This window comes from Acetobacter syzygii (genome assembly GCF_000964225.1).
GTDB lineage: Bacteria > Pseudomonadota > Alphaproteobacteria > Acetobacterales > Acetobacteraceae > Acetobacter > Acetobacter syzygii.
In genome coordinates this window covers 57,672-115,342 of sequence record NZ_BAMZ01000005.1, presented here as the reverse complement: position 1 = coordinate 115,342, position 57,671 = coordinate 57,672, and the positions used below count along the sequence as shown (strand labels likewise).

Annotated in this window: 58 protein-coding genes (2 of these 58 cut by a window edge); 17 read left to right on the top strand and 41 right to left on the bottom strand. The window is 56.1% G+C overall.

All coding sequences use genetic code 11. From position 1 onward, the window contains the following. The 19 genes from rplE to rpoB all read right to left on the bottom strand — a co-directional run. On the bottom strand, positions 1-537 hold the 5' portion of the coding sequence (rplE, locus tag Absy_RS01695) for a 50S ribosomal protein L5 (RefSeq protein WP_048852987.1). Its footprint begins 33 nt before the window's first position; 537 of the gene's 570 nt are visible here — the first part of the coding sequence; its start codon is at positions 535-537; its stop codon lies beyond the left edge, outside the window. A gap of 10 nt (positions 538-547) precedes the next feature. After that, positions 548-868, bottom strand: a complete 321-nt coding sequence (gene rplX, locus Absy_RS01690) for a 50S ribosomal protein L24 (RefSeq protein WP_048852986.1) — start codon at positions 866-868, stop codon at positions 548-550. After that, on the bottom strand, positions 868-1,236 hold the full coding sequence (gene rplN / locus Absy_RS01685) for a 50S ribosomal protein L14 (protein ID WP_025826951.1): 369 nt from the start codon (positions 1,234-1,236) through the stop codon (positions 868-870). Before rplN ends, rplX begins: the two co-directional genes overlap by 1 nt. 17 nt (positions 1,237-1,253) lie before the next feature. Then, a complete protein-coding gene (gene rpsQ, locus Absy_RS01680) occupies positions 1,254-1,523 on the bottom strand; it encodes a 30S ribosomal protein S17 (RefSeq protein WP_048852985.1) in 270 nt (89 codons plus the stop codon). Positions 1,524-1,536: 13 nt separating this feature from the next. Further along, on the bottom strand, positions 1,537-1,773 hold the full coding sequence (gene rpmC, locus Absy_RS01675; RefSeq protein WP_048852984.1) for a 50S ribosomal protein L29: 237 nt from the start codon (positions 1,771-1,773) through the stop codon (positions 1,537-1,539). A 1-nt stretch (position 1,774) separates the two neighbouring features. After that, positions 1,775-2,191, bottom strand: coding sequence for a 50S ribosomal protein L16 (gene rplP, locus Absy_RS01670; protein ID WP_048852983.1), 417 nt, complete (start codon positions 2,189-2,191; stop codon positions 1,775-1,777). Between the two features lie 17 nt (positions 2,192-2,208). Next, positions 2,209-2,886: a 30S ribosomal protein S3 gene (gene rpsC, locus Absy_RS01665; RefSeq protein WP_048852982.1), complete on the bottom strand. Its 678-nt coding sequence runs from the start codon at positions 2,884-2,886 to the stop codon at positions 2,209-2,211. Between the two features lie 3 nt (positions 2,887-2,889). Next, positions 2,890-3,300, bottom strand: a complete 411-nt coding sequence (gene rplV / locus Absy_RS01660; protein WP_048852981.1) for a 50S ribosomal protein L22 — start codon at positions 3,298-3,300, stop codon at positions 2,890-2,892. Between the two features lie 8 nt (positions 3,301-3,308). Then, entirely contained in the window at positions 3,309-3,587 is a 279-nt protein-coding gene (gene rpsS, locus Absy_RS01655; RefSeq protein ID WP_012812769.1) for a 30S ribosomal protein S19, read from the bottom strand. 13 nt (positions 3,588-3,600) lie between these two features. Continuing rightward, on the bottom strand, positions 3,601-4,431 hold the full coding sequence (rplB, locus tag Absy_RS01650) for a 50S ribosomal protein L2 (RefSeq protein ID WP_048852980.1): 831 nt from the start codon (positions 4,429-4,431) through the stop codon (positions 3,601-3,603). 16 nt (positions 4,432-4,447) lie between these two features. Beyond that, complete coding sequence (locus tag Absy_RS01645) at positions 4,448-4,783, bottom strand: 50S ribosomal protein L23 (RefSeq protein WP_048852979.1); 336 nt, start codon at positions 4,781-4,783, stop codon at positions 4,448-4,450. Continuing rightward, entirely contained in the window at positions 4,780-5,394 is a 615-nt protein-coding gene (gene rplD, locus Absy_RS01640) for a 50S ribosomal protein L4 (RefSeq protein ID WP_048852978.1), read from the bottom strand. The genes Absy_RS01645 and rplD overlap by 4 nt, the downstream gene beginning before the upstream one ends. Positions 5,395-5,398: 4 nt before the next feature. Continuing rightward, complete coding sequence (gene rplC / locus Absy_RS01635; protein WP_048852977.1) at positions 5,399-6,082, bottom strand: 50S ribosomal protein L3; 684 nt, start codon at positions 6,080-6,082, stop codon at positions 5,399-5,401. Between the two features lie 10 nt (positions 6,083-6,092). Then, a complete protein-coding gene (rpsJ, locus tag Absy_RS01630) occupies positions 6,093-6,401 on the bottom strand; it encodes a 30S ribosomal protein S10 (RefSeq protein ID WP_007282720.1) in 309 nt (102 codons plus the stop codon). Positions 6,402-6,506: 105 nt separating this feature from the next. Beyond that, complete coding sequence (gene tuf, locus Absy_RS01625) at positions 6,507-7,697, bottom strand: elongation factor Tu (protein WP_048852976.1); 1,191 nt, start codon at positions 7,695-7,697, stop codon at positions 6,507-6,509. Between the two features lie 90 nt (positions 7,698-7,787). Continuing rightward, positions 7,788-8,264, bottom strand: a complete 477-nt coding sequence (rpsG, locus tag Absy_RS01620; RefSeq protein WP_048852975.1) for a 30S ribosomal protein S7 — start codon at positions 8,262-8,264, stop codon at positions 7,788-7,790. Positions 8,265-8,278: 14 nt separating this feature from the next. Continuing rightward, the gene (gene rpsL, locus Absy_RS01615) at positions 8,279-8,650 is read right to left on the bottom strand and encodes a 30S ribosomal protein S12 (protein ID WP_003622698.1); all 372 of its coding nucleotides are present in this window, start codon (positions 8,648-8,650) and stop codon (positions 8,279-8,281) included. A 342-nt stretch (positions 8,651-8,992) separates the two neighbouring features. Continuing rightward, positions 8,993-13,168 carry a DNA-directed RNA polymerase subunit beta' gene (gene rpoC, locus Absy_RS01610; protein ID WP_048853064.1) on the bottom strand — a complete coding sequence of 1,392 codons (4,176 nt, stop codon included), beginning with the start codon at positions 13,166-13,168 and terminating at the stop codon, positions 8,993-8,995. A 93-nt stretch (positions 13,169-13,261) separates the two neighbouring features. Then, the gene (rpoB, locus tag Absy_RS01605; RefSeq protein WP_048852974.1) at positions 13,262-17,434 is read right to left on the bottom strand and encodes a DNA-directed RNA polymerase subunit beta; all 4,173 of its coding nucleotides are present in this window, start codon (positions 17,432-17,434) and stop codon (positions 13,262-13,264) included. A gap of 59 nt (positions 17,435-17,493) precedes the next feature. Here rpoB and Absy_RS01600 point away from each other — a divergent pair, with 59 nt between their 5' ends. Further along, positions 17,494-17,634: a hypothetical protein gene (locus tag Absy_RS01600; RefSeq protein ID WP_158319833.1), complete on the top strand. Its 141-nt coding sequence runs from the start codon at positions 17,494-17,496 to the stop codon at positions 17,632-17,634. Positions 17,635-17,647: 13 nt separating this feature from the next. Here the strand turns inward: Absy_RS01600 and rplL are convergent, their stop codons facing one another. From rplL to Absy_RS01550, 10 genes are all read right to left on the bottom strand, one after another. Continuing rightward, a complete protein-coding gene (gene rplL / locus Absy_RS01595) occupies positions 17,648-18,022 on the bottom strand; it encodes a 50S ribosomal protein L7/L12 (protein ID WP_048852973.1) in 375 nt (124 codons plus the stop codon). Between the two features lie 98 nt (positions 18,023-18,120). Next, positions 18,121-18,639 (bottom strand): 50S ribosomal protein L10, encoded by a 519-nt coding sequence (gene rplJ / locus Absy_RS01590; protein ID WP_048852972.1) that lies wholly within the window; start codon positions 18,637-18,639, stop codon positions 18,121-18,123. A 281-nt stretch (positions 18,640-18,920) separates the two neighbouring features. Next, complete coding sequence (gene rplA, locus Absy_RS01585; RefSeq protein ID WP_048852971.1) at positions 18,921-19,613, bottom strand: 50S ribosomal protein L1; 693 nt, start codon at positions 19,611-19,613, stop codon at positions 18,921-18,923. A 4-nt stretch (positions 19,614-19,617) separates the two neighbouring features. Next, a complete protein-coding gene (gene rplK / locus Absy_RS01580; RefSeq protein ID WP_048852970.1) occupies positions 19,618-20,052 on the bottom strand; it encodes a 50S ribosomal protein L11 in 435 nt (144 codons plus the stop codon). A 105-nt stretch (positions 20,053-20,157) separates the two neighbouring features. Further along, on the bottom strand, positions 20,158-21,765 hold the full coding sequence (locus tag Absy_RS01575; protein WP_052945676.1) for an efflux transporter outer membrane subunit: 1,608 nt from the start codon (positions 21,763-21,765) through the stop codon (positions 20,158-20,160). Further along, positions 21,762-23,075 carry an efflux RND transporter periplasmic adaptor subunit gene (locus Absy_RS01570; RefSeq protein WP_048852969.1) on the bottom strand — a complete coding sequence of 438 codons (1,314 nt, stop codon included), beginning with the start codon at positions 23,073-23,075 and terminating at the stop codon, positions 21,762-21,764. The genes Absy_RS01575 and Absy_RS01570 overlap by 4 nt, the downstream gene beginning before the upstream one ends. Beyond that, positions 23,072-26,245, bottom strand: coding sequence for an efflux RND transporter permease subunit (locus tag Absy_RS01565; protein WP_048852968.1), 3,174 nt, complete (start codon positions 26,243-26,245; stop codon positions 23,072-23,074). Before Absy_RS01565 ends, Absy_RS01570 begins: the two co-directional genes overlap by 4 nt. Positions 26,246-26,364: 119 nt before the next feature. After that, complete coding sequence (locus Absy_RS01560; RefSeq protein ID WP_052945675.1) at positions 26,365-27,738, bottom strand: sensor histidine kinase; 1,374 nt, start codon at positions 27,736-27,738, stop codon at positions 26,365-26,367. Next, positions 27,725-28,438 (bottom strand): response regulator transcription factor, encoded by a 714-nt coding sequence (locus tag Absy_RS01555; RefSeq protein WP_048852966.1) that lies wholly within the window; start codon positions 28,436-28,438, stop codon positions 27,725-27,727. Before Absy_RS01555 ends, Absy_RS01560 begins: the two co-directional genes overlap by 14 nt. 21 nt (positions 28,439-28,459) lie before the next feature. Continuing rightward, positions 28,460-29,731, bottom strand: coding sequence for a DNA recombination protein RmuC (locus tag Absy_RS01550; protein ID WP_048852965.1), 1,272 nt, complete (start codon positions 29,729-29,731; stop codon positions 28,460-28,462). A 193-nt stretch (positions 29,732-29,924) separates the two neighbouring features. On the opposite strand from Absy_RS01550, the gene Absy_RS01545 reads away from it, so the two are divergent. Beyond that, positions 29,925-31,193 carry an MFS transporter gene (locus Absy_RS01545; RefSeq protein ID WP_048853062.1) on the top strand — a complete coding sequence of 423 codons (1,269 nt, stop codon included), beginning with the start codon at positions 29,925-29,927 and terminating at the stop codon, positions 31,191-31,193. Between the two features lie 129 nt (positions 31,194-31,322). Next, positions 31,323-31,715, top strand: coding sequence for a hypothetical protein (locus Absy_RS01540; protein ID WP_048852964.1), 393 nt, complete (start codon positions 31,323-31,325; stop codon positions 31,713-31,715). 59 nt (positions 31,716-31,774) lie between these two features. Here Absy_RS01540 and bcp read toward each other — a convergent pair whose 3' ends face one another. Further along, a complete protein-coding gene (bcp, locus tag Absy_RS01535; RefSeq protein ID WP_048853061.1) occupies positions 31,775-32,263 on the bottom strand; it encodes a thioredoxin-dependent thiol peroxidase in 489 nt (162 codons plus the stop codon). Positions 32,264-32,332: 69 nt separating this feature from the next. After that, positions 32,333-35,413 (bottom strand): bifunctional [glutamine synthetase] adenylyltransferase/[glutamine synthetase]-adenylyl-L-tyrosine phosphorylase, encoded by a 3,081-nt coding sequence (locus Absy_RS01530; RefSeq protein ID WP_048853060.1) that lies wholly within the window; start codon positions 35,411-35,413, stop codon positions 32,333-32,335. A 38-nt stretch (positions 35,414-35,451) separates the two neighbouring features. Here Absy_RS01530 and Absy_RS01525 point away from each other — a divergent pair, with 38 nt between their 5' ends. Continuing rightward, positions 35,452-38,715, top strand: a complete 3,264-nt coding sequence (locus Absy_RS01525) for an AsmA-like C-terminal region-containing protein (RefSeq protein WP_048852963.1) — start codon at positions 35,452-35,454, stop codon at positions 38,713-38,715. Positions 38,716-38,743: 28 nt separating this feature from the next. On the opposite strand, the gene Absy_RS01520 is transcribed toward Absy_RS01525, so the two are convergent. The 4 genes from Absy_RS01520 to aat all read right to left on the bottom strand — a co-directional run bounded on the left by Absy_RS01520 (position 38,744) and on the right by aat (position 41,581). Then, on the bottom strand, positions 38,744-39,346 hold the full coding sequence (locus tag Absy_RS01520; RefSeq protein WP_146802567.1) for a hypothetical protein: 603 nt from the start codon (positions 39,344-39,346) through the stop codon (positions 38,744-38,746). Between the two features lie 49 nt (positions 39,347-39,395). Then, complete coding sequence (locus Absy_RS01515; protein WP_245614662.1) at positions 39,396-40,073, bottom strand: hypothetical protein; 678 nt, start codon at positions 40,071-40,073, stop codon at positions 39,396-39,398. Then, positions 40,073-40,858 (bottom strand): DUF4412 domain-containing protein, encoded by a 786-nt coding sequence (locus tag Absy_RS01510; protein WP_245614661.1) that lies wholly within the window; start codon positions 40,856-40,858, stop codon positions 40,073-40,075. The genes Absy_RS01515 and Absy_RS01510 overlap by 1 nt, the downstream gene beginning before the upstream one ends. Before the next feature lie 81 nt (positions 40,859-40,939). Beyond that, complete coding sequence (gene aat, locus Absy_RS01505) at positions 40,940-41,581, bottom strand: leucyl/phenylalanyl-tRNA--protein transferase (RefSeq protein ID WP_048852961.1); 642 nt, start codon at positions 41,579-41,581, stop codon at positions 40,940-40,942. A 181-nt stretch (positions 41,582-41,762) separates the two neighbouring features. Here aat and Absy_RS01500 point away from each other — a divergent pair, with 181 nt between their 5' ends. Together Absy_RS01500 and Absy_RS01495 are read left to right on the top strand one after the other, a co-directional pair. Continuing rightward, positions 41,763-42,737 (top strand): 2-hydroxyacid dehydrogenase, encoded by a 975-nt coding sequence (locus Absy_RS01500; protein WP_048852960.1) that lies wholly within the window; start codon positions 41,763-41,765, stop codon positions 42,735-42,737. A 25-nt stretch (positions 42,738-42,762) separates the two neighbouring features. Further along, on the top strand, positions 42,763-42,933 hold the full coding sequence (locus Absy_RS01495; protein WP_158319832.1) for a hypothetical protein: 171 nt from the start codon (positions 42,763-42,765) through the stop codon (positions 42,931-42,933). A 74-nt stretch (positions 42,934-43,007) separates the two neighbouring features. Here the strand turns inward: Absy_RS01495 and Absy_RS01490 are convergent, their stop codons facing one another. Next, the gene (locus tag Absy_RS01490; protein ID WP_048853057.1) at positions 43,008-43,832 is read right to left on the bottom strand and encodes an EcsC family protein; all 825 of its coding nucleotides are present in this window, start codon (positions 43,830-43,832) and stop codon (positions 43,008-43,010) included. Positions 43,833-44,079: 247 nt separating this feature from the next. Between Absy_RS01490 and Absy_RS01485 the strand changes: the two genes are divergently transcribed. After that, entirely contained in the window at positions 44,080-44,778 is a 699-nt protein-coding gene (locus Absy_RS01485; RefSeq protein ID WP_245614659.1) for a hypothetical protein, read from the top strand. A 108-nt stretch (positions 44,779-44,886) separates the two neighbouring features. Further along, positions 44,887-45,222 carry a TIGR01244 family sulfur transferase gene (locus Absy_RS01480; protein ID WP_048852959.1) on the top strand — a complete coding sequence of 112 codons (336 nt, stop codon included), beginning with the start codon at positions 44,887-44,889 and terminating at the stop codon, positions 45,220-45,222. A gap of 87 nt (positions 45,223-45,309) precedes the next feature. On the opposite strand, the gene Absy_RS01475 is transcribed toward Absy_RS01480, so the two are convergent. Then, on the bottom strand, positions 45,310-45,729 hold the full coding sequence (locus Absy_RS01475) for an EVE domain-containing protein (RefSeq protein WP_048852958.1): 420 nt from the start codon (positions 45,727-45,729) through the stop codon (positions 45,310-45,312). 1 nt (position 45,730) lies between these two features. Further along, positions 45,731-46,024: a YciI family protein gene (locus Absy_RS01470; protein WP_048852957.1), complete on the bottom strand. Its 294-nt coding sequence runs from the start codon at positions 46,022-46,024 to the stop codon at positions 45,731-45,733. Positions 46,025-46,205: 181 nt separating this feature from the next. Between Absy_RS01470 and Absy_RS01465 the strand changes: the two genes are divergently transcribed. The 7 genes from Absy_RS01465 to ccmI are packed head-to-tail and all read left to right on the top strand — an operon-like array spanning position 46,206 to position 51,462. Further along, complete coding sequence (locus tag Absy_RS01465; protein WP_048853055.1) at positions 46,206-46,979, top strand: heme ABC transporter permease; 774 nt, start codon at positions 46,206-46,208, stop codon at positions 46,977-46,979. Next, the gene (locus tag Absy_RS01460; protein ID WP_173957297.1) at positions 46,976-47,137 is read left to right on the top strand and encodes a heme exporter protein CcmD; all 162 of its coding nucleotides are present in this window, start codon (positions 46,976-46,978) and stop codon (positions 47,135-47,137) included. The genes Absy_RS01465 and Absy_RS01460 overlap by 4 nt, the downstream gene beginning before the upstream one ends. Then, positions 47,134-47,664 carry a cytochrome c maturation protein CcmE gene (ccmE, locus tag Absy_RS01455; protein ID WP_048852956.1) on the top strand — a complete coding sequence of 177 codons (531 nt, stop codon included), beginning with the start codon at positions 47,134-47,136 and terminating at the stop codon, positions 47,662-47,664. Before Absy_RS01460 ends, ccmE begins: the two co-directional genes overlap by 4 nt. A 34-nt stretch (positions 47,665-47,698) precedes the next feature. Next, positions 47,699-49,684, top strand: coding sequence for a heme lyase CcmF/NrfE family subunit (locus tag Absy_RS01450; RefSeq protein WP_048852955.1), 1,986 nt, complete (start codon positions 47,699-47,701; stop codon positions 49,682-49,684). Continuing rightward, positions 49,681-50,256 carry a DsbE family thiol:disulfide interchange protein gene (locus tag Absy_RS01445; protein WP_048852954.1) on the top strand — a complete coding sequence of 192 codons (576 nt, stop codon included), beginning with the start codon at positions 49,681-49,683 and terminating at the stop codon, positions 50,254-50,256. Before Absy_RS01450 ends, Absy_RS01445 begins: the two co-directional genes overlap by 4 nt. After that, the gene (locus tag Absy_RS01440; protein ID WP_048852953.1) at positions 50,253-50,726 is read left to right on the top strand and encodes a cytochrome c-type biogenesis protein; all 474 of its coding nucleotides are present in this window, start codon (positions 50,253-50,255) and stop codon (positions 50,724-50,726) included. The genes Absy_RS01445 and Absy_RS01440 overlap by 4 nt, the downstream gene beginning before the upstream one ends. A gap of 4 nt (positions 50,727-50,730) precedes the next feature. Next, on the top strand, positions 50,731-51,462 hold the full coding sequence (gene ccmI / locus Absy_RS01435; protein ID WP_048852952.1) for a c-type cytochrome biogenesis protein CcmI: 732 nt from the start codon (positions 50,731-50,733) through the stop codon (positions 51,460-51,462). A 27-nt stretch (positions 51,463-51,489) separates the two neighbouring features. On the opposite strand, the gene Absy_RS01430 is transcribed toward ccmI, so the two are convergent. After that, positions 51,490-52,020 (bottom strand): hypothetical protein, encoded by a 531-nt coding sequence (locus tag Absy_RS01430; protein ID WP_048852951.1) that lies wholly within the window; start codon positions 52,018-52,020, stop codon positions 51,490-51,492. Positions 52,021-52,096: 76 nt separating this feature from the next. Then, entirely contained in the window at positions 52,097-52,534 is a 438-nt protein-coding gene (locus Absy_RS01425) for a YidB family protein (RefSeq protein WP_245614658.1), read from the bottom strand. 176 nt (positions 52,535-52,710) lie between these two features. Here Absy_RS01425 and Absy_RS01420 point away from each other — a divergent pair, with 176 nt between their 5' ends. Continuing rightward, complete coding sequence (locus Absy_RS01420) at positions 52,711-54,894, top strand: FUSC family protein (protein WP_048852950.1); 2,184 nt, start codon at positions 52,711-52,713, stop codon at positions 54,892-54,894. A gap of 83 nt (positions 54,895-54,977) precedes the next feature. Then, positions 54,978-57,182, top strand: coding sequence for an FUSC family protein (locus Absy_RS01415; RefSeq protein ID WP_245614657.1), 2,205 nt, complete (start codon positions 54,978-54,980; stop codon positions 57,180-57,182). A 10-nt stretch (positions 57,183-57,192) separates the two neighbouring features. Here the strand turns inward: Absy_RS01415 and Absy_RS01410 are convergent, their stop codons facing one another. Further along, a protein-coding gene (locus tag Absy_RS01410) for an ion channel (protein WP_084596789.1) crosses the window boundary here: on the bottom strand, positions 57,193-57,671 show its 3' portion. 529 nt of this gene lie beyond the right edge of the window; the window shows 479 of its 1,008 coding nt (coding positions 530-1,008); the start codon falls outside the window, past its right edge — the gene reads right to left on this strand; the stop codon is at positions 57,193-57,195.

Genomic DNA, 57,671 nt, shown 5'->3' with positions numbered 1-57,671 from the left:
CAAAGCTTTAGCTTCAGCATCCGTCTTCGCGCTGGTCACGAACACAACATCCATACCGCGGACTTCGTCCACTTTGTCATATTCGATTTCAGGGAAAACAATCTGCTCTTTCAGGCCAAGGGCAAAATTGCCACGACCATCGAAGCCTTTTGTCGCAGGGAGACCACGGAAGTCACGGATACGAGGCATCGCAATCGTCACAAGACGATCAAGAAATTCGTACATCCGTGCCCGACGCAGCGTAACCTTACAGCCAATCGGCAGGCCTTCACGGATCTTAAAACCAGCAATTGCCTTTTTAGCAACAGTTTTAACTGGCTTCTGACCCGCAATAAGGGTCATTTCCGCAACGGCTGCATCCAGCTTTTTCTGGTCACCAGCGGCTTCACCAACGCCCATATTCAGGACGATTTTTTCAAGCCGCGGCACCTGCATTTCGTTACTATACCCAAACTGCTCACGCAGCTTGGCACGAAGTTCACTCTCATAGCGCTGGTGAAGGCGCGGGAGGGAACGCCCTTCCTGATTCGCACTCATACCTGGCCTCTCAACCTTCAATCACTTCGCCAGTCGCCTTGGCAACGCGAACTTTTTTGCCGTTCTCCAGCACCCGGAAACCAACACGTGTCGGCTTCTTGGAAGCAGGATCAACCAGCTTCAGGTTGGAGAGGTGGACAGCTGCCTCACGGGCAATAATCCCACCTTCTTCACCCATACGACGGGCACGCTGATGACGCTTGGCAATTGCCACACCACGCACAACAGCGCGCTCTTCTGAAGGACGAACCTCCAGAACTTCACCCTGCACGCCCTTTGAAGAGCCAGTGATGACGACAACCGTATCGCCTTTTTTAATACGGGCAGCCATTACAGCACCTCCGGCGCGAGAGAGATGATCTTCATGAACTTCTTCGCACGCAGTTCACGCACGACCGGGCCAAAAATGCGGGTACCAATCGGTTCCTGCTGCTTATTGATCAACACGGCCGCGTTGCGATCGAACCGGATGGCGCTGCCATCGGGACGACGAACCGGGTAAGAGGTACGCACGATAACGGCCTGGTGAACATCGCCCTTCTTCACCTTCCCACGGGGGATGGCTTCCTTGACGGAAACGACGATCACGTCGCCGACCGAGGCAGACTTCCGCTTGGAACCGCCCAGCACCTTAATGCACTGCACCTGACGTGCACCGGAATTGTCGGCCACATCGAGGTTGGTCTCGGGATGGATCATAACCTAAAATCCTTACGTTAGGCCGACGCAGTTGCTTCCACGCCCACGGAATCACCGTTGCGGGAAATCACGGTCCACGTCTTACGCCGTGAAATAGGCGCACATTCAACAATCCGCACAGAATCACCGATCTTGCAGATGTTTTCTTCATCATGCGCCGCATATTTCTTGGAACGACGAATGAACTTTTTATACACAGGATGCATGACGCGACGATCGACAAGAACCGTAACGGTCTTGTCCATCTTGTCGCTCGTCACACGTCCGGTAAGGACGCGCCTCGGCATCGGCTACCTCTCCTCAGGCATTGGCAGCAGATGTTTTTGCACCTGCTACATTCTTTGCATTCTGCGCAGCAATTGTCTTGATGCGCGCAATTTCACGGCGGACCGCACGGATACGGCTCAGCGATTCTGACTGCCCGGTGGCCTGCTGGAAACGCAAGTTGAGCTGCTCACGCTTCAATTCGACCAGACGAGCTTCAAGCTCGTCTGCCGTTTTAGCGCGCAAATCAGCTGGCTTAACTGCCTTTACCATCTTACGCATCTCCAATTCGGGTCACAAACTTGGTCTTGATCGGCAATTTGGCGGCACCGAGAGCCAACGCTTCGCGCGCCAGCTCTGGGGGAACACCTTCGATCTCAAACAAAATGCGACCTGGCTTCACACGGGCCACCCAGTATTCAGGCGATCCCTTACCGGAGCCCATACGCACTTCTGCGGGCTTTGTCGAGACCGGAATATCCGGAAAAATACGAATCCAGACACGACCAGCACGTTTCATGGCGCGGGTAATGGCACGACGGGATGCCTCAATCTGGCGAGCCGTAATACGTTCCGGCTGCAAAGCTTTGAGACCAAACGTACCAAAGTTCAGTGTGGTACCGCTTTTTGCAAGACCGTGAATACGGCCTTTATGTGCTTTACGGAATTTTGTCCGCTTAGGGGAAAGCATTGTTTTTTATCCTCTCCTCAGCGCTGAGGAGCCTGTTCGGCCGCCCGGCGATCCTGTGCCAATGGATCATGGGCAAGAATTTCACCCTTGAAGATCCATACCTTCACACCGCAGGTGCCATAAGTGGTCATTGCCGTTGCCGTACCATAATCGATATCCGCACGCAGTGTGTGCAAGGGCACACGACCTTCACGGTACCATTCGATACGAGCAATTTCAGCGCCACCCAAACGACCGGAGCAGTTGATCCGGATACCCTGAGCGCCCAGACGCATAGCTGACTGCACGGCGCGCTTCATGGCGCGACGGAAAGCAACACGGCGTTCAAGCTGCTGAGCAATATTTTCTGCAACCAGAGTCGCATCAATTTCAGGCTTGCGGATTTCAACGATGTTCAGCGCAACTTCTGTCCCGGCCATGCGAGTCAGCTCTTTACGCAGAGCGTCAATATCCTGCCCCTTCTTGCCGATCACAACGCCTGGACGCGCTGCATAGATCGTCACGCGGGGCTTCTTGGCCGGACGTTCGATGACAACACGAGAGACGCCAGCGCCAGCCAGTTTACGACGCAGGAATGCACGAAGTTTAAGATCTTCGTGCAGCAGACGAGAATAATCTGCGTCTGCATACCAGCGGCTGTCCCATGTGCGGTTAATGCCGAGCCGCAGCCCGATCGGATTGACTTTATGCCCCATACCTCAGGCCGCCTTCTGCTCGGAAGAAGCCGCGTCAGACACAACGGCCCGTTCGGCTACAACAATCTTCAGGTGACTGAAAAACTTTTCCACACGTGCGGAACGACCACGACCACGTGCATGAAAACGGCGCATGACAATGGACTTACCCACTTCAGCCGTTTTCACTACCAACTGATCAACGTCGAGCTGGTGATTGTTTTCAGCATTTGCGATCGCGCTTTCCAGCGTTTTCTTAACCTGCTGAGCGATACGGCGCTTAGAGAACGTCAGCGTCGCAATTGCCTGAGATGCAGGTTTATTACGGATCAGGCCTGCCACAAGGTTCAGCTTGCGGGGGCTAACCCGAATGTTACGCGTGATAGCTTGCGCTTCTGTTTCCGCGAGCGTGCGCGGATGCTTCGGCTTGCTCATCTGTGCTCTTAGCCCCGCTTAGACTTCTTGTCAGCACCATGCCCGTGGAATGTACGGGTGGGAGAGAATTCGCCAAATTTATGGCCAACCATATTCTCAGTCACCTGTACGGGCAGGAACTTCTGACCGTTATAAACACCGAACGTCAGACCAACGAACTGCGGAAGAATCGTTGAACGACGCGACCAGATCTTGATCACTTCATTCCGACCCGATGCGCGGGATACTTCAGCCTTGTTCAGCAGATACCCGTCGACGAACGGACCTTTCCAGACGGAACGTGCCATCTTCTATTGCCCCTTACTTGCCGGTCTTCCGGCGACGGATAATCAGACCGTCCGTCCGCTTGTTGACCCGAGTTTTGTAACCTTTGGTAGGCTTGCCCCATGGCGTAACCGGATGACGACCACCAGATGTACGGCCTTCACCACCACCGTGCGGATGGTCAACCGGGTTCATCACCACGCCGCGGTTATGCGGACGGCGACCCAGCCAACGAGAACGACCAGCCTTACCCATATGCTGGTTCATGTTGTCCGGATTGGACACGGCACCAACAGTTGCCATGCACTCACCACGTACAACACGCAATTCACCAGACTGCAGTTTGATCTGAGCGTAGCCCGAATCCTTACCAACCAACTGCGCATACGTCCCTGCGGAACGGGCCAGCTTGCCACCGGCGCCCTGCTTCAGTTCGATGTTATGGATAATCGTACCCACCGGGATGGATGCGAGCGGCATAGCATTGCCTGGCTTAATATCCACACGTGCGCCGGCGATAACGTTGTCACCAACCTTCAGACGCTGCGGAGCGAGAATGTAAGCAAGCTCACCATCTTCGTACTTTACTAGCGCGATAAATGCCGTGCGGTTGGGATCGTATTCAAGACGTTCCACAGTACCCAGCACGTCGAATTTACGACGCTTGAAGTCCACATAACGATAAGACTGCTTGTGACCACCACCACGGAAACGAGACGTGATACGACCGTTATTATTACGACCGCCCGACTTGTTTTTACCTTCCGTGAGCTGCTTGACCGGCTTGCCCTTCCAGAGGTCAGCACGATCAATCAGAACCGTACCACGCAGGCTCGGCGTGACAGGATTAAAGTGCTTCAGTGCCATTAGTTTCTACCCTTGGTCACGCCAGCTTCGCGGTCAGGTCAATGGACTGACCTTCTGCAAGCTGAACGAACGCCTTTTTAACGTCGGAACGCTGACCAATCCGCCCTTTAAAGCGCTTGGTTTTTCCTTTCTGGACAAGAGTGTTGACACCAACAACCTTGACCCCAAACAGCGTTTCCACCGCAACCTTGATTTCAGGCTTGCTAGCCGTCATTGCGACCTTGAAAACAACCTGATTTTTTTCAGAAAGCGCGGTCGCCTTCTCGGTAATAACTGGCGTCCGCACGATGTCGTACAGAGCCTCCCGAGAGAGACGCTCGGCTTTCTTGCGAATAGCAAGAATATTCGTCATGCCAGGCGTTCCTTCAGTCCTTCAAGGCCTGCCTGCGTGATGGCAAGCACCTCATGGTTCAGAATGTCATAAACATTCGCGCCAATGGTCGGCAGAATGTCGATCTTTGGCAGATTGCGAGCAGCGCGCACGAAATTTTCGTCCACGGATGCATCAACGATCAGAGCAGAACCCCAGCCGAGACCCTGCAGCTTTTTTGCCAGTTCGCTGGTTTTGGTTACGCCAGATGCCGCATCCAGAACCACCAACTTACCTTCCGCGGCCTTCTGGGACAGTGCGGAGATCAAACCCAGACGACGCACTTTTTTAGGCAGGTCGTAACCATGGTCACGCACAACCGGACCATGCACAACACCACCAGTTCTGTACTGCGGTGCACGCAAAGAACCCTGACGAGCGCTACCGGTGCCTTTCTGGCGATATGGCTTTTTGGTCGTGCCGGACACTTCGCCCATGCCTTTGACCTTGTGCGTGCCAGCGCGGCGTTTTGCCAGCTGCCAATGCACAACACGTGCCATTACGTCTGCCCGGGGTGCTGCACCGAAAAGCTCTTCCGGAAGCGTAGCTGAACCAGCCGTGCCGTTATCAAGTGTCTTGATTTCGATTTCCATGATCTCAGGCCTCCGCCTTCACAAGCGCTGCCGGATAAGGGGCATCGCTATGGCGGGCTTTCTTGATCGCATCACGAATGAGAACGACACCATTCTTTGCTCCCGGAACGGAGCCACGAATCATGATCAGATTCTTTTCCGGATCGACCGCTGCGATTTCCAGATTCAAGGTGGTCACGCGTTCATCACCCAGATGACCAGCCATTTTCTTGTTCTTGAAGGTTTTGCCGGGATCCTGGCGGTTACCGGTCGAACCATGCGAACGATGCGAAATAGACACACCGTGCGAGGCTTCAAGACCCGCAAAATTCCAGCGCTTCATGGCGCCAGCAAATCCCTTACCCTTACTCGTCCCCGTTACGTCAACCTTCTGGCCGACAACGAAGTGCGAAGCAGAAAGAGCAGCACCAACTTCCAGAGTAGCGTCATCAGCCACCCGGAACTCACGAACTGTTTTCTTGGGTTCAACCTTCACGCGGGCAAAATGGCCACGATTGGGTTTTGTTACGTTTTTCACCTTGGCGTTGCCCATACCCAGCTGGACGGCCACATAACCATCACGTTCCTGAGTACGAACGTCTACCACCTGCACTTCATCTACATGCAGAACGGTGACAGGCACATGAGTGCCGTCTTCCTTGAACAGTCGGGACATGCCCAACTTTTTTGCGATCAATCCGGTGCGCATCGTCTGGACCTTAAAGTTTGATCTCGACATCCACGCCAGCGGCGAGGTCGAGCTTCATGAGAGCGTCCACGGTCTGCGGAGTGGGCTCAACAATATCGAGCAAACGACGATGAGTCCGAATTTCGAACTGCTCGCGGCTCTTCTTGTCAACGTGAGGAGAACGGTTAACCGTAAACCGTTCGATATGCGTCGGCAGCGGGATAGGACCCCGAACCCGCGCACCCGTACGCTTCGCCGTATTCACGATCTCTTTCGTGCTGTTATCAAGCACCCGATGATCGTACGCTTTCAGGCGAATGCGGATGTTCTGGTTGTCCATCTGTTTCTTAGTCCAACACTTTACTTGTCCGGGGTTACCCGGCCGCCAAGTAAGACCCCGACCGCATTACCAGCCGGGGCCACTCAGTCTCTAATCCCTTATCGATTACTCGATAATGGAGGCAACAACGCCTGCACCAACGGTACGGCCACCTTCGCGGATAGCGAAGCGGAGACCTTCGTCCATGGCGATAGGAGCAATCAGCTCCACTTCCATGGCGCAGTTGTCACCAGGCATAACCATTTCCGTGCCTTCCGGCAGGTGCACAACACCCGTCACGTCAGTCGTACGGAAGTAGAACTGCGGACGATAGTTGGTGAAGAATGGCGTATGACGGCCACCTTCTTCCTTCGTCAGGATGTAGGCTTCAGCTTTAAACTTCTTGTGCGGCGTAATGGAACCGGGCTTAGCCAGAACCTGACCGCGCTCAACGTCTTCACGCTTTGTACCACGCACCAGAGCGCCGATGTTGTCGCCTGCTTCACCACGATCAAGCAGCTTACGGAACATTTCAACGCCCGTAACTGTGGTCTTGACGGTGTCTTTCAGACCAACGATTTCAACTTCGTCACCGACGTTGATCACGCCACGTTCGACACGACCGGTCACAACCGTACCACGACCGGAGATGGAGAACACATCTTCGATCGGCATCAGGAACGGACGATCAACCGGACGTTCTGGCTGAGGAATGTAGGAATCAACCGCATCCATCAGATCTTTAACGCGGTTTTCACCAACTTCCGGATCACCATCTTCCAGAGTAACCAGAGCAGAACCCTTGATTACCGGAATATCATCACCAGGGAACTGGTAGGAGGACAGAAGTTCACGAACTTCCATTTCAACCAGTTCAAGCAGCTCAGGATCATCAACCTGATCAACCTTGTTCAGGAAGACCACCAGAGCCGGCACACCAACCTGACGAGCAAGCAGGATGTGTTCACGGGTCTGAGGCATCGGGCCGTCGGCAGCAGACACAACGAGGATTGCGCCGTCCATCTGAGCCGCACCCGTGATCATGTTCTTCACATAGTCAGCGTGTCCGGGGCAGTCGACGTGAGCATAGTGACGGTTTGCGGTTTCATATTCCACGTGAGCGGTGGAAATTGTGATGCCGCGAGCGCGTTCTTCAGGGGCCGCGTCGATCATGTCGTATGCTTTAAACTCAGCACCGCCGGTCTTTGCCAGGGTCTTCGTAATAGCAGCCGTCAGAGACGTTTTACCATGGTCAACGTGACCAATGGTGCCGATGTTACAGTGCGGTTTATTCCGCTCAAATTTAGCCTTAGCCATTGTTTACTCCATGCCCCAAAAAATATCCGGGATGCAGTTGTTATAAGCGCCTCAATCCCTCGACAAGAGGGAAAGCAGAACTTTCACGGATTACCAGCGATAATGACTGAACGCCTTGTTGGCTTCAGCCATACGATGCGTATCTTCACGCTTCTTCACAGCCGCACCACGATTGTTCACGGCATCCAGAAGCTCGTTGGACAGACGATCCTGCATGGTGTTTTCACCACGCTTGCGTGCAGCGTCGATGACCCAGCGAATAGCCAGAGCCTGACGACGGTCAGCGCGCACTTCAACCGGCACCTGATAGGTCGCACCACCAACACGGCGGGAACGAACTTCAACAGCCGGCTTTACGTTGTCCAGTGCGTTATGGAACAGCGCGATCGGATCGGACGCAGCACCATTGCGACGGGCCATGGCGTCAATCGCACCATAGACAATCTTTTCCGCAGTAGACTTCTTACCGTCGAACATCAGCGCGTTCATAAAACGCGTAATGACGACATCTCCGAACTTCGGATCGGGAAGGATCTCGCGCTTAACAGCACGATGACGGCGACTCATACCTTAACTTCCTCTTATTTCGGACGCTTGGCGCCATACAGCGAACGACGCTGACGCCGCTTGGCGATACCCTGCGTATCGAGAACACCGCGAAGGATGTGGTAACGAACACCCGGCAAGTCCTTCACACGACCGCCGCGGATAAGCACAACACTATGCTCCTGAAGGTTGTGACCTTCACCAGGAATATAGCTAACCACCTCATAGCCATTCGTCAGACGCACCTTGGCAACTTTACGCAGTGCGGAGTTAGGCTTTTTCGGTGTCGTCGTATAAACGCGGGTGCAAACACCGCGCTTCTGAGGGCATCCCTGCAGAGCGGGCACTTTGTTCCGCTTAACCGCAGGCTTACGCCCCTTGGCAATGAGCTGGTTGATGGTCGGCATGCGCCTTTCCCGATCCTTACACAGTTCGGTCGGCCAACCGCATTCCCTGCGACTGCCGACTTTCATTAAAAAGATCCCATCAGGTAACAACCCGAATGGGGCTATATCGGCATCCGGCTCCGCTTCCCCCCGGAAGCCAACCGCATGCTAAAACTCATACAGAGAACCTGAGTGCTTCACTCATCCACATAGATGAGCAGAGCTGAGGGCTGCTAACTACCGCTACCCCCGCAGGAAGTCAAGCTTTACCCCGCGATTCTCTCACTCTCCCACTCCCCACACATAAAAAAAGGCCGGAGCAATGCTCCGACCTTTTTTATTAACACGGCCTGCCTCAGTATTTTATTCAGCAGCCGTACGACTAACGCGCTGTTTGTCCTGCTCTGCTGCAATCGCACGCAGGCGCTTCATCACGCTGCCTGTCCCAGCTGGGATCAGGCGACCAACAATCACGTTTTCCTTCAGCCCCATCAGCTTATCGACCTTTCCTGCCGTAGCAGCTTCAGTCAACACGCGAGTTGTTTCCTGGAAGGATGCTGCAGAGATAAACGACTGGGTCTGCAGCGAGGCTTTAGTGATCCCCTGCAGAACTGGCATGGCCAGCGCAGGACGTTCACCTGCATTGAGGCACTTGGTATTCTCGACGTCGAATTCCAGTCGATCAACCGTTTCACCAATCAGATACGTGGTATCACCCGGCTCCAGAATTTCAACTTTCTGGAGCATCTGACGAACGATGACCTCAATGTGCTTGTCATTGATTTTCACGCCCTGCAGACGATACACATCCTGAATTTCGTTAATCAGGTAATCGGACAGAGCCTCAACACCCATCACTTTCAGAATGTCATGCGGCACGCGAGGACCATCGACCAACGGATCGCCTTTTTCCACAAAGTCACCTTCCTGAACGGAAATGTGTTTACCTTTGGGAATCAGGTATTCCTGCTCGTGGCCTGTTTCATCGTTCTTCACCACAATCCGGCGCTTGGACTTGTAGTCCTTGCCGAATTCAACACGCCCTTCCATTTCTGCAATAATAGCATGATCTTTAGGACGCCGGGCTTCAAACAGTTCAGCCACACGTGGCAGACCACCGGTAATGTCGCGTGTTTTAGACCCTTCACGTGGCAGGCGGGCAAGAACGTCACCGGCATTCACTTCTGCGCCATTTTCAATGGACAGCAGTGTTTCTGGTGACAGGAAGTAACGGGCTTCTGCACCGTTATCCAGCTTCACCACTTCGCCGTTGGCATCCTTCAACTGCAAGCGAGGCCGCAGATCCACACCTTTGCCTGCCTGCTTATAGTCAACTACGACCTTGGACGTCAGACCGGTCACTTCGTCCATACGTTCGACGAGCGTAATGGAATCGATCAGGTCAAGATATTCGACCTTACCGGCTTTTTCCGTAATGATCGGCAAGGTGTAGGGGTCCCACTCAGCCAGTTTCTGGCCACGAGCCACTGTCGCACCTTCCGTGGTCAACAGACGCGCACCATACGGCACACGGTAGCGGAACTTTTCCACACCTTTTTCGTCGGTCAACAGAATTTCACAGTTACGCGCCATAACAATCGGCACGTTCTGACTGTTCTGCACCACGTTGCGGTTACGGATGACAATCTTACCATCGCGTGACGCTTCAATCATGGACTGTTCAGCACCACGCTGCGCAGCACCACCAATATGGAAGGTACGCATTGTCAACTGCGTGCCGGGTTCACCAATGGACTGAGCAGCAATAACGCCTACAGCTTCACCAATGTTTACCGGTGTGCCGCGAGCAAGATCACGCCCATAGCAACGACCGCAAACGCCCACGCGGCTATCGCAAGTCAGCACGGACCGGATATGGACAACTTCCACACCCGCGCTTTCAATACGTTCTGCGTCAGCTTCATCAACAAGCTGATTGCGAGGCGCAATAACCTGCCCCGTAGCCGGGTCCACAACATCAGACGCAAGCGTACGACCAAGGATACGTTCAGACAGGGAAGCCACGACTTCACCACCGTCCATAACGGCACGGACCGTAAGGCCGCGCTCGCTACCGCAATCCTCTTCGATAATAATGCTGTCCTGTGCGACGTCCACCAGACGACGGGTCAGATAACCGGAGTTAGCGGTTTTCAGAGCCGTATCTGCCAGACCCTTACGGGCACCGTGAGTAGAGGTAAAGTAATCGAGAACCGACAGGCCTTCCTTAAAGTTGGCAATAATCGGCTGTTCGATAATTTCACCCGATGGTTTGGCCATAAGACCACGCATCCCGGCAAGCTGCTTCATCTGGGCCGGCGACCCACGGGCCCCGGAGTGGCTCATCATCCACACGGAGTTAATGGGTTTACCAATTTCCTGACGGGAAATTTCTTTGGTCATCGCAGCCTGCACTTCATCCGTGCAACGCGACCACGCATCGACAACCTTGTTGTAACGTTCGCCTGCGGTAATCAGACCATCCTGATACTGCTGTTCGAACTCTTTAACTTCAGCTGCAGTCCGATCAACCAGTTCTTTCTTTTCTGCAGGGATGATCATGTCATCCTTACCGAAGGAAATACCGGCTTTTGCAGCATGGCGGAAACCAAGCGCCATCAACCGATCACAGAAAATAACAGCTTCTTTCTGCCCGCAGTGACGATAGACCGTATCGATCACGTCCGACACAGCTTTTTTGGTCAACTGGCGGTTGATCAGGGAGAACGGAATGGTTTCATGCTTGGGCAGGATTTGTGCGATCAGCACACGACCAGGTGTCGTTACAGCGGTTTCATAAACACGCTTCCCATCGGGCCCAACCTGCTCGAAGCGTGCACGAATTTTATCGTGTAGCTTCAGAGCGCCAGCATTAAGTGCGTATTCCACTTCTCCGATGGACGAGAAAGACGACGCGCCAGCCTTAACCAGTTCCCCCGTTGTTTCGTCATACTCATTACGGTCTGGTGTGGCTTTGAATTCAGGCGTTTCGAGGCTGAGGTAATACAGACCCAGAACAATATCCTGAGATGGCACAATAATCGGCTTACCGTTAGCCGGGCTGAGGATGTTGTTGGTGGACATCATCAGCACGCGGGCTTCAAGCTGGGCTTCCAGGCTCAACGGTACGTGAACAGCCATCTGGTCACCGTCAAAGTCCGCATTGAAGGCAGTGCAGACCAGCGGGTGCAGCTGAATGGCCTTCCCTTCGACCAGTACAGGCTCAAACGCCTGAATACCAAGCCGGTGCAGAGTCGGTGCGCGGTTCAGCAGAACCGGATGTTCGCGAATAACTTCTTCGAGAATATCCCATACTTCCGGACGCTCTTTCTCCACCATGCGCTTTGCAGCCTTGATGGTGGTGGCGTGACCGTATTTTTCCAGCTTGGCGTAGATGAAAGGCTTGAACAGCTCCAGCGCCATTTTTTTGGGCAGACCGCACTGATGCAGTTTCAGCTCAGGCCCCACCACAATGACCGAACGACCGGAATAATCAACACGCTTACCAAGCAGGTTCTGACGGAAGCGCCCCTGCTTACCCTTGAGCATATCAGACAAGGATTTGAGAGGACGTTTATTAGCACCTGTAATGGCACGGCCACGACGACCGTTATCAAACAGGGCATCCACGGCTTCCTGCAACATGCGCTTTTCGTTACGCACGATAATATCGGGCGCACGCAGTTCCATTAACCGCTTCAAACGATTGTTACGGTTGATAACGCGACGGTACAGATCGTTCAGGTCGGAAGTCGCAAAGCGACCACCATCCAGCGGCACAAGCGGCCGCAGTTCCGGCGGAATAACCGGCACCAGATCCAGAATCATCCATTCTGGACGTGCTCCACTTTCGGAGAACGCTTCAACCAGCTTCAGACGCTTGACGAGCTTTTTGCGCTTGGCCTCAGAGGTTGTTTCCTTGAGAGCCTGACGCAGTTCAACCTTTTCAGCATCGCACTCAATGCGTTCAAGAACTTTCTTGATCGCTTCAGCACCGATACCGACTTCGATCCCTTCTTCGCCGTAATCATCCATCGCGTCGAGATACTGCTCTTCGGTCAGGAGGGAATACTGCTTGAGGGGAGACGTACCGGGTTCAAGAACAAGATAGTTCTCGAAATACAACACTTTTTCCAAGTCTTTAAGCGTCAGATCAACCATAAGGCCAATGCGGCTTGGCAGAGACTTGAGGAACCAGATGTGCGCGACCGGACTTGCCAGCTGGATGTGCCCCATACGCTCACGGCGGACTTTGGCCAGCGTAACTTCCACACCACATTTTTCGCAGATAATACCGCGGAACTTCATCCGCTTGTATTTACCGCAAAGGCATTCGTAATCCTTGATCGGACCAAAAATCCGGGCGCAGAACAGACCATCGCGTTCCGGCTTGAATGTACGGTAGTTAATGGTCTCGGGCTTCTTGATTTCACCAAACGACCATGACCGGATCTGCTCGGGAGATGCGAGCTGAATCTTGATCTGGTCAAAGGTCATTGCCTGGCCAGTCTGGCCAAGAATTTTCATGAGTTCATTCATGTGCAGAAGCCCCCAAAGGGAAATGGAGCGCTGGAGCAATGGCTCCAGCCTCCTTCTTGAAATAAGTACGGATTGTGGCGGGGAAGATCACCGTTAGTTAGCCCCCTGCTCCAGCTCCACATTCAGACCAAGGGATTTGAGTTCCTTGATCAGCACGTTAAAGCTTTCCGGAATACCGGCTTCAAAGTCATCCTGTTCGCGCACGATTGCTTCATAAACCTTTGTTCGGCCAGACACGTCATCCGACTTCACGGTCAGCATTTCCTGCAACGTGTAGGCAGCACCGTAAGCTTCCAGCGCCCAGACTTCCATTTCCCCGAACCGCTGACCACCAAACTGCGCCTTACCACCCAGCGGCTGCTGCGTAACAAGCGAGTATGGCCCAATGGAACGAGCATGGATTTTGTCATCAACAAGGTGATGCAGCTTGAGCATATAGATGTAACCAACGGTCGTCTTACGTTCGAAGTGCTCGCCCGTCCGCCCGTCAATCAACTGCGACTGACCAGATTTATTAACGCCTGCTTTTTCCAGCATGGCTTCAATATCGGGAATAGACGCACCATCGAACACTGGCGTTGCAATGGGCACACCCTTGCGCAGGTTGTTTGCCAGTTCCACCAGTTCGTCATTGTTCATGTCGGCAATTGCGTCTTCATAGACCTTATCGCCATAAACGTCTTTCAGACGATCCAGCAGATCCTGACGTTTTTCGCCGGTGCGCTGGTAATCATCCACCAGTTCACCAATTCCACGACCAATGTTGGCACAGGCCCAGCCCAGGTGGGTTTCCAGAATCTGCCCCACGTTCATACGTGATGGCACACCCAGCGGATTCAGCACCAGATCAACAGGCGTGCCGTCTTCAAGGAACGGCATATCTTCAACTGGAACCACACGGGAAACAACACCCTTGTTCCCGTGACGACCGGCCATTTTATCGCCCGGCTGAAGCTTACGCTTAACGGCAACAAATACCTTGACCATCTTCATCACGCCCGGCGGCAGCTCATCACCACGCTGGAGCTTTTCAACCTTGCTTTCAAAGCGCGCCTGAATACGGGCAATGGCCGCATCAAATTCACGCCGCAGGGTTTCCAGCTCCGCCATAACGCTATCAGAGGTCACCACAATATGGCGCCAGGTCGGACGAGGCTGTTCGTCCAGAACTTCCTGCGTGATCACCGTGCCGGAACGAATGCCTTTGTAGCCTGCACCGGCAGTCTGATCGAGCAGTTTTTCCCGCAGACGGCTGTAGAAAGAACGCTCCTGAATAGCACGCTCGTCATCACGGTCTTTGGCAAGACGTTCAATTTCTGCACGCTCAATGGCCATGGCGCGTTCGTCCTTATCCACGCCACGGCGGGAGAAGACACGAACATCAACAATGGTGCCTGTTGTGCCAGGCGGCAGACGCAGAGAAGTATCCCGCACATCAGAAGCTTTTTCACCGAAGATGGCACGCAGAAGTTTTTCTTCCGGTGTCATCGGGCTTTCACCCTTTGGTGTGACCTTACCGATCAGAATATCGCCAGGGTTAACCTCTGCACCCACATAAACAATGCCGGCTTCGTCGAGATTGCGCAGCGCTTCTTCCCCAACGTTAGGGATGTCGCGTGTGATTTCTTCCTGACCCAGCTTGGTATCACGTGCCATGACTTCGAATTCCTCGATATGGATCGAGGTAAAGACGTCATCCTTGGCAATCCGTTCGGAAATCAGGATGGAGTCTTCGAAGTTGTAACCATTCCACGGCATAAACGCGACAAGCACGTTACGACCCAGAGCCAGTTCACCCAGCTCCGTGGATGGACCATCGGCAATAATATCACCCACACTTACCTGATCACCAACATGGACCAGCGGACGCTGGTTAATGCAGGTGGACTGGTTGGAACGCGAATATTTGCGCAGACGGTAAATATCCACACCCTGCGTGGCGCCAGAAGCATCGGTGGAACGCACAACAATACGCGCACCATCAATCTGGTCCACAATACCGTTGCGTTTGGCTACGATGGTTGCCCCGGAATCCCGGGCAACTGCGGCTTCCATACCTGTACCAACCAGCGGAGCATCGGAGCGCACCAGCGGCACAGCCTGACGCTGCATGTTGGAACCCATGAGCGCACGGTTCGCGTCATCGTTCTCAAGGAACGGGATGAGTGCGGCAGCAACCGACACAAGCTGCTTGGGAGAAACGTCACACGCCGTCACTTCGGTCGGCGGCACCAGACGGAAGTCACCATTACGACGAACCGAAATCAGGTCATTGGTCAGGACACCCTGATCATTCACCTCGGCATCGGCCTGAGCAACAACCAGCTTTTCCTCTTCCATTGCGGAGAGGTACTTCCAGCCGTCCTGCAGAACACCGTCTTTAACCAGACGATAAGGCGTTTCAATAAAGCCGTATTTATTAACCTTGGCGTAGGTTGCCAAAGAGTTGATCAGACCAATGTTCGGGCCTTCAGGCGTTTCAATCGGGCAAATACGACCGTAATGAGTTGGGTGAACGTCACGAACTTCAAACCCAGCGCGTTCACGCGTCAGACCACCTGGCCCAAGCGCTGAAAGACGACGCTTATGCGTGACTTCCGACAGAGGGTTGGTCTGATCCATGAACTGGCTGAGCTGGGAAGAACCAAAGAACTCACGCACAGCAGCAGCAGCAGGTTTGGCATTAATCAGGTCATGCGGCATGACCGTATCAATATCCACAGACCCCATGCGCTCACGAATGGCGCGTTCCATACGCAGCAGACCAATGCGATACTGGTTTTCCATCAGTTCGCCCACGGAGCGAACACGACGGTTACCCAGATTATCAATATCATCAATCTGACCACGACCATCTTTCAGGTCACACAGAACCTTGATGGTACGCAGAATATCGTCTTTGCGCAGAACACGCACAGTATCTGGCACATCAATGTCCAGACGCATGTTCATTTTGACACGACCAACGGCCGACAGGTCGTAACGGTCCGCATCAAAGAACAGCCCCTGCAACATGGCTTCTGCAGTTTCTGCCGTTGGCGGCTCACCCGGGCGCATAACGCGGTAGATATCGATCAGCGCCTCATCACGGCCGCTGTTTTTATCTACGGTCAGCGTATTACGGATCCACGGCCCTTTGGCGGAATCTATCGCCAGTACCGGCAGCTCGTTAATACCGGCTTCTTCCAGAGCAGCGAGACGCGCTTCGGTGATTTCCTCACCAGCTTCACCGTAAATTTCACCCGTGTTCATGTTGACCATATCGTGCGCAATAAAGCGCCCAATCAGATCAACTTCACCCACCAGCACTTCACGGGTTTTTTCAGCAATTTTGCGAACGAGGCGTGCGGTCAGCTTTGTTTCAGCATCTGCAACGACTTCACCCGTTTCCGCATCCACCAGAGGTGCCAGCAGCTTGAGACCACGGAAAGAATCCGCATCAAACGGACGGGCCCACCCTTTGGCGGATTTAGTGAAGGTTACCGTATCGTAGAAGTAGCCAAGAATTTCGTTGGCATCCATGCCCTGAATATCCAGAGCATCCACATCCCCACCTTCGGCCAGCTTGGCTTTGCGTGCAGCAGCGGATGCGGCACCTTCCAAAGCATACAGCAGGGTGGTGACGGGCAGCTTACGCTTACGGTCGATACGGACGTACAGCAGGTCTTTGGCGTCAAATTCGAAGTCAAGCCACGAACCACGGTAAGGAATCACCCGCGCGGCAAACAGATATTTGCCCGAAGAATGCGTTTTGCCTTTGTCATGATCAAAGAACACACCGGGAGACCGGTGCATCTGACTGACAATCACGCGCTCGGTACCATTGACAATAAATGTACCGTTATCGGTCATGAGCGGCATGTCGCCCATGTATACCGGCTGTTCCTTGATGTCGCGAATGGAACGGGACCCCGTGTCCTCATCCACATCCCACACGATCAGGCGCAGAATAACTTTGAGCGGTGCCGAGAATGTCAGACCGCGCTGAATGCACTCTTCAACATCGTATTTGGGATCTTCAAATTCGTAGCTGACGAATTCAAGACGACCACGCCCTGCGAAGTCATTAATTGGGAATACGGAGCGAAAAACCTCCTGCAAACCCGTGGGCATACGCGCATCAGGCGACACATTGGCCTGAAGAAACGTCTCGTAAGACGCGCGCTGCACATCTATCAGGTTCGGCATCGGGGCGATTTCGGGAATCCGCCCGAAACTCTTGCGAATCCGCTTCCGTCCTGTGAACGATTTGGTGATTGCGTTCATCGTCGCTCCTGCCCCGCCCTTATCTCGGACCATCAGGCTCGTGGTCTGCCGCGAGCCTGATGGTCCGACCTATTTCGGCCAAAACCAAACCGGATTTACCCGGCTACCTGCTCCAGATCAACCTGAAACAGGCAAACGGGCAGAGGTATACACCCCCACCCGAGAACCTCAATTTCCTTTCCCCCAACCAGTTTGGTTGAGATCAAGGCAATCTTACTTAACTTCGACGGTTGCGCCGTTATCTTCAAGAGTCTTCTTGATTTTGGCAGCTTCGTCCTTGCTGACGCCTTCCTTAACAGTCTTCGGAGCGCCTTCAACCAGGTCCTTAGCTTCTTTCAGACCCAGACCCGTGATGCCACGGATTTCTTTAATCACGTTGATCTTCTTTTCGCCAGCGGCGGCCAGAATAACCGTGAATTCGGTCTGCTCTTCAGCAGGAGCAGCAGCAGCGCCCGGAGCAGCAGCAGCAACTGCAACAGGAGCAGCAGCGGAAACGCCCCACTTTTCTTCGAGCAGCTTGGAAAGTTCAGCAGCTTCAAGAACGGTCAGAGCGGACAGTTCGTCAACAAGCTTAGCAAGATCAGCCATAGTCAGACTTCCTAATATAAACACTGGTTAGCAAAACGCAACCTTCACACAAAGGCTACGCGTATTTCTTGTACACACCCCAATTTGGGATTGTGTGGTCAGGCAGCTTCACCCGTTTTGGCATAGGCCCCAAAAACACGTGCAAGCTGGCCAGCCGGCGCCTGAACAACACTGGCGATGCGCGTAGCGGGCGTGGAGATAAGACCCACGAGCTGCGCGCGCAGCGTGTCGAGCGACGGCAGCTCGGCCAGAGCCTTGATTCCAGCTACATCGAGTACCTGAGAACCAAGAGAACCGCCAAGCAGCTCAAGCTTGTCATTGGTTTTGGCGAACTCAACGATCACCTTCGCCACTGATACAGGTTCGTCCGCCCACGCAAGCGCGGTCGGCCCCGTCAGCAGCGGCGCGATGCCGCTGAACTGGGTCCCATCCAGGGCGAGAGTTGCCAGCCGGTTTTTAGCAACCTTGTAGTTTGCACCCGCTGCCCGCACCTTGCGCCGCAGATCCGTCACATCAGCCACGGTCAACCCGTTATTACGGGTAACCACAACCATGGACGTTTCGGCGAACACGGCGGCCAGAGAGGCAACAAGGGCCTTCTTTTCCGTACGGTCCAAATCCCGTCTCCGTCTTGTTCCATCAGATTTAAACCTGACAGAACGGGTTGCCCTTTAGATTCTGCAACAAACAGAACCCGCTCGCCTGTCCTTGATAAACGGAATATCTGGCACTGCCGAAAATTCTCAGCCTAACCAGCATCCCCGTCTTACCACCCGCCAGCCCCATAGGGCTTATTAAGAACTCAAGTCACGTGTGGTCTCGGACAGGTATAAGAAGTGGTAAACCACTCCTTCATGCACCGGACTACCCACGAAGAGCAGCCCGGCAACATTCTTACTCAGCCTGCGAAGGCAGAGACATCCAGCTGCACGCCAGGACCCATTGTGGAGGTCAGGGCAGCCTTCTTCAGGTAGGTGCCTTTGGCACCAGCAGGGCGGGCCTTCTGCACGGCATCAACAAATGCGCGCACGTTTTCTGCCAGCTTGTCTGCACCAAAAGATGCCTTACCAACACCTGCATGAACAATACCGGTTTTTTCCGCCCGGTATTCAACCTGACCGGACTTGGCTGCCAGAACGGCACCCTTAACGTCCATGGTCACGGTGCCCAGCTTGGGGTTCGGCATCAGCCCACGTGGGCCGAGGATCTTACCCAGACGACCCACCAGAGCCATCATATCCGGGGTTGCAATGCAGCGGTCGAAAGCAATTTCGCCAGCCTGCACCTGCTCCATCAGGTCTTCTGCGCCAACAACGTCCGCACCAGCAGCCTTGGCTTCTTCAGCCTTGGGGCCACGTGCAAACACGCCAACACGCAGGGTCTTGCCCGTGCCGTTAGGCAGGGACACAAAACCACGAACCATCTGGTCAGCATGACGCGGGTCAATGCCCAGATTCAGGGCAATTTCAACCGTTTCATCAAACTTGGCTGTCGCGTTGCCTTTTACCAGAGCAACAGCTTCGTCCAGAGCATATGCCTTACCAGCAACAACCTTGGCGCGAGCAGCCGCAAGACGCTTGTTCTGTGCCATGATCTTAGCCTTCCACCACTTCAATACCCATGGAACGGGCAGAACCGACCAGCATACGCACGGCACCATCAATGTCGTTTGCGTTCATGTCCTGCTGCTTCTGAGCAGCAATTTCACGCAGCTGATCCATGGTCACCTTACCCACGGTGCCGCCCTTGCCAACCGTCGGGCTGCCTTTGGAAATTTTGGCTGCCTTGAGCAGGAAGTAGGTGTTCGGCGGGGTTTTGGTGATGAAGCTGAACGTACGGTCAGCATAAGCGGTGATCACCACAGGAATCGGCATACCAGGTTCAAGCCCCTGGGTCTTGGCATTAAATGCCTTGCAGAATTCCATGATATTCAGACCGCGCTGACCCAGTGCCGGACCAACCGGTGGAGAAGGGTTGGCTTTACCAGCGGGAATCTGAAGCTTGATGTAGCCAACAACTTTTTTGGCCATATCCGGGACTCCTTAAAAATGTACCCGGACCGCGGTTCTTAACGATTCCCACCGACATATAAATGCTGGCAGGGACCTCCCGCGTTCCGATCAGGAAAGGCGCGCTTACCTGTGTGTAGCGCGACTGTCAAGTCGTGCACGTGTTTTTGTACCGGCACTCAGGTCCAGACTTGCCGGGTCACGCACGGTGGAAATACCCCCCGCAGCAGGTGCCTGCCGCAGATTGCTGTACTGCAAAGGCTTGAACGGCATAAGCACACTATCCCCCTGTGGGAGCTGCTGGCGCGACCACCCTCCGCCCAGTGCGCGAATCAGTTCCACGCGGGACTGAACGGCCCGTGTGCATGTCTGCACCAGTGCTATACGCGCATTCAGGGCTGCGACCTGCGCCACAACGACATCCAGATAATTGGTCAGCCCCCCTGTATAAAGGGCCATGGTCATGCCCTGCGTGCGTACAGCAGCATCTACCGCACTGGATTGCTGACCAACCTGCACTTTAAGCCGGTTAACCCGCGTCAGCCCATCCTCAACCTCCTTGAAGGCATCCAGAACAGTGCTGCGATAGAGGTCTTCCTTTTCGCGGTACTGCGACCAGCTCCGCTGGAGGTCCGCCCGCCGTAAACCACCCTGAAAAAGTGGCAGAAGCGCCTGCGCGCCAAACTGGTACATGGAGTTGGATAATGAGGCGAGATCAAAGCCGTTATCCATAAACCCCGTCATGGCATTAAAGGTAATGTGCGGATAAAAAGCTGCGCGGGAGACCCCAATAGCTCTGTTAGCCTGCGCCATCCGCCGCTCGGCCGCCACAATATCGGGCCGACGTTCCAGCAGTGTAGAAGGCAGGGCAACCGGCAGAGGCCCCTGCACAAACCCCAGCCTGTCTACTGGTGCAATATGGAACGCTGCCGGAGCCTGATTGACCAGTATGGCTATGGCATGTTCCACAACATCACGCTGGGTTAAAATGTCAGTCTCCTGCGCCTGCGTGGCGTAGAGCTGCGCCTCCGCGCGCGAGACATCCATACCCGGCGCAATGGCCCCGGACAGGCGCATATTGGTGATCTGCACCGCCGTTTTGTAGTACCGGATGGAATCCCGGTACACGGCATCCTGCGCATCCAAACCACGCAGCAAAACGTAATCGCTTGCCAGTTCCGCCTGTAAGCTCAGGCGGGCTGCGGCATAATCCGCCGCACGCTCCTGCACATTCTGCTTGGCCATACGGGTTTTGTTCCGAATGGCAGACCAGAAATCCGGCTCCCACGTTGCCGTGCCCGAATATTGCTCGGATGACATGTACATTGGCCCTGTTGACCCCGCACCACGCCACAGACGATGGTCGGACCCTTTATACTTGGCCCCACCTGCCATACCCCCAATCTGCGGATACAGTTTGGATTTGGCCTCCATCGCCAGATCACGAGCTTGCAGAAAAGCCTCCGCCTGCGCCTGCAAATCCGGGTTCAGCCGCATAGCCTGCTCTTCCAGAGCATTCAGCTCCGGGTCACCCAGTACAGTCCACCACCGTTGATCAAGCATGGTGTTCGCACCACCAGCAGGCTGCATTACGCCACCACCTTGCCAGTTATCCGGGTAAATGAACGTGGCGGGTTTATAACGTGGCGCCATGTCACACCCTGCCAGCACGGACAACAGACAGGCCCCCAGCATAAGCCTGGAAGCGAAAAGCCTGGCCCCCTGCCCTCTCATTGGCGGCCCCCGGCCTCAGGCATAGCCCGGTTATCCTCCGGCATGGCCCGGGTATCATCCTTACTGGTATCCGGCGTTTTTTTAGGTAGGACACTCGGTGCATTATAGCCGGGTGTCCCTTTGACAATGCGCACCAGCTGGCCATCCAGCAGACCAGCCGATGGGTTGTTAATGACCCGATCGGTTTTTTTGACGCCGCGTTGCACTTCCACTGTTGTTCCGAGGTCGCGGCCCAAGGCAACATTGACCAGATGCACGTGGTTGCTGTCATCCACCAAAGCCACCTGCGTACCCTCCTGCCTGAACACAATGGCTCCTTCTGGCAGAATAAGCTGGTCCGGGTCGGCAGGGGCACGGAATGTGGCCGTTGCATAGGAGTTAGGCCAGAGTTCTCCTCCCTTGTTATCCAGCACCAGTTCGGTGGTGACCGTGCGCGTGTTCGGGTTAAAGGCGCTCGCTGTCGCCAGATAACGGGCCTTGAACGTGCGCTCGGGGTACTGCGGCACAATCAGGTTCGCTTGAAGGCGGGGCGAAATAATATCTGCGTAATCCTGCGGAACGGCCACAAACACACGCATGGCGTGCACGTCCGCAACGCTGAACAGTTCCGTGGCATTCCCGCGGGAATCCACATCTCCGCGGCCAGCGTTAACGTAATCCCCCACGTCGGCCATGCGCGAAGTGACAATGCCATCAAAAGGTGCCACGATTTTTTTAAACGCTTCAAGCGCTGCGTAGCGCTCCACGTCATGCTGTGCGGCTTCGACCTGTGCTTTCTCGGCCTCTGCATTCGCGGCCTGCACGTCCACTTCCTGCTGCGAAACAGCCTGTGTGCCCTGCAGGGCCTTCCAGCGTCGTGCGGTAATCTGCGCCAGCTTGTAGCGCGCCAGAGCCACATTGTAATTGGCTTTGGCTGCGGCGTATTGGGCATCCAGCCCCGGTGTATCAATTTCTGCCAGCACGTCCCCGGCTTTTACGCGCGCTCCAAAATCCTTGTACCACATTTTTACGTAGCCAGAGACCTGAGCGTAAATAGGAGCCTGATACCATGCGGCAATATTGGCAGGCAGGGACAGCTCCCGCTCATCCGGCCCCGGCTGAGGGTAAATGACCTGCACCACAGGCACGGCATCATGCGCTGTCTCCTGCGCAAGCTGCATGTAGGCCGAATGCCTTTGCACAAGCCCCATAATGACCAGAACACCGGCCACACCCGCAACAATAGCAAACCCCATTTTTCTTTTACGGGCAGCGGCCGCGGCTTTTTCCTTGGCGTCCACGCCACCCGTATTGTCGTGCTCCGGGGTCATACGCCAGCTTCCTCTTCTTTTGTCGTCGGCAGTTCTTTTTTGTTGTGCAACATTGCAAACACGCAGGGGACAAATAGTAGCGTCGCCACGGTAGCGACCAGCAGCCCGCCCATGACCGCCTTACCCAACGGCGCATTCTGCGAATTGCTTATGGACATGGGCAACATGCCAATAATCATGGCCGAGGCCGTCATCATCACCGGACGAATACGTTCAAAACCGGCTTCCAGTGCTGCCAGAATGGCATCTCCATGTTCATCCAGCCGCTCACGCGCAAAGGCGACGACCAGAATGGCATTGGCTGTGGCCGTACCCATACACATGATTGCACCCGTCAGGGCAGGTACGGACAAGGTTGTATGCGTAAGGAACAGGCTCCACGAAATTCCGGCCAATGCACCGGGCAACGCCGTGATGATAATGAACGGGTCCAGCCAGGACTGAAAATTCACCACAATCAGCAGATAAACCAGCAGAACAGACATGGCCAACCCTGCCAGAAGCTGCACATACGCGCTGTTCATGGTAACAGCCTGCCCACGCACCGTAAGGGTTGAACCCCGCGGCAGATCGGGCCTGAGCTCATCCACTATCCGCTCCACCTCACGCGAGACTGTGCCAAGGTCGATCCCTTCGTTCGAGGCATAAATATCGAACACGGGCATAATGTTATAGTGCGCAACCTCTGCCGGTGTACCGACCTGCTCGATCTGGCTCAGCCCCCCCAGAATCTGTGGTGTTTGCCCGCTCGGGTTGCCATCACCCTTATCGATCGGGGTGATTTCCAGATCATTCATGGTTTGCAGGAACGATGCGGGCGTCTGAATATCGATCAGATGCGAAACCCCGGTTTTTGTGTCCAGCCAGTATACCTGCCCAACCTGAGAGCTGCCTGAAAGCGAGACAAGCACGTTATCGGCCACATCGGCCTCCCGTATGCCTGTGCCCAGAGCATACATTCTGCGTGCGTTAACACGCAGGGTTGGTGTGGTCATGGGCTGCTGTACCGAAATATCGGTCAGGCCAGTTACATGCCGCAACTGTTCGGCAAGACGGTTGGCAAAGTGGAAGTTAGCCGGAAGGTCCCGCCCGACCACCTGCACATCAATGGGTGAAGGCAGACCAAAATTAAGAATTTTGGCGGTCAGATCCCCCGGCAAAAAGGAAAACTGTGTTCCGGGGAATTTTTCATTCAGGCTGTGGCGTAGCAGGCGGCGGAATTGCGCTACGGGTGCGGCCTCATCCTTGAGCGAAATTGTAATATCGCAATCCTGCGTGCCAACGGTTGGCGTGGGAATATACGCCATGTTGAGCGGACTAAACGCCAGACCGCAGTTATTGACGATCCCTTCCACCTGACCGGGGAGCGTGCGTTCGACTTCGCTATCCACCAGCTGGGAGATTTTACCCGCCTCCTCCAGCCGTGTGCCAACAGGAGCACGCATGTGCAGGGCAATAACGTCCGAATTCACCTCGGGAAAAAAGTTCTGGCCCACAAAGAACAGCAGCCCCAAAGACCCAAAAGAACACAGTACAAAAACGGGAATAAACGTCCCGCGGACTGTAATCAGGTAATGCAGCAGGGCATGGTAACGGTTGCGAAAATTCTCAAACCCACGCTCGAATGATTTTTGAAAACGGCCAAAAATCGTACGGGGTTCCTGCGGGCCATGTGCGTGAGCGGCAACCTGTGCGGCCAGCATATACTTGGCCATGGTCGGCACCAACGTGCGCGAGAGAATGAAAGACGCCAGCATGGCAAAAATAATGGCTTCTGCCATGGGCATAAACAGCCAGCCTGCCACGCCCGTTAACTGGAACAGCGGCATCCAAACAATGCAGATGCATAATGTGGAAACAAATGTGGGAATCACAATCTGGTTGGCAGCGTCCACAATAGCTGTCTCCAGATCCTTTTCCATCTCCAGATGTGCATCAATATTCTCGATCATGACCGTTGCGTCATCGACCAGAATACCAACTGCCAGCGCCAGCCCACCAAGGGTCATGACATTAATGGTCTGCCCAGCCCATCCAAGCCCAATGATCGAGCACAGCATGGCCAGCGGAATGGATGTGGCAATAATCACCGTGGACCGCCACGAACCAAGGAACAGCAACACCACAAGCCCGGTCAGGAAGGCAGCGGTGATCATCTCCCGCACCACGTCCTGCACGGACTCTTTCACAAAGGTCGAAGCATCGTTGAGCACATGAATGCTCACACCCGGCGGCAAGGTCTGCACAATGCCGGGGAGCAGCTTTTTAATCCCTGCCACCACATCCAGAGTAGAGGCATCGCCACTTTTCATAACAACGATCAGAACGCCCTGCTGCCCTTTGACCAGCACCAGATTGGTCTGGGGCGGGCCACCCTGATGCACCCATGCCACATCCCGCAGGCGGACTACGGCGTGCCCGACCTGTTTGATGGGAATATCGTTCAACTCGTCCAGTTCACGCGGAGCGGCATTGGTCTGAACCATCCAGTCAAACGGGCCAATCCGCTGATCACCGGCGGGCAGAACAATGTTCTGGCTATTCAACGCGCGTGAGACATCCACTGGTGAAAGACTGTGTGCCAGCAGTTTGACCGGGTCCAGATCAACCATGACATTGCCCGGCTTGCCCCCATACGGGTTGGGAATGGCCGCCCCGGCCACGGACACCAGTGCTGGCCGGATGAGATTGGACGACATGTCGTAAATCTCGGAAGCCGTCATGGAGGTGGAGGACACCTGCAACGTGATAACCGGCACGGAAGAGGCATCGTAAGCAAGAACAAGCGGCGGAGTGGAGCCTGTTGGCATCTGTTTGATCACTGTCTGGGAGACGGACGTGATCTGCGTTTGCGCAACAGATGTATTGGTACCGGGCTGGAAGAAGATTTTAACAATACCGCGCCCGTAATAGGACTGGCTTTCTATGTGTTCGATATTATTGACGGTCGCAGTCAATGCGCGCTCGTAATAATACACCACACGACCAGACATATCCTCCGGCATAAGTCCCGTGTACTGCCAGATAACAGCCACCACAGGGATGCGGATACTGGGAAAAACGTCCGTAGGGGTTGAAAAAATACCCTTAATTCCAAAAACAAGAATCAGGATGGACAGCACAACAAAAGTGTACGGTTTTTTGAGTGCTATAAGAACAATCTGGTTCATACGCCTTGCCCCTGACTAACAACGGGCACGGCAATCATTCTGGAAATGGTCGTCATTTTGCCAGTAGATACCCGCACATCCCTCTCCCGCTTGTGACATTATCTTTACAAACCATTACTCTAACCCAGCACAAGTGCTGGAAAAGCAATGCTAAAGCACGTCCCCACGCCATTAGGGCCGCTCTCGATCTTAACGTTTGCGTCATGCAGATGCGCAATTGCGCAAACAAGACTTAACCCCAGACCACTGCCTGGCACATGCCGACTTTTATCCGAACGATAAAACCGGGATAACACATTCTGCCTCTCCTCGGGGGCAATACCCGTACCCGTATCCGTAACGATCAGAATGACTGACTCATTTTTTTGTTGCACATCCAGCACGATACTACCGCCTTCGGGCGTAAATTTGATAGCATTATCAACCAGATTGGCCAGAAGCTCGATCAGCAGGTGCCGGTCGCCCCATACAAGCCCTTCGGCAGCACCAGGCTGGGCCTGCAATGTTTTGCTCTCCACTTCGGCAATGGGTTCGTAAAGATCGAACACATCATCCATCAACTCATGTAGTCGAACCTGTGCAAAACCGGCCATGCGGCGGCTGTTCTCTATTTCGGCAATTCTGAGCAGGGCGGTAATAATGCCAAGGCACTGGTCCAGATCGTCCACAGCGCGGCCTATCGCGGCCTCAAGCTGTTCCGGGTCCCGCTCGCCTGACTGCGCACGCTCCAGTTTGGCCCGCACGCGTGATAAGGGAGTGCGCAGGTCGTGCGCAATATCGTTCCCTACCGCGCGCATTCCATCCATCAGATGTTCCAGGCGGTCGAGCATACGATTTACGCTGCCCGCCAGACGTTCCAGATCATCCCGCTCCTTGTTGGCGGGCAGGCGTTCATGAATATCCCCCGCCATAATCCGGTCTATGGCTTCGTGCATTTCCTTTACGCGGGAGAGCGCGCGATGGCTGAGAGCAACCCCCAGAAACAACGCAAACAAAAAAGTGGGCACCGCAGCCACCAGCATGGCGTGGCGCAGCATCAGCTTTTGTTCAGCCAGAAGATGAAAACTGCGCCCAAGCACCAAAATGGTGTGATCAGGCAAGGTGACTGCCAGCAACCGTAACGGGTAGGCAGCGCCTTCCTCTGGATAAATTTCTATATTGTGCGGCTTGCCATCGGCCTTCAGGCCACGGGGCCATGTGTGCAGATCCCCCGCGATCAACGCGTGACCAGCATCAAACAGGCCAGCACTGTTGATGATCAACCGCAGGTCATCCGTTGCGCGACGACGAATAACATATTCCAGATGCTCGGGGGACATCTGGGCCAGCAGTTCGGCCTCCCCCTGTAACAGCTCGGTAGAACGGCGGGATTCCACAGCCTCCATCTGGGCATAGACCAGCCCGAACTGCATCAACATAACGCCAGCCATTGCAGCCAGCGCCATGAGGGTAATGCGGAATGTGGCTGTACGAAAAACCTCAGTCAGAAACACGCAGCTGGAACCCTGTACCGCGTATGCTCTGGATGAGCGGCTCCTCGCCCGGTGCATCCACCTTCCTGCGGAGTTTGCCTATGTGCACATCCACCAGATTGGTGCGTGGTATAAAGCGGTACTGCCACACATCTTCGAGCAGCATGGAGCGTGTCAGCACCTGCCCCGGCCTGCGCATCAGATATTCAAGAAGCCGGAACTCCCTTGGCAGCAGATCAATCTCCCGCCCATCCCGCCAGACCCGGCGTTCGATCAGATCCATTTCCAGCGGACCGGTCCGCAGCTTGGTATTGCGCGTATCATCCGGTCGCCGGAGCAGCGCTTCTATGCGGGCAACCAGTTCCTCCATGGCAAATGGCTTGGTCAGGTAATCATCCCCCCCTGCCTTAAGCCCGGTTACCCGGTCATCCACCGCCGATAGGGCAGACAGGACCAGCACAGGCAGGCGAATCCCCTGCTGGCGCATGGTCTCAATGACGGACAGGCCATCACACCCCGGCAAAAGCCGGTCCACCACCATCACATCGGCTTCCCCCTTCAAGGCTGCTTCCAGCCCCGCGTTGCCGGTTTCTTCGTGATGAACGTTAAAGCCGCGCCCTGTCAGCTCCCCTACAATTTCCTCGGCAATTCTGCCGTCATCTTCAATAAGGAGAACCGTCCGCCCTTCCAAAAAAGGGGGTAGCGTTTTGTCTTCTGCCATCCCTGCCCTCTCATTCCTGTTCTACCCTGTTGCAGTGCTACCCTTCTCATGGCCACTAAATTCAATTTCAGACTCTTCGCCATCGTCCTCGGTGGCAACCGGATTATCCAGCTCTTTCAGCCTGCGTGTGACCACTCTGGTACGCCGCCTTGCCTCTTCAATGGAGAAGGACATAGCCTGAGCATTCCGTGCCAGCTTGTCCAGCACGCCATCCATTTTCAACATTTCCTGCCGTGTGGCCCCCAGCAGACGGGCAATGCTTTCTGTCCGCTCTTCCAGCGCCAGCGTTACGTAACCAAGATGAATGGTCCGGAGCATGGCGGGCATAAGAGCTGGCCCCATGACCATAACCCGGAACTGCCGCCCTACATCGTCAATCAACCCCGGAATACGCGCCACTTCGGTATAAAGCCCATCGGTTGGCAGGTAGAGCACGGCAAATTCAACCGTTGCGGGGGGCTGAATATATTTGCTGGCAATTTTACGCGCTTCCGCCCGCACCGTATTCTCCAACGACTTACGGGCAATTTTTTCCGCCGCAGTATCGCCCTCTTCTGCCGCGTTCAGCAGTTTTTCATACGCTTCGGTGGGGAATTTGCTGTCAACAGGCATAAGCGGAGGCGTTTGGGTTTTGACCGGCATACGAATGGCAAATTCCACCACATCGTTCCCCGGCCCCAGCCGCACATTGCTCTCATACGTACCGGGTGGCAGCACGTCATCCAGAATAGCGCGCAACTGGGCCTCGCCCCATCCCCCCCGTGTTTTGACGTTGCTGAACAGGCGTTTAAGGTCGCTGATCTGGGCAGTCATGGCGCGGACCTCGCCCATGGCTTTCTGCATGGCGGTAAACTGTTCCAGCACCCGCTGGAACGATGTGTGCATCTGCCGCTCCACAGCCTCGTGCAGTTGCTCGGTTACCGCATGGCGAATGGCCGCAAGCTGCCGCGCAGATGTTTCTGCCATATTGCGCAAGGCCTCGGACTGGGCAGCCCGCGCCTCCGCCTGCTCGCGCCCCATTCCGCCAGACAGGGTACCAAGCTGTTCGGCCAGTTCCGCGCGCATCCGTTCCAGCCGGTCGCCAAATGCGCGCTCCATATCGTTCATGGCAGCTCTCTGTGCTGAAGAATCAGCACGCGCGGCAGCGGCCTCACGCTCCATCATCACATAAAGCCGGGCCAGCAAGTCGCTATCCGCCCCTTTTGCTGCGGGTTTACGCAGGGCATGGGCCAGCACGCCCCCCACCAAAAGGGACGTAACAGCCACACAGACAAGAACAATTACAGAACTCATACCCCGTTGTGTCTTATGTTCCAACCAAGAGCAAGCGGGCTTGTGCACTGTTTTTGAACAAAAACCACTGCAACCACGCAACATTCCTCATGCCGTGAGCGTAATGACAAACACACATCCATGATGATACGACGCTTACCCAGAGTGTCCTGTTCATAAACAAGACAAAATGCCCAAGGATGGAGAGCGCAGCTTGAACACGGCACAACGCATTCGTGGTATTCTGGCAGGGTCTGCCGGGAACCTGCTCGAATATTTTGACTGGTACGTTTATTCCTCCTTTACCATTTACTTTGCCCATGCGTTTTTTCCGCATGGTAGCCCCACGGCAGAACTGCTGAACGCTGCGGCCGTATTTGCCGTTGGTTTTTTTATGCGCCCTATTGGCGGCTGGCTGCTGGGCATGGCGGCAGACCGCTACGGGCGGCGCAAAGCACTGACTTTTTCCGTTCTGGCCATGTGTTTTGGCTCGCTCGCCATTGCGGTGTGCCCCACGTATGAACAGATTGGCGTTATTGCCCCGATCATTCTTGTACTGGCCCGACTGGTGCAGGGATTAAGCCTTGGCGGGGAATATGGTGCCTCTGCCACTTATCTGGCCGAGGTCTCCACGCCGCAGCACCGCGGCTTCTGGTCTGGTTTTTTGTATGTCACTCTGGTCATGGGTCAGTTACTTGCGCTGTGTGTGCTGCTGGTCATGCAATATGTGTTTTTAACACCGGAACAGATTGCAAGCTGGGGCTGGCGTATTCCATTCCTCATCGGGGCCTGCGGTGCGGTTCTGGTTTTCTGGCTGCGCCGCCAGATGGCAGAAAGCGAAAGCTTTGAAAGCACCAGCAAAAAGCAGACCAAAGGTGGTGTAGGCGTTATGCTCCAGCATTGGCCCTCCGTTTTGCGGGTGTGCGGGCTTACCTTGGGTGGAACCGTCGCCTTTTACACCTACACCATTTACATGCAGAAATATCTTGCGAACTCCCTTGGTTTTTCCAAGGAGACAGCAACCCTGATCTCTGCTGCCAGCCTGTTTGTTTTTGCGACCATGCAGCCCCTGTTTGGTGCCGTATCCGACCGTATTGGCCGCAAACCCCTGCTGCTGTTCTTTGGTGTGGGCGCAAGCCTTGGCACTATTCCGCTGCTCAAGGCTCTCTCCCTCACCTCATCAGGCTGGATGGCTTTTGGGCTGATTGTACTGGCTCTGTTCATGGCGTCCGGTTACACATCCATTAACGCTATTGTTAAGGCCGAGCTGTTCCCTACCCGCATCCGCGCCCTTGGGGTTGCTCTGCCCTACGCCCTGACAGTCTCCATTTTTGGTGGCACGACCGAATATATTGCCTTGTGGTGCAAGCATATCGGGCATGAAAACTGGTTTGCCTGGTACGTGTCCGCCTGTGCAGTGGTGACACTTGGAACGGCGCTAACACTCCCCAACACCAGCAAAATAACAGAAAATCCAGACTGACCCCGCCTGCTGGCATGATCAACAAAAGGACAGGGAACAGCCTTTAATTTGCCACAAGCAGATCGATATTAAAGGGAGAACACAAAAACATGGAGCAGGCTGACACCCTGCTTCAGGGAGGCACTCTTCATGCGCCGCATGACTCAACTTCTGATGGCACTGCCCGTTATTACAGGTCTTGGCCTTGCCACCCTGCCCTCCGCTCAGGCGCAACCCGGCCGCTGGGGTGGCGGCGGCCCCGGTTGGGGTGGTGGACCCGGTAGAGGTGGCCCAGGCTGGGGTGGTCACCGCCATGGTGATGGCGGGGCCATAGCCGGTGCCCTTATTGGTGGTCTGGCCGTAGGGGCTCTGGCAGGAGCAGCCATGAGCAATGGCCCCGGCGGATATGGCTACGGTTACAGCTATGGCCCGCCACCTCCTCCGCCGCCCCCACCCCCTCGGGCATATATGGTGCCAGTCGCGCCCATGCCTGCACCGGGTTATTATTACGCTGTGCCGGGTGGCTACTATTCCGGCTGGTAAGCTATGGCGGCAACACCCCACCACGGCCCTGTAACGGGCAAGGTGGTGGGGTAACAACCCTAGCCAGTGCAACCAAGGTTTCTGGCCTGCTCCAGAACGGCCTCCACATGGCCACTCACTTTGACCTTGGGCCAGATGTACGCAATGCGGCCCTGTGCATCGATCAGGAACGTGGCGCGTTCTATGCCCATATAGGTGCGCCCATACATGGATTTTTCCACCCACACACCATAAGCCTCGGTTACATTCCCCGCCTCATCTGATGCCAGAGGGAAGGTCAGATTGTATTTGCTGGCAAAGGCCTCAAGCTTTTTAACCGGATCGCGCGATACGCCGATAACGGTCAGGCCAGCCTGTTCAAAATCCTGAAGAGCCTCGTTAAACCCACAGGCTTCTTTGGTGCAGCCGGGCGTATCTGCCTTGGGGTAAAAATACAGCACATAGGGTTTTCCCTTAAGTGCGGCACTCTCCACCTTCCGTGCACCGCTGGCTTCCATGACAAAAGCAGGAGCTGCATCGCCCACTTGCAAAGCGTGTGTTTTATCCATCACTTTCTCCATAACACTCGATTTGGCTGGCCCATTACGCAAGCCCGCTGGTTATTCAATGGAACGGCTTTAACTTATAGGGCCGACCAATTTTTCAAAACAGGTCCGTACGTCATGCGCGAGCAGGTTGGTCCGCTCGATCAGTTCGGGCAAGGTGCGGGTTTTCATGTTCCTGAGCAGAATATTCAGCGCAGCAGGAGCCAGATCGCTCTCCAGCTCCCTGGGCGGCACAGGCCCACACAACAAACGCAGCAAAGCCTGCAAACGCCGCCAGAAAAAATCTGCCTGCTGCAACAGTCTGGCATCTGCCGCATTCAGCACACCACACCGCGCCAAACGCCCCAGAGCCAACCGCGTAGAGGGGCTGCGCGCCGTGGGGCTGGCGGCCACAAGTTGAAAAATCTGGGCTATAAACTCAACTTCCATAAGCCCACCCGCCCGGCGTTTAATGTCCCATATAGAACTTGCGGGCAGGTCACGCGCCAAACGTGCACGCATGGCACACGCATCGGCCAGCAAAGCGGCGCGTGTGGGGCGGGTCGTGCGAATACTCCCATCCAGCACCCGCTCCAGATCATGCGCCAGAGCACGGCGCAGGGGCTGAGGCGCGGCCACTATACGTGCACGTGTGAGCGCCATGCACTCCCATGTCCACGCGGATTCGGTATGGTAGCGCACAAATGCCGTGCGTGAGACCGCAACCGGCCCCGCAGCGCCGGAGGGCCGCAAGCGCATATCCACCGCATACAATGGACCTTCTGGTCCCGGGGCAGTCAGGGCTGCAATAAAGGCGTGGGCAAGGCGGGTATAGTACTGCCCCACCGCCACCGACCGGGGGCGGGAAAAAGGCAGCCCGTCCTGCCGGGTCAGCCCTGTGGTGGGCACAAGACTGGCCTGTGCCTCTTGAGGATGATCAAAAACCATAAGCAGATCAAGGTCGGAGCCGGGCATCATCTCACGCGAGCCTGCTTTGCCCATGGCAATAACCGCCATGCCACCGCCGGGCACGCGCCCATAACGCCGGACATGGTCCCGCTCCACCGCCTGCTTGATAACGGTCATAATTGTATCGGCCAGTAATGTCCGCTCGCGTTCAGCCTCGTTTTCGCCAATCCGCCCTTCCAGCAGGGCGACGGAAAGGCGGAACTCCTCCCCCCGCAGCAAAGGCCGCAGGGTGGTCAGCAGTTCCTCCACATCGGCCACTTCCTCCGCCAGTGTTTTAAGGCGGGCAACCACATTACGCCCTTCTTCCGGCTCCGGTGCCAGCAACCCTTCCAGTGCGGAGGGTTTGTCCGCCAGATGGTCTGCCAGAAAGGCCGAAGCATCAAAAATACTGGCAATACGGTCGATCAGTTCGGGGTTACGCTCAAAGAGGGAGAGAAGCTGCACCCCCGCGTGTTGGCGGGCCAGCAGGGCATCAAACCGCCGTAAACAGGCCAGCGGGTTGCCACGTTTGCCAAAGTTGGCAAGCAGGGCAGGCAAAAGAGCACGCAGCAGGGCATGGGCGCGCTCGGACCGCAGGGCACGCAAGCCGTTGCCACTCCACCGCCCCAGCACCTGCGCGGCTTCGGCCCGCTGTGCGGACGGAAAACCATATTTTTCCAGCAGTTCCAGCACCTGCCCCTCCTCGGGGCCGGGCATAAGCACGCTACCGGCTTCCAGACCATTCTGGGCAGACTGAATAACAAAATGCCGCTCAAATATCCGCCGGGCCTCGCGCATACGGGGCAGCATATCCAGCGCCAGTGCCTCGCCGTCCGTATGGTTCATAAAAACTGCAAACGCATCAAACCCGGCAACCGTATCGGGCAGGCTATGGGTCTGGTGGTCAGCACGCATTTGCAGGCGGTGCTCCGCATCCCGCAAAAAGCGATAGGTTCTGGCCAACACCTCGGCCTCGGCGCGCGGCAATCTGCCGGATCCAACCAGTTTTTTAAGCGCGCCAAAGGTTGTTTTGTCCCGCAAGCCGGGTTCGCGCCCACCCCAGACCAACTGCATGGCTTGTGCAATAAACTCAATCTCGCGAATCCCGCCCTGCCCCAGCTTGAGATTGTGGCCCAAAAGCCATTCGCGGCTGGCATCCGGGTCCGCCAGTACAGAATCGGGGAGCTGCGCCAGATCTGTCCGTCCGGCCTTGCGGTAGCGGTCTATGCGGGCCTTCATGTCATGAATATCGTCAATCAGGGCAAAATCGAGGTGTTTGCGCCAGATGAATGGCCGGATAGCCGCCAGAAAACGCCGCCCAAGCGTAAGGTCCCCGGCAACGGGGCGCGCCTTGATCATAGCCGCGCGCTCCCATGTCTGGCCCAGACTTTCATAATACAGCATGGCCGCCTGCACGGTTACGGCGGGTGGGGTGGAGGATGGGTCGGGCCTGAGCCGCAAATCGGTACGAAAAACATACCCATTCGCATCGCGCGCTTCCATCAGACTAACAAGATCGTTAGTCATACGCACAAATACACGTCGCACCGCGTCTGACTGAGAATACGTCGTGGGGTCGTACAGCACTATCAGATCGATGTCGGATGAAAAATTCAGTTCACGCGCACCCAGCTTGCCCATGGCCAACACCACCAGACCACACGCCTGAGTGGGGTTTTGCGGGTTTGGCAGATCTAGCTGCCCGGCCTCATTGGCCTGCCAGAGCATATGCTTGAGCGCGATTTCAAGCGCGGTTTCTGCCAGACGGCTGAGGGTCTGCGTGACATCCTCCAGCGTCCAGGCTCCGCCAAGGTCCGCAATAGCGCAAATAAAAGCTATGCGTTTTTTTGCATGACGAAGAAACGCAGCGACATACTCTCGCCCCGATGTGGCGTCAAACTGTGCACATGTTGCAAAAGCATCCTGCACACAGCTATCCGGCCCCTTGTCCAACAGGGCAGCAAAGGCTTGAATGTCCTCCCGCGCCAGATCGGACAGGTATGGGCTGTTCCCGCCAAGGCACAACATCAACTCCCGCGCACCGGGCAACGCCATAACAGATGCTGCAACACCATTCTGGCTGGCCAGTTCCAGCATATCCTCAACGAACACAGTGGCCTTGTGCCTGTCCGCCGGAGCAGGCCAGTCTGCATCCGGCCAAATCCGCGGGCCTTGCCTGCGAGTCTGCCTTACGTCACGGAAGAAAGAATGATCTGCCTGCGTCATGATATGGCCCGTACTGTGAACCATAAAGGCTTGCTGCGTTGACTTCCAACGGTCAAGACACCTCCCCCCCACCAAGAACAAAAATTCCCCGTGTCCTTGCTATTGGGGCATGTGTGCTGGTGGCGCTGCCATTGGTGGGATCTGCCGCGCTACTAGGCTGTCTGGCGTTTGGTCCGCTCGATATTACGCCAGTCGTGCGGCCTTTTTTGCCCATTACCATTATTAAAGGTGAACACGGGCACCCGCCCGAAGTCAGCCTGCGCCTTGGTCATGCCGAACTGCGCTGGAACGGCCTGCGCGAAGGGGTTGGAACGCCCATAACCGTTGTTTTGCAGGATATGCGCTTTATTGCGCCCGATAACGCAACGCCAAACACTGTGCAGGAAGCGGATATAACACTGGACCCGCTTACTCTGTTACATGGCAGCATCAAACTACGGACAGTAAGCATTAAAGGCGTGCATCTGGCGCTCCGCCGTACCCAGAACGGTAGCGTAGGATTTGACCTTGATCTTGCCCCCACCCCCCAGACACATGATGACAGCACGCTAGAAACCTACGGGCTGGAAAATGTCCATATAGAGGACGCCACCATAAGCATGGATGACCGGTTAACCGGCACCCACTGGCTTGCATCCAACATTGGTGTTGACCTGCACCTCCACCGCATGGGTGGCGCATCGGGCGTGACCGGCCTTGTCAAACTCAGTCTTGCTCCCCAAGGCACCCCCGGCCCCCGACTGGACCTTAGCGCACACGGTGAGCCCGCAGATAATAACCGGCAGATCATCTGGCACCTGAACACCAATACGCTTAACCCCGCAACATTTGCCCCGCTCTACCCGCAACTGGCAAAAATAGACACACCCCTGAGCTTTGCCGCAGAAACGCATTTTATAGCGACCAGCAAAACCGACTGGATGCTGCCAAGCGCGCTAAACCTTACGGCAACACTTGGCGCCGGGCATGTGCTGGCCGGAGGCTCACGTTACGAGGTTGACCACGGCAGCGCCATGATTGGCCTGCAACTGGACCAGACACAAGCCGATACCACGCCCGCAAAAATTAACATTCCCTCCATAACCCTGTTTTTGCGCAATCCCGGCTTACCGGAGGACGCCACACGCGCCCTGACCCTGACCCTGACAGGTGCGCTCAGTGCTTCCGACCTTGTGCAGCCCAAAGGCATAAACGCCCAACTTACCGCCACCATTCCCCATGTGTCGTTTGAAGATCTGGTCCATTACTGGCCCAATCTTGCTGCCAAGGGCGGAAAAAAATGGGTGACGGAAAACATTACAACAGGCATGGCGACCAATCTGGTCACCACCGCTACACTGGACAGCAAGGAAGGGTGGAGCGGTTTAAAGCTGACCAACATTCAAGGTGGTATTGATGCAACGGGCCTGACTGTCCATTGGTTGCGCCCCATTACCCCCCTGCAGGGGCTGGATGCCCGGCTGGACATTGTCAGTCCGGACAAGCTGAGCATCCATTTTGACCACGGGTACCAGCTTGTAAATCTGGCGGACAAGAATGTCGGCCTGACTGGCACCGGCCGGATTGAGGCCGGACCGGGCAGTATGGATATTGTGGGGCTGACCCAAAAAGATCAGGTTGGCATTATTCAGAGCGACCTGCGTGGCCGCCTGCAGGATGTTATGGCCCTGCTGGCCGAACCGCGGCTGCACCTGCTTTCCCGCCATCCATTAAGCCTGACAAAACCACGCGGCAAAGCTGGCCTGCATCTGGGCCTAAGTTTGCCCTTGATCAGCCGCGTAAGCATTAATGACATGACCATTCAAAGCCATGCCGATGTTTCCCATGCCTCGATCGGGAACGTCGTTGCCGGGCGCGATGTGGCCAATGCACGTTTTGGACTGGATGTTACCACCGATGGATTATCCCTTGCCGGGCACGGTGTTATTGGCGGGCTTCCCTCCGATCTAACATACGCCATGGATTTTCGGTCCCTACCGCCCGACGCGGTATCGGAAAAAGCACATCTGACTTCCCGCATAACCCCGGACACGGCTTTGGCTGCGGGCATTACCACGGGTGAACATTTTGCTGGCAGCGCAGATCTGGCCGTGGATTATCAGCAGCTAGCCAGCCACAAGGGAACGGTTAACCTCAATCTGGACCTGCTCCGTTCCAACATTCATATTCCCATGTGGGACAAAGCTGCTGGCAAACCGGCACAGGCTTCCGCCACCCTTGACCTGGACAAGGGGCAGATTACCAACGTGGAACGTCTGCGTGCCTCCGGCCCGGATATGAACGTTGTTGGTACGGCCCAGCTACGGGCCGGACATGCGCCAGAACTGCTTATTTCCTCTTTTAAAATTGCACGTTCAAACGGCCATGCGCGGCTGGTGTTACCCCAGAACCAGTCTGGCAATATGATCCACGTGGGCGTTTATGCCGATACGCTCGACCTTTCTCCCCTTGTTAGCCACGACGAGCACGAACAGACTGCCCCCGCAGCCAAAAAACCGGCCAATTACCATGTGCCAGAGGCCGCAACGGGCAAGCTCCACGGTCCTCCCGGCACAGCATGGGCCATTGACCTGACAGCCAACCAGCTCTGGTACAGCAAAAGCAAGCAACCCCTGCGCACCGTTAAAGCCTACTTTGAGGATAACGGACTGCGACTGGAAAAAATGCGCTTTACCATGCAAGGTCCGGTCCTTGCCAGCATGACCCTCAACCCTACAGGGGCAAACCGTACCTTACAGGCCCATATTCCAGACATGGGGGCCTTCCTTGGAGCGTTTGGCATTCTGCCCGACGTTAAAGGGGGGCAGGCCAAACTGGAGGGCACGTTTGATGATACCCTGCCAGCCGCCCCCTTCAGCGGTAAACTGAGCGTTACGCCATTTACGCTTAAAAAAGCCCCGACCTCCCTGCAGGTCGCCCGCAACATCTCGCTCTACGGCTGGCTTAATGCCCAGAATGCCAACGATTTTCAGGTCACGCACATGAACATGCCTGTCACATTTGAGGACGGTGTGCTGGAAATTCATGATGGAACAACAGGCAATGGTGCACTTGGCGCAACGCTGGAAGGCAAGATCAACCTTGACCGCAACAGCATAGACCTGCACGGCACCGTTGTGCCCATTTTTGCCGTAAATACCCTGCCGGGCAAATTACCGGGAATTGGCAAGCTATTCAGCCCGGAAAAAAATGGGGGCCTGCTGGCCGTCACATTCGGGGTGACAGGCAAACTGGAAGACCCCACCCTGCACATCAACCCCTATTCCATTTTTCTACCCGGTGTTCTGCGGGAGATGTTCTAAGCCCGCTCTTTACAAGCTCTTGTAAAGTCTAGTGTTTTTGTACCTGCCGTTGCGATGGCAGGTCCGATGCCGCATTGCGGGAGACAGATGTATCCACTCCCTGCCCGCCATCGGGTAAATCTGCATCACTTTCTTGCAAAAAAACCGGGTCCTGCACGGTATGGTTTATGGATGCGCTCAGCGCTCCGGCATGAACCATGTCGCGGAAGGCGGAATCCTCGTCGGACATGTCCGTGTCCACGCCATTCCCGCTGACCTCCCCTATGGCGTACAGGGTCTGGCCCGCACGGGGGCGCACTTTCTCGCGCAGCCAGTGCCGTGTGTGAGACACAACGCTGGAAGCATCGGCCACGGAGCAAGGCTGCATGTGCGTGAGGGTAATGGTCTCGGTCGTAACAATAGCTGCGGCCGAGGGGCTGCCTGCCGCACCCCTGCCCTCCGCCGCGCCCGTAGCAAACACTGTGCCAGAAGGAACAACAACCAGCGTTTGCGGCTGCTGCGCCGCCTGCGTTGTTATGCAAACAGTTGTTGGTCCGTCCGCTGCCTGTGCGTGCACAGCCCGCGTGGGCAGCACACAGGCTGCACATAACCCCAGAAGCAATATGGTGTGGCCGTAGGCTCTGTTGCGCATTCCATCCCTTTCCTGCCTTTCCACCAATGGCCACATGCAACCACGCCCTTTATGGGTGTGCCGGGGCCTCCTGCTTCAAACCGTCTGGAATAACAAACAGGCTATCCGGTTGTGCGGTACGCTGCACGCTGACTGCACGCACCGTAATCTGCCCGCCCTGAGCAACCTGAAGCAGCACCCCATCTGCCGTGTAACAGGCATCTGTTGGGTGACCATCCGTATCTTTTGTACGCCATACTGTGCACTGTTCACCCGCCACAACGGAACTCCCCAATCGTGCATAGGAGCCGATCATTGCCGGTTGCCCCGGTGGGGTAAGCTGCTGCGTACCGGGAACAGGCATAACGCTCACCCTCTTACGCCCCATATCCACCACACTCAGGGTTCTGTTCTGCCATGAGGTAAGCATGAACACGGCAGATTTTTCCGGGTCCAGCCGCTGGCGCAACGTGGCAACCTGCCAGCGCATGCGCTGGTGCGTGCTCACGTCCCCTTGAGGCGAAGCCAGTTCGTACATGACATCCACATCCGCAGATGGCGTAATGACCGGAGCCTCCACGCTCTGCCCATCGGACGTTGCACTGGATGAAGCAGCACCAGCATTGTCAGGCGCAACTGTAGCCGCACCAGCGGACTGGGCATAAGCCGCCGCACCATCTGCCAACGCCAGCAAGCAGGTGGCAAGAAACAGGGTGTTACGGCGCACGCGTGTTGAGCAAACAGCCATTATCGGGTCTCACCTTCTGGGTTGGTGTTGCCGGTAGGGAGCGTGGCGGAAGGGCCAACACCCGTTGTCTGGGCTTCCGGCTGCTGTGCGGCATCAGCACGGGGGGAATGCGGCGTTACCTCCTGAAAGCCAGAGGGCGGTTGGAACGCACTGACCGGAATACTGTCGTAAGCCACCTTCATGGCGCGCAGGCTACCGTTCAGCCCATCCACATCCACACCATCCTGCTGGAGAACAAATCCGTCATCCGTTACACAGGTTGTGGCTTTACCCTGAGCGGAAACAACCTGCCATCTGGTGCAGGGCTGGCCCGCCACCACATCGCTCCCCGTTTTGGTAAACTGCATGGACATGTCGAGCAGAAAAGGGTTGCGCACGCCAGCCTGCTGCACCAGCCGGGTGTAAATGCGGCGGTCATTGATAATGACCAGCACCTCCTGCGCGGCACGGTTAATAATAACGGCGCCCCGGCTCTGATCCCCGTCCATGCTGGTCATGTAGTTAATCCGCATTAACCCCCCATCACCCGAATACAGCACCTGCACATGGCGGCTTGCCACTGGTGCATCTGCCTTGGCACCAGCCTGTAAATCCTGCTCTGTTGGGCGGGGCTGAAAAACATAATCCACCACAGCATCACGCGCGGGGGTCAGGCGGGGATGGTCCGTTGCCAGTTGGGCATGAAGCGGAGGAGCCACAATGGCAGACACAGCAGGCACGCTTATGGCACACAGACCAAGCAGGGTCAGGGTCCGTTTACAGGCCGGTAAAAAATTGTCTGTCACCAAGTCTCTCTCCATACATATCCCACCTGGCACCATGCACATGTGCTTACCCGGCCAGCGGGTTGTGCCAGTGTGGTCGCATTACATACTGCGAATTTCTGCTTCCAGCATATCGGGCGCAACCGTATTGGACCAGCAGGGCTGCATACATACGGCCCGCTCGAGCTGCTGTTTATAATGGGCCGCAGGTATTTCCACGCCGCCAAAACGGGCCAGATGTTCGGTGCCAAACTGCGTATCCAGCAGAATAAATCCATTCAGGCGCATCCGTGCGACCAGATGCACCAAAGCCACCTTGGAAGCATCCGTTACCCGGCTGAACATACTCTCGCCAAAAAACACACCACCAAGTGCGACGCCATACAACCCACCCACCAGTTCGTCCTGTATGCGGCATTCAACACTATGGGCAAATCCCATGTCATGCAGTGCGCAGAAAATCTGGTAGATACGGCTGTTGATCCATGTGCTTTCCCGCCCTTTGGCCGGGGCCGCACAACCACGCATGACAGCCGCAAAATCCCGGTCCACACAAACATCAAACCGACCCGACAGCACGGTGCGGCGTAAACGCTTTGGCACGTGGAACGTATCAAGCGGCAGCACGCCGCGCGGGTCGGGGTCATACCAGCTTAAAGTCGGGTCATCCTCCCCCTCTGCCATGGGGAACAACCCCACAGCATAGGCCGACAGCATAAGTTCTGGCGTTAGACCATCGGACATACGGTGCTGGCTCCCATGTTTTTGCCCATCCGGGCTGCTTGCTCCCGCAACCGGCCTTTCCCGCACTCGTTACAGAACTGGGCACCATGCGGTGTAGCGTAGCTGGTGCGTTATGCTACCTTGCACACGGAAATAAACATATCCCTGCCCGCCCTGCCATGCCGCACCATGGAGATTTTTTGTGACAACCCAAGCGCCACGCCTTATCCGCACCACCCGCCTTCTGGACGATGTGGAGGCACGCATCCGCTCCGAATTTAGCGCTCCACCGCCACCAGAAACAGCACTCGGCACGGAGGAACTGCTCGAACTTGCCCATGCTTACCAGCCCTTTGCCGTGCTGGTTACGCATACATCGCCCCTTAAAGGGGCAGACGTGCAGGCACTGCCAGAGAGCGTAAAGCTTGTAGCCACCGTTAGTGTGGGGCTGGATCATCTGGATGTTCCGGCCCTGCTGGCGCGCAATATTGCGGTATCCAACACACCGGATGTACTAACAGACTGCAATGCCGATCTGGCGATTATGCTTATACTGGCAGCCAGCCGCCGCGCTGCGGAATATTATACGCTTATGAAGGCCGGATGGGGCCGCACACTGGGAATGGGGGAAATGCTGGGCCACCGCGTCAGTGGCAAACGGCTGGGCATTGTGGGCATGGGCCGCATTGGGCAGGCCGTTGCCAAACGCGCCCGTGGGTTTGATATGTCCATTCTCTACCACAACCGGCGGCAACTGGACCCGGCGGAGGAAGCTGGTGCCACTTACTTTGACAAGCTGGAGGATATGCTGCCGCATTGCGATATTCTAAGCCTGCACATGCCCGGCTCCCCCTCCGCGCCCCCCCTGATCAATGCGCAAACGCTCAGCCTGCTGCCCCACGGCAGTGTGCTGGTCAATGCTGCACGCGGTTCCCTTGTGGATGAAACGGCCTTGAAGGCCGCCCTTAAATCCGGGCAGCTTTTTGCCGCCGGTCTGGACGTTTTTCGCAATGAACCCAACCCGGACCCGGCATTGCTGGCCCTGCCAAATCTGTTTATGACCCCACACGTTGGCAGCGCAACGGTGGAAACCCGAACAGCCATGGGTATGTTGGCACTGGATAATGTTAGTGCCATGGCGGCTGGCAAACCCTTACCTTCTGGTGTAAGCGCCTGACATTACCGTTAAGGAGTGTGCATCCATGACCATGCGATTGTTCTGCGTTATTGGCATTGGTCTTTGCGCCATGCTCTGGTATCCGGCTTTTCATTATCAGGGCGTTTTACGGGTCGTGAGCGTGGCCTTTTTGGGTATGGCCGTGATTGCTACGTTTTTGGAGCGTTCGAACCCGCCATCACCCAGCCGCAAATAAACCGAATACAAAAATTAAGGCCGCGTGATGCGGCCTTAATTTGTTATCGCAGCGGTGCTCTTACTTAACGCCGTTCAGAGCTTTTCGCGCCCTTCAAGGTTATCCCGCAGGGCCAGAGCAGTATCACGCACAACCGGTCCATGTTCGCGTTCAAGCCTGCGAATGGTAAAGTGCGCCCGTGCCAGTGCCCGATAATGGTTGAAAAATGCCGTGTTGAGCGAGGCCCCACACAAAGCCCCTGCAACCGGCATAAGCTGGAGCGAAATTTTTTGCCCCAGCGCCAGACCGTAATGCGATGCAACTTCGGCTATTAACATAACAACCGGGCGGCCACGCAGCACAGCCCGTGCGGAAAAATACCCAAGTTCGCTCTCTTCCCCACTCCGGCGGTTGGGAAAAGCCTTGAGCGCAAACACTTCCAGGCAGGCGCGGCGGGTATCCGGGTCGGCCATATCCTCCCCTTCTTCACGGGCAATCCGGGCAATTTCACGCATGATGGTCAGGGTCGTAAACCCGATATCCGGTGCCAGACCAGCCAGACCGGTAAAGCCCCCCACAGCCCCAGAAACCGCCACAGCCGCCTGCAGGCCTGATGTACGCCAGCGCGCTTCCTCCATGGCAGTATCGGCCGGGCCTTTCATGCCCAGTATGGCCACATCGAATGCCCGGGTAATGGCGGTTTCTGCCAGTCCACGCAGCTTTTGCTCCATGTTGGGAGCCATACCCAGACCACGCAGGCCCAACCGTGCGGCATGGCCAACCGCCCCGCCCATAAGGTCAGCCAGACGCACCAGAACACCACGCCCGGATTCAACCGCAAGCAGGGCGGTTTCCAGTTCCCCCAGATCACGGCCACTCAGGGCCATCGGGGTCAGGGCGTTGCCTGCTGTTTCCTTCATGCTCATACGTGCCTTTCCTGTCTGCTACCTGCCTCATTTACAGCAAATGCGACAACCGGCGCTGCCAAAGCGCCGTATGATATGTATTGGCGCTGATCATAACAGGCTGCTTCCACGAAAAACAGATGACCTGTTACAACGCACCCCTCTTGTCCATGCAAACAGCGTTGTAAGCATGGCGCTAAGCCCTTACACAGCTAATGAAGAATCTGGCTTAACGCCGCGCCGCTTTTAAGGAGCTTTCCTCATGGCTGGTCTTTTCCGTCTATTCTCCTCGCGTGCCAAGGCACGCCTGCCGGCCCTGAGTCTGGGCCGCCTGAGTTGTGTTGCCTCTGTTCTGGCACTGGCCGCATGTGCCACCCCGGAGCAGAAAACCTACGACATGGCTCTGGCCGATGCCCGCACGGACCCCAACCTGTGCCAGTCCATCCGTTACTACCCACTTCTGGCACAAGCATGGCAGAAAGCCCACATTACGGGCGATGCTGATGCGCAGGACGCCTCAGCGCCCACAGCGGGCACCCTGCCTGCTGTTAAGGTCACAGCCTCCACCGCCATGCCCGATGTCAGTTTTCCTCCTTATTCCCAACGTGCGTGCCGCATGACGGTTCGGGCCGGTGATCATCCGCCTGAGACTGGCTACCTGACGGTTGCTTACTTCATGCATAATGGCAAAGTGGATACATCTCTCGTCAAATGGAACTCGGATACCGCGGTCTCGCAGTATTATGATGAGCTGAAGGCAAAGATCAGCAAAGGCGTGGACATGAACAATCCCACGCTCAAGGCCTGCATGGAGCACTACCCTGCCCTGCAAACCACCAGCACGGACCCATCCGTACAACAGGCTGCGGTTAGCCTGCGCGCCCTGCTTGTCCGCCACTGTCTGGCAGACCATGCGGCCCTTAAAAACCTGTATTCCGACATGTACTTCATTCACCGCTAGTTCGCGGCGGTCCAACAAGTCCACACATACCAGCACATCCCTTGCGCGATAGGGCTGAAAAGCCCCATCTGCCAGAATCAGGTGTGATATTTAAGGAGTATCAAAACCATGCAGTATCAATCCATTGCTCCCGACTTTGCCGTCTCTGGCCAGATTGCCGTCAGCGATATTCCTGCAATCAAGGAAGCCGGATTTAAAACCCTCATCTGCAACCGTCCCGACGGAGAAGAAGCAGGTCAACCAACGGCAGAAGCCATTGGTGCAGCCGCACGGGCTGCCGGGCTGACCTTTATTGCCATTCCTGTTGCATCTGGGGCGGCTCCCAGCTCTGACGTCAAGATTGAAACGCAGGAAGTGCTGAATACGCTCCCCGGTCCCTATTTTGCTTACTGTCGCTCCGGCAACCGGTCCGCGCAGGCATGGACTCTGGCCACACAGGGCTGATCCACACCAATTTGCGTTAAATGGCAAAGGCCGCCCGGTTGGGCGGCCTTTTTCACAATATTTTGATCACTCGTTTAAACGACGTGTTCAACTCCCCTCTTTCCAGCCCCCCATCTGGCACAGTTGCTGCCAGTGTTCGGCCGAAACCGGGCAGACCGACAGGCGTGACTGGCGGACAAGCGCCAACGCCTCCAGCGTTGGATCTGCCTTAATTTGAGCAAGTGTAACAGGCGTTGGCATAGGTCCAACCGCCTTAACATCCACGCATACCCAAGACCCCGTTTCTGCCGTGGGATCGGGGTAAGCGGCACGGACCACTTCCACCACACCTACAATCGCGCGCTGAACATTGGAGTGGTAAAAAAAAGCCCGGTCGCCCACCTGCATGGCGGCAAGGTTTTTTTTGGCCTGATGATTCCGAACTCCGGTCCATGGCTCTACAATGTTTGCAACCTGCTCGTCCCAGCTAAACGCATCGGGCTCACTTTTTACCAGCCAGAATGCCATGTTATTCGGCCAGTTGACCATCGCGGTAAACCGTGCGGATCGGGCGCACGATCACGCTCTCAAACAGGTCAACCTTGGCGTATGGATCGGCTGCGGCAAACCCTTCCGCACTGGCCCGGTCTTCGGCTTCTAGCAGCATCAGGCTGCCGCAGGGTTTGCCGTTGGCATCAAGCTGTGGGCCGCCAAACTGGATGTTGGCCTTGTGGGTTTCCAAAAAGGCCAGATGCTGCGGCCGGGTGGCCATGCGCAGTTCCAGCGCACCGGGGCGGTCCGTACAGATAATGGCAAACAACATGTCTCGTTTTCCTTCTGTTGTGTCTTATGGGCATACTCGCCCACGAAGAACTGCATCGTGTCAGAACGCTTATAATGCTATAAAGGAGACAGAAGCAGTCCCACTTTTGAGACATCATACCCATTACGGGCAAGAGCCTACCGCTCTTGCCGCAAACCAGACAGATGGAGCGGACCAACTTTTGAGCGCCTCACCGACCTTTGTCGCGCGTACTGGCAGTTTTTTCCACCGGTATGCCAACCCCGGCCGGTTTCTCAAGCTGGGCGCACGCCTCCAGCCGTGGTTAACCTGGCCCGCCATTGCCTTTATTCTTGCCGGTCTGGGATGGGGCCTGTTCTATTCCCCCGCCGACTGGCAACAGGGAGATTCCGTGCGCATTATGTATGTGCATGTGCCTGCAGCCATGCTGGCTTCCGGCGGTTATGCCGGGCTTGCCATCTGTGGTCTGCTTTCTCTGGTATGGCGGCACCCTCTGGCAGATCTGGCCGCGGTGGAAATCGGGCCTGTTGGTGCCTGCATTACGGCACTGTGCCTGGCAACCGGGTCCATATGGGGCAAACCCATGTGGGGAACATGGTGGGTATGGGATGCACGCCTGACCTCCGTGCTTGTCCTGTTTTTTCTCTACCTCGGCCATATTGCCTTAATCCGCGCGTTTGATGACCCCCAGCGCGGTTACCGGGCGGCTGCCATTCTGGCGCTGGCAGGGGCCGTGGACCTGCCGATTATCAAGTTCAGCGTACAATGGTGGAACACCCTGCACCAGCCAGACAGCATTACCCTGACCGGAGCACCCACCATGTCCGCCTCCATGCTGTGGCCGCTTGCTCTTTCCACCATTGGATTTTCTCTGGGGTTTGCAGCCATTGTTGTGGCCCGCACACGGGCTGCGGTCATGGAAAGCCGCATTCGTGCGCTGCTCTCCTCCCCCCGCCGTGGCGGAGGCGCAGCATGACCCATCTCCCCTACATTGTAGCCAGCTACGGTCTGGCTGCCGTTATGGCCCTTGTTCTCTCCATGGGTGCGGCACTCCGCCTCAAACGCGACCGGGCCAGACTGGCTGCACTTGAACAGACCCATAACCGCAACGCAGGAACATCTTTTACTCCATGACCCGCAAGACCCGTCGCCTATGGCTTGTCATTGCCTGCGTTGCCTGCCTTGGCACTGCGGCTGCCCTGATCCTGCGGGCTTTTTCTTCCGACATTGTTTTTTTTGTCACACCCTCTCAGGTAGAAGCATCTCCCCCTCCTGCTGACCGGACGGTCAAACTGGGGGGGATGGTTGTCGCAGGTTCCGTCAAGCGTGAAAAACACGGCGAAACCCCGGTAGCCACCTTTGCCGTGACCGACGGGCAGGCCGCCGTAACCGTGCACTACGAAGGCATTTTGCCTGACCTGTTCCGCGAGGGGCAGAGCGTTGTTGCCATTGGCACCGTCCACCCCCCGCATGAGTTTGTGGCAAGCGAAGTTCTGGCCAAGCATGACGAGACCTACATGCCCAAGGAAGTGGCGGAAGCCCTTAAAAAGTCCGGCAAGTGGGACCCACGCTTTGGCCCGCCCCCCAGTGCGGCAAGCTGGAACAGCATGACCGTGCAGGACGCCCGCAAAAATCTTTCCGCCCCCGCTGCGGCCAACTGAACAGCCTGAAAAAAACGGGAGCCTCCCCCCAGATATGTTAAGCCCCGAACTAGGACATTACGCCCTTGCACTGGCCTGTGTGCTGGCTGCCGTACAAGGCATTATTCCCCTTATTGGCGCATCCCGGCGCGATGCGCGCCTGATGGCGCTGGCCCCCGGCCTGGCCATAGGGCAGATGATCGCCCTGAGTGCCTCCTTCCTGAGCCTGATTTACGCTGCGGTCACTGACGATTTTTCGGTTCAGAACATTGCGGAAAACAGCGCTGTTTCCAAACCGCTGCTGTATAAGATTACAGGCGTATGGGGCAATCATGAAGGTTCCATTCTGCTCTGGGCGCTCATTCTGGGTCTGTGCGGCGCAGCGGTTGCCGCATTCGGGCGGAACCTGCCCTCTGCTTTGCGCGCACGCGTAATTGCCGTGCTGGGCCTTGTAGCGACAGGGTTTGAACTGTTCTGCCTGACCACATCAGATCCATTCGCCCGCGTATGGCCCGCTCCTATGGATGGGCAGGGTATGAACCCCCTGCTGCAAGACCCCGGACTGGCTTTTCACCCCCCCATTCTGTACACGGGTTACGTAGGCTTTGCCGTACCGTTTGCCTTTGCCATTGCAGCACTGATCGAAGGTCGGGTGGATGCCGCATGGGGCCGCTGGGTGCGCCCGTGGGCTGTTGCCGCATGGTGCTTTTTAACCTGCGGAATAGCCATGGGGTCATGGTGGTCCTACTACGTACTGGGCTGGGGTGGTTACTGGTTCTGGGACCCGGTGGAAAATGCCTCGCTCATTCCATGGCTGACTGGCACAGCACTCATCCACTCCGCCATTGTGGTGGAAAAGCGCGAAGCCCTTAAAATCTGGACCGTACTGCTGGCCATTGCCACCTTCTCGTTCTCGCTCTCCGGCACCTTCCTTGTGCGTTCGGGGATTCTGAATTCGGTCCACGCCTTTGCAAACGACCCTGCACGCGGGGTGTTCATTCTGGGGCTGCTCGGTGTTGTTATTGGCGGCTCCCTTGCCCTGTTTGCCTACAGGGCACCTGCTCTTACGGCGGGCGGGCTGTTTGCCCCCATCTCCCGCGAAGGAGCCTTGGTGCTGAACAACATTCTCCTCTGCTCGCTTTGCGCGGTGGTGCTGACTGGGACCATGTACCCACCTTTTATGTCTCTGCTGTTTGACCGCACCATTTCGGTTGGCAAACCGTTCTTTGATGCAACGACCATTCCGCTCGCACTGCCGCTGTTCATCTTCATGGGATTTGGTCCCATGTTGCCATGGAAGCGTGCGCAGTTGTGGCCGGTACTGCAAAAACTGTGGATTGCGGCCATTGTGGCCGCTCTGGCCTGTGGTGTTGCCGTTTTCCGGCTTTCTGGCGTGCTACCCATTATCTGTGCTGCTGCGGCCGTATGGGTCATTGCGGCAAGCCTTACGGATCTGGCTGAACGTACCAAGCTTTTCCGTGCACCGATTGGCACCAGCATCCAGCGGGCCCGCATGTTGCCGCGCGCCATTATTGGCACAGCCATTGCCCATGCAGGCGTGGGCATTACGGTGCTTGGCCTTGCTGCCATGTCTCAGGCACAGCACAAGATTGTTGAAGTCCCCATTGGCACAACAGAACAGCTTGCTGGTTACACATGGACGCTTAAGGCCGTGGAGCAGGAACCCGGCCCCAACTACACAGCCATGGTTGCTACGCTGGAAGTCCGGCGCAATGGCCAGCTCATAACCATCATGCATCCATCCAAACGCAGCTTTAACAGCCAGAACCAGACCACAACGGATGTTGCCATCCACACCAATATGCTGGCCGATCTGTATGGCGTTCTGGGTGACAGACATGGGCCGGATAACAACCCGACCTACGTGCTGCGCCTGCATTACAACCCTCTGGCCCCATGGATGTGGCTGGGTGCCCTGATTATGGCATTTGGCGGCGCACTATCCCTTTCCGACCGGCGTATGCGGGTTGGTGCCCCCCAGCGGGCCAAGTCCTCCTCCGCAACCGTGAGCGTATCATGACCACACCTTCGGACAACCTGACCCGCCGCCGCCTGCTTATGGCCCTGCCGCTGGCCGGTGCCGGTGTTGCTGGTGTTGCTTTTTGGAAAATGCTGGATGGAATGGAGCATGGCTCCTTTAACCCGCACGACATTAACGCGCCGGTGCTCGACCGCCCGGTACCGGACTTTACGCTTGCCCCCCTTCCCCCGGCTGAAGGTTTTACCACGCAGGACCTGCAACAGGTGAGCAAACCTGTGCTGGTGAACTTTTTTGCATCATGGTGCATTCCCTGCCTTGCGGAAATGCCAACCCTTATGACCCTCAAGGACAAGCTGACCATGTGGGGCATTGCCTACAAAGACAAACCGGACAATGCCGCCAGCTTTTTGCGCCACTCCGGTAACCCTTTCAGCCGGTTGGGAAGTGACCACGATGGACGGGCTGGTATTGAATGGGGGATTTCCGGCGTGCCGGAAACTTTTCTGGTTGGCGCGGGCGGCGTAATACGCTGGCACACCGCCGCTCCCTTAACCGAAGAAACCATTGGCAAGGTTCTGCTGCCTTTGGTGCATAGATTGCAAACACCATGACCCTGCACCGCAAACTTGCTGCCTGCATGCTGGGCTTATGCCTGATGGCGGCTCCTGCACTGGTGCTAGCTGTGGATGACCCATCCGAAATGCTGGCAGACCCACAGCAGGAGGCACGGGCACAGGCTATTGGTGCCCAGCTACGCTGCCTAGTCTGCCAGAATGAATCGATTGAGGACAGCAGTGCCGGTCTGGCGCGTGACCTGCGCCGGGTTGTGCGCGAGCACGTTGCCAAAGGTGAGGACAACAAACAGGTCATGGACTGGATGGTGAGCCGTTATGGTAACTTTATCCGGCTTAAACCTGCTTTTTCTGCTGGCACGCTCCTGCTGTGGGCCATGCCTGTTCTGGCTTTGCTGCTAGGGGTTGGCACGGCTTTTCTTTTCTACCGCCGCCGAGCCAACGCCGCGCCACCCCCGCCCCTGAACGAAGAAGAAAAGGCCCGTCTGGCCAGACTGACAAAGGACTGAGAGCATGATCTGGCTTTCCATAGGGCTGCTCAGCCTGCTTGCACTGGCTCCGGCTTTTTTTACACTCTGGAAACGCGCCCGCACCATTCGGGATGAACGCAGTACGGCTCTGGCCCTGCACGAAGCCCAGTTGGCCGAAGTTGACCGTGACCTTGCCATTGGGCTGATTGCCCCAACAGAACACGACGTGGCCATACTGGAAATCCAACGCCGGATTCTGGCCGCCGATGCCGCCCCCTCCACGGCACGTGCCAACAGTTCCGCCATGCTGGGGTGGTTTGGTCTGGCTGCTGTACCGGTCCTTGCCATTGGTCTTTACCTGACCAACGGTGCGCCTTCGCTGCCTGCCCAACCCCTTGGTCCACGGCTGGTGGCGCAGCATCTGCAAAACCGCAAGACCGATGCACTTATTGCCCAACTCCAGCAAGCCATTGCGGGTCTACCGGCTGATGACCCCAACAAACGGCAAGGCTACCTGATGCTCGGCCAGCTCGAGGCATCGGGCGACCATTACGCTCAGGCGGCTGATGCCTGGGGGCAGGCGCTAGCGCTGGGCTTTGAGCCTGAGCTTGCGGCCCGCACGGCAGAAGCCATGACCCGAGCCGAACACCATGTGAGCGCTCAGGCTCTGGCACTCTTTCGCAAAGCGCTGGATGCTGCCCCCAAGGATGCAGACTGGCGGCCTGCGGTACAGGGCCGCATTGCACAAGGTGAGCATGATCAGGAAAACCCCTGATCACGCATCCTGCGCGTTTATGGTCTGTTAAAAACCACCACCGGGACGGGGGGCAAACTGATGCCCCCATACCTCTTCCTTCGTGCGTACACGCGGTGGCCGTGGCTGACACGAAATAAGATAAAGCCCGACCACAAAAACAATATTTGAAAATGCGTTAAACCAGACCGCCGTCCCAAACGTGGGTGGAGATGTGACCGCCTGATAGACAACATACAACGCGAATGGAATGGAAATAATCCGCACGCTCACAAGCATATGCCGCAGCGGATTGGGTTTTCCCGGTTTGACCAGCACGCGCAGGCGGCTGAGGCCAATAAAAAAGCTGACGCACAGGCACCAGACCAGCACATTAAAGATCATGTTTCCAAAATCGTTCATGCCGGTCAGCACAAACACGGCAATAATGGAAACAGCAGAAAGCAGCAGAGAACCAAACTGGCAGCTCATACCCGCATCAAAAGCGGGAAAGCGCTCTGGTAGCCTGTCCGCTATGGGCTGGCACACATCATCAAGCAGCCAGTTATCAATCCGCGTTATACGTTCACCCAAGGTCATGGCAGTATCTATAACGGATTACACTGTGTGATGCACGAAAATGCCGCGCATCACACACGTGCAGCTTAATTACGGATCAGGCGCTCTTTGTGGTACCCGCGGCAGGCAGCACGCCTTCTGGCGTGTTCTTGTCCACAGCGTCGGGCAGAAAGTGGACCAGTGCTGTCACCACCGCATCGGCTGGCAGACCGGTTTTTTCCACCAGATCATGGACGGTGCCGCTCCCCAGAATGGCGCGAATTTCGTCCGGAGTGGCAGGCACATTCCCGCTCTGGCTAATCCATGAACGCACCTTGTCGCCCAGCCCGGCCTGATCGGCTCTGTCCAGTAGGGTCTGGATTGTCTGTGGCTGCGTGAGCGCCTGAAGCTGCTGTTTGACAAGAGTCTGGACATCTCCACCCAGAACGCTCTCGACCTTACCTACAAGATTCTGAAAGAAATCAGACATATCCACCATCTTTCCCATATGCGCCATCAAGGTGACCGACCGGATGGTGCGGTCCTGTTTCATCATGGACCGAATAACTGCTCTGTGCGATAGTCATAAGCAGAAACTGGTCCCAGACTGCCCTTTTCCCGTTTGAGAAGCGATAGCTGATATGCGTCTGAACCCACAAGGAAAAAAGGGAAAAAAGGGCTACGGTTATCATCAGACTCCCGACCTTCCTCTGTTGCAACAAAGTAGCCACTGTGCCCAGTCTTTCTTTTCCCCTGCTTGACAGGATCGGTCGCCTGCGCACCTTCCGCCCGTTAGGCCCGCCCGGTGTACAGCGCAAACTGCCATTCAGCTGGCTGCTTGCGCCATCCCCCTCGGCAATCGGATTTGCGCTGCGCACAACAGCCGCCGCCCTGATTGCACTGGTCATTGCCCTGTGGATGGAACTGGACGATCCGCAATGGGCAGCCATGACCGTATGGATTGTGGCCCAGGGCTCCCGCGGGGAGAGCATGTCCAAGGCGCGGTGGCGTCTGGTGGGCACGGGTATTGGGGTGGTTATGTCCATCACCCTTATTTCGGCCTTTAACCAGACTGCGTGGCTGTTCTTCCCTGCGCTATCAATCTGGCTGGGGTTATGCTGCGCGCTGGCCACACTGGTCCGCAACTTCCGCTCCTACGCGCTTGTGCTGGCAGGCTATACGACTGCCATTATTGCCATTGGGGCCATTCCTCACCCCGAAAACGTGTTCATGACCGCCATGTCGCGCGCAACCTACATTGTGTTGGGTATTGTGTGCGAAAGCACGGTAGCGGGCCTGTTTGCCCACAACCTGTCTGAAACGGCGCGCCGCAACATCCGCGACAAGCTCCGCACGGCCCTGAGCAACGTGTCCGAAGCGGTAGCAAGCTTGCTGGCTGGGGATGATGAAGCCCTGATCCGCTCGCGCGCCATGTTCGGTCCGATCCTGTCCATTAATGACCAGATTGAGTTTTCCGAGGCGGAAATGGGCCCCCATGGGCATGAGGGCGACCATGCCCGTGCGGCTCTGGCTGCGGTGTCCGTTCTGCTGTCGCGCGGATTGGGGATGACCGTCCGCCTGCAATACGTGCAGACCGACCAGCCCATATTCCGCGAGACAGCCTCCAAGGTCAGTACATTCCTGAGCGGGCTGCCAAACCGCCTGAATACCGAAACCGGCGTGCGTGGCATTCTGCGCGACCTGCAACTGCTCCGGGCAGAATGCCACCAGCAGATTGTGGATGCCTTAACGCACGAAATCGGCTCCGCTTTTGCCGTAGAGGACGAAAACAGCCAGATTTCCGCCCTGCTGGATGGACGAATCCTGCACAACGCCATGGATGAACTGCTTGGCGAACTGGAGCAGGCCATCCGTGAATACGATGCCAGCCAGCACTTTATTCGGGGTGATCACTTCCATTTCCGCCTCCAGTCCCACGTGGACAAGCGCGAGGCCGCCTATAATGGTGTACGCGCGGCTGTAGCACTGAGCGCAGCCGGGCTGGTGTGGGAGTGCACGGCCTGGCCCACGGGGCTTGGGTTTATAACCTTTGTTGCCATTGTGTGCGGGCTGTTTGCCACCCGTGAGAACCCGGTTGTGGCAACAACCCAGTTTATGATCGGCGGCATATGGGCCGCTCTGGTTGCGTTTTTTCTGGTCTTTTTTGTACTGCCCACACAAGCCAACTACGAAATGCTGGTAGCAACACTGGCCATCCCCATGTTTGCGGGCGGGCTGGCTGCGCGGAATGCTGGCACAGCGCTCCATTCTGCTGCCTATACCCTATTGCTGCCCAACTTTGTTCACCCGCTCAATCAGGGTCGCGTGGACGAGGTAACGTGGTTTAACTCCACCTGGGCCATTCTGCTTGGTGTGTTTTTTGCAGTGCTTATTTTCCGTGCGGTCCTGCCGTTCAACAGTGCTGCGGAACGCTGGCGTATGCGCCGCACCCTGCTGCGCGACCTGCGCACGCTGGCATCAGCCGAACCCACCCCCATGACACGGGACTGGATTGGCCGGAATATCGACCGTTTTGCCAGACTGATCCGCCATGCTGGCCCAACACCTTCGCCCACTATTGAAGGCTGCCTGCAAGGCACCTTGGCGGCCATGACCATTGGGCTCAATATTATTCGTCTACGCGCACTCCTCCACCGCAACCAAATTCCCCCACCGGCACGCAGAGCCATAGAAATTGTTATGAAGCGGATGAGCCAGTTTACAGGCAAATATGGCCATACTGCCCACGCTGCCCGCGTGGCGACCACTGCATTACGCCGGATGGAAGCAGCAGAGCCCAATATTTCCACCCGTATTGAGCTCACCCGTGCCATTGCGTACCTGATTGTGGTCTCCCACGAACTGGATGCCAATGCCGTATTTTTGGATGCAAGCCGCCCTTACCGCGCCGTCTGAGCAACCCTTTACACCCATACAACACTTTCTTTTTTACCAACCTGACAGGTAGTGTTATAACAAGACCCTCTTCAAGAGGGCTTGTGGCTACGGTGTCTGTTTCCTCTATATTTTCACGCTTCCAATCCACAGTCCTGCGACTTGCACCCAAAGCGGGAGAACCAGACCCGTTCTCCAAAATGCCGCTCAGATGGTTGCTGGCCCCCAAAGCAACGGATCTTGGGTTTGCGCTCCGTACAACCTGCGCAGCTTTTTTAGCGCTTACGCTGGCACTATGGATGGAAATGGACAGTCCACAATGGGCTGCCATGACCACATGGATTGTGGCGCAGAATTCGCGCGGGCAAAGCCTGTCCAAAGCCAAATGGCGGTTGATTGGTACGTGCCTTGGTGCCTGTGCCGGTGTTGCCTTACTGTGCGCACTTCCGCAGGAACCATGGGTACTTTTTCCCATTCTGGCCATATGGACCGGAGGGTGCTGCGCCTTTGCAACATTTTTGCGGAATTTCCGTTCCTATGCACTGGTTCTGGTGGCTTTTACCACCACCATTATTGTGCTGAGCGGGGCCAACCAGCCTGACAATATTTTTATGATCGCCCTTTCCCGCGCCACATACATAACGCTTGGTATTGTCTGCGAAAGTTTTCTGGCCGCCTTATTTGCGCCCAAGCTGGAAACTGTGGCCCGTGCGCAAATCCGTGCTCATCTGTTTGGTGCGCTCCACGCGGCATGTCTTGGTGTCGGGGATCTGTTGCGCGGGCAAGCCGATGGTCTGCTCCGCTCCCGCGCACTGCTCAGCAGTATTCCCAGCATGGCCGACCAGACCGAATTCAGCGAAATAGAAATGGGGCCATATTCCCATGCAGGCGACCATGCCCGTGCTGGACTAGCCGCTATTTCCGGCTTTCTGGCCCGTGGCATTGCGCTGAACATTCATATGCAGGCAACGTCTCCCCTGCCTGAAGGGTTTGCTCCACAGCTCAATAGTATACTGGACCTAATAGCCCAACTGGCAGAGCAGTTTGCCAATACTCCCTCAATCACCACGGCGCAGCAGGCCCGCAGCATGTTGCGCAGCCATATGACTCTGAGCAAACAACAAGGCATGGACATGCTGGCCCAGTTCCAGATTTTGCAAAAACGCGCACCCGGCCCTTCTCCCGCCAGCCATGCCCTACTGGAAAGCAGAATACTGCAAGCTGCCATAGCCAAGCTTCTGGTCGAACTGGACCGGGTTCTGGCACATATTATTGCCGCACAGGCAGACACCCCAAAAGACCACTTCCGCTTTGACCGCCACCCTGAAAAAGATGTGACCTTGGCGTTCAATAACGGCTTACGCGCAGCAGCCGCCCTTTGTATGGGAGGATTACTGTGGGAGGTTACCGCATGGCCCGAAGGCTCCACCCTGGCCATGTTTGTAGCCGTGACAAGCACCCGTTTTTCATCATTTGAAAATCCGGTTGTTGCAGCCAGTGGTTTTTTGCGTGGAGCAGTCTGGGCTGCGGTTGTTTCCTTCTTTCTGGTGTTCTGGATACTACCTGATCAGGCCAGTATTGAGACTCTTCTGGCCTCCCTGTTCATACCCATGCTGGTCGGGGGGCTGGCTTTACGCGCGCCGGGAGCATTGGCTGCAACAGCCGCTGCTTACAACAATTTTCTGCCGTTTATGGTTGGCCCTGCCAACCATCACAGGCTGGATGAACTCAACTGGCTTAATACCACCCCCGCTGTTGTGCTGGGGATTGGTCTGGGTGTGCTTGTTTTTCAGCTTGTGCTGCCATTTAGTCCAGCCAATGAGCGCTGGAGACTCCGCCGCAAAATGGTGGGAGATCTGCAACATCTGGCTTCTGGCACATTATCCCTCAGCTCAGCAGAATGGATAGCCCGCTCTGGCGAACGTCTAGCCCAGATTATTCGGCACATGGACGCCGCCCCGAACAAGCTCACAGAAGCTTACCTGAGCGGTGCGATTGGATGCATGATGACCGGCATTCTCATTCTACGGCTGCATAATGTGCTGTTCCATAACCTGCTGCCAGAACCACAGCGGGCGGCTTTGCAAAGCCTGCTCCATAGTATCCACACCATGCAGGGCTACACTCTAGCCCCGGCACAGGCAGCCCGGCAGGCCTTGGCAAACCTGCTGCCAGCCACGGTACACATGACCAACCTGTCCGCCCAGATCGACTTTGGTCGGGCTATTGGCGCATTGGAGGTCATGCAGGCAGAATTTGCAGCCAATGCTGTTTTTATGGACACAACAAGGCGGTTCAAGCCCATTTAAGGCGGGAATACTAATGCGCCTCCACATCATGGAAGCGGGTGTAATCCACTGTAATGCGTCCATCCGGGCGGGAAAGCACAATATCCACAAACCGATGGTTATGCTGCACCCGATCAAACCGGTATGCCGTTCTGGCAAATACAGTCTGGCCCAGCGCCTCGTCCGTGCCTGTAACGGTGACAATAATCTCGGCTTCTTCTTTTTCCAGTTCCGCAACCGTTTTGCCGTGCAAAGGGCTGTCAGGGGTAATGACATGAGCCATGACAAAAGCAAACCGCAGCACAGGCACATGGGATTGCATAAGCAGAAGCTGGTCAAATTTACGGACCAAGTGCCCATTGTCGCTCATAACCAGACGGGACAAGGCGACTTCAATATCAACCGATAAAATCACACTCATCCGCAGGTTGGCAATGCGGATGCACAAAGCGGGAATGCCCCCTTCGTTACTGATAACAGCCATATTGCTGAACATAAGCCGCGCCCGGG

Bases quoted from the DNA above. Each gene is read 5' to 3' on its own strand.
- rplN (WP_025826951.1), bottom strand. From the start codon at position 1,236: ATGATCCATCCCGAGACCAACCTCGATGTGGCCGACAATTCCGGTGCA.
- Absy_RS01645 (WP_048852979.1), bottom strand. From the start codon at position 4,783: ATGACGAATATTCTTGCTATTCGCAAGAAAGCCGAGCGTCTCTCTCGG.
- rplV (WP_048852981.1), bottom strand. From the start codon at position 3,300: ATGAGCAAGCCGAAGCATCCGCGCACGCTCGCGGAAACAGAAGCGCAA.
- rpsS (WP_012812769.1), bottom strand. From the start codon at position 3,587: ATGGCACGTTCCGTCTGGAAAGGTCCGTTCGTCGACGGGTATCTGCTG.
- rplP (WP_048852983.1), bottom strand. From the start codon at position 2,191: ATGCTTTCCCCTAAGCGGACAAAATTCCGTAAAGCACATAAAGGCCGT.
- Absy_RS01445 (WP_048852954.1), top strand. From the start codon at position 49,681: ATGACCACACCTTCGGACAACCTGACCCGCCGCCGCCTGCTTATGGCC.
- rpoC (WP_048853064.1), bottom strand. From the start codon at position 13,168: ATGAATGAACTCATGAAAATTCTTGGCCAGACTGGCCAGGCAATGACC.
- aat (WP_048852961.1), bottom strand. From the start codon at position 41,581: ATGTCCGATGGTCTAACGCCAGAACTTATGCTGTCGGCCTATGCTGTG.
- Absy_RS01470 (WP_048852957.1), bottom strand. From the start codon at position 46,024: ATGTTGTTTGCCATTATCTGTACGGACCGCCCCGGTGCGCTGGAACTG.
- rplA (WP_048852971.1), bottom strand. From the start codon at position 19,613: ATGGCACAGAACAAGCGTCTTGCGGCTGCTCGCGCCAAGGTTGTTGCT.
- rplK (WP_048852970.1), bottom strand. From the start codon at position 20,052: ATGGCCAAAAAAGTTGTTGGCTACATCAAGCTTCAGATTCCCGCTGGT.
- Absy_RS01485 (WP_245614659.1), top strand. From the start codon at position 44,080: ATGGCTGGTCTTTTCCGTCTATTCTCCTCGCGTGCCAAGGCACGCCTG.
- rplL (WP_048852973.1), bottom strand. From the start codon at position 18,022: ATGGCTGATCTTGCTAAGCTTGTTGACGAACTGTCCGCTCTGACCGTT.
- Absy_RS01430 (WP_048852951.1), bottom strand. From the start codon at position 52,020: ATGACCTTGGGTGAACGTATAACGCGGATTGATAACTGGCTGCTTGAT.
- rpmC (WP_048852984.1), bottom strand. From the start codon at position 1,773: ATGGTAAAGGCAGTTAAGCCAGCTGATTTGCGCGCTAAAACGGCAGAC.
- Absy_RS01475 (WP_048852958.1), bottom strand. From the start codon at position 45,729: ATGGCATTCTGGCTGGTAAAAAGTGAGCCCGATGCGTTTAGCTGGGAC.
- rpoB (WP_048852974.1), bottom strand. From the start codon at position 17,434: ATGAACGCAATCACCAAATCGTTCACAGGACGGAAGCGGATTCGCAAG.
- Absy_RS01460 (WP_173957297.1), top strand. From the start codon at position 46,976: ATGACCCATCTCCCCTACATTGTAGCCAGCTACGGTCTGGCTGCCGTT.
- Absy_RS01490 (WP_048853057.1), bottom strand. From the start codon at position 43,832: ATGAAGGAAACAGCAGGCAACGCCCTGACCCCGATGGCCCTGAGTGGC.
- Absy_RS01530 (WP_048853060.1), bottom strand. From the start codon at position 35,413: ATGACGCAGGCAGATCATTCTTTCTTCCGTGACGTAAGGCAGACTCGC.
- rplX (WP_048852986.1), bottom strand. From the start codon at position 868: ATGGCTGCCCGTATTAAAAAAGGCGATACGGTTGTCGTCATCACTGGC.
- Absy_RS01555 (WP_048852966.1), bottom strand. From the start codon at position 28,438: ATGGCAGAAGACAAAACGCTACCCCCTTTTTTGGAAGGGCGGACGGTT.
- Absy_RS01600 (WP_158319833.1), top strand. From the start codon at position 17,494: ATGGTCCGACCTATTTCGGCCAAAACCAAACCGGATTTACCCGGCTAC.
- Absy_RS01565 (WP_048852968.1), bottom strand. From the start codon at position 26,245: ATGAACCAGATTGTTCTTATAGCACTCAAAAAACCGTACACTTTTGTT.
- rpsL (WP_003622698.1), bottom strand. From the start codon at position 8,650: ATGCCGACCATCAACCAGCTCATTGCCAAGGGGCGTAAGCCTGCGGTT.
- rplB (WP_048852980.1), bottom strand. From the start codon at position 4,431: ATGGCACTGAAGCACTTTAATCCTGTCACGCCGAGCCTGCGTGGTACG.
- Absy_RS01480 (WP_048852959.1), top strand. From the start codon at position 44,887: ATGCAGTATCAATCCATTGCTCCCGACTTTGCCGTCTCTGGCCAGATT.
- ccmI (WP_048852952.1), top strand. From the start codon at position 50,731: ATGATCTGGCTTTCCATAGGGCTGCTCAGCCTGCTTGCACTGGCTCCG.
- bcp (WP_048853061.1), bottom strand. From the start codon at position 32,263: ATGGATAAAACACACGCTTTGCAAGTGGGCGATGCAGCTCCTGCTTTT.
- Absy_RS01520 (WP_146802567.1), bottom strand. From the start codon at position 39,346: ATGCGCAACAGAGCCTACGGCCACACCATATTGCTTCTGGGGTTATGT.
- Absy_RS01515 (WP_245614662.1), bottom strand. From the start codon at position 40,073: ATGGCTGTTTGCTCAACACGCGTGCGCCGTAACACCCTGTTTCTTGCC.
- rplC (WP_048852977.1), bottom strand. From the start codon at position 6,082: ATGCGCACCGGATTGATCGCAAAAAAGTTGGGCATGTCCCGACTGTTC.
- rpsJ (WP_007282720.1), bottom strand. From the start codon at position 6,401: ATGGACAACCAGAACATCCGCATTCGCCTGAAAGCGTACGATCATCGG.
- rpsC (WP_048852982.1), bottom strand. From the start codon at position 2,886: ATGGGGCATAAAGTCAATCCGATCGGGCTGCGGCTCGGCATTAACCGC.
- Absy_RS01440 (WP_048852953.1), top strand. From the start codon at position 50,253: ATGACCCTGCACCGCAAACTTGCTGCCTGCATGCTGGGCTTATGCCTG.
- Absy_RS01570 (WP_048852969.1), bottom strand. From the start codon at position 23,075: ATGACCCCGGAGCACGACAATACGGGTGGCGTGGACGCCAAGGAAAAA.
- ccmE (WP_048852956.1), top strand. From the start codon at position 47,134: ATGACCCGCAAGACCCGTCGCCTATGGCTTGTCATTGCCTGCGTTGCC.
- rpsG (WP_048852975.1), bottom strand. From the start codon at position 8,264: ATGAGTCGCCGTCATCGTGCTGTTAAGCGCGAGATCCTTCCCGATCCG.
- rplD (WP_048852978.1), bottom strand. From the start codon at position 5,394: ATGGAAATCGAAATCAAGACACTTGATAACGGCACGGCTGGTTCAGCT.
- Absy_RS01575 (WP_052945676.1), bottom strand. From the start codon at position 21,765: ATGAGAGGGCAGGGGGCCAGGCTTTTCGCTTCCAGGCTTATGCTGGGG.
- Absy_RS01540 (WP_048852964.1), top strand. From the start codon at position 31,323: ATGCGCCGCATGACTCAACTTCTGATGGCACTGCCCGTTATTACAGGT.
- Absy_RS01450 (WP_048852955.1), top strand. From the start codon at position 47,699: ATGTTAAGCCCCGAACTAGGACATTACGCCCTTGCACTGGCCTGTGTG.
- Absy_RS01550 (WP_048852965.1), bottom strand. From the start codon at position 29,731: ATGAGTTCTGTAATTGTTCTTGTCTGTGTGGCTGTTACGTCCCTTTTG.
- tuf (WP_048852976.1), bottom strand. From the start codon at position 7,697: ATGGCTAAGGCTAAATTTGAGCGGAATAAACCGCACTGTAACATCGGC.
- Absy_RS01425 (WP_245614658.1), bottom strand. From the start codon at position 52,534: ATGATGAAACAGGACCGCACCATCCGGTCGGTCACCTTGATGGCGCAT.
- Absy_RS01495 (WP_158319832.1), top strand. From the start codon at position 42,763: ATGACCATGCGATTGTTCTGCGTTATTGGCATTGGTCTTTGCGCCATG.
- rpsQ (WP_048852985.1), bottom strand. From the start codon at position 1,523: ATGCCGAGGCGCGTCCTTACCGGACGTGTGACGAGCGACAAGATGGAC.